Raw genomic sequence first — 53,827 nt, forward strand, 5'->3', positions numbered from 1 at the left:
CCCCGGAGCCGCTCCGGCTCGGAGGCATTGGCGGGGGCGAGCGCAGCCGGCTGGTGCGAGATGGCGCTGGCGCTCTCGCTCGTCCGGAATCCGGCGACCAAGGCGTTGAGCTCGCCGATCTTGCTCGACAGCGCCCCGGCGGAGGCGGCGCTCTGCTCGGCGAGCGCGGCGTTCTGCTGGGTCATCTCGTCCATATGGGCGACGGTCTGGCTCATCTCCTCGATGCCGTTGGCTTGCTCGCCCGACGCAGCGGCCACCTCCGACACTGTCGCCTGGACACTCTGCGAGGCGGCGACGATTCGAGTCAGTGCGTCGCCAGCCTGACGGACCAGCTTCACGCCCGCTGCGACCTCGGTGTTCGAGGAGGAGATCAGGCCGGTGATGTCCTTGGCCGCCTCGCCCGAGCGCTGCGCGAGTGAGCGGACCTCCGAAGCGACGACGGCGAAGCCCTTGCCGGCGTCACCGGCGCGGGCCGCCTCCACCGCGGCATTGAGCGCCAAGAGGTTGGTCTGGAAGGCGATATCGTCGATCACGCGGGTGATGTCGGAGATCTTCTTCGAGGCCTGCTCGATCCGCTCCATTGCCGAGACGGCGTCGGTGACGATGTTGCCGCCGGCCTGCGCGACCTGCATCGCTTCGCCGGCCTGGCGCACCGCCTGCTGGGCGGCCTGGGCAGCCGCTTTCACCGAGGCGGCGAGCTCCTCCGTGGTCGCGGCGCTCTCTTCCAGCGACGAAGCCTGTTCTTCCGTGCGCTTGGAGAGATCGTCCGCGCCCATATTGATCTCGCGCGCTGACAGACCGACCTCGGCCGACATGGTCTGGATCGTGCCGACGGTCGCCGAGAGGCGCACCAGCGTCTCGTTGATCGCATCCTTCAGCTCGGCGAAGCGGCCGCGATAGGCAGTCGGCACCTGACGGGTCAGGTCACCGGCGGCCAGGGCCTGCAGCACAGAGACGAACTCTGTCGTGGCATTGTCGACCACCGCGTTGATCTCGTTGATCCCCGCCACCAGCTGCTGCATCTGCTCGTCGCCATGCTCGATCTCGAGTCGGGCCGAGAAATCGCCCGCTGCGGCCGCCGCGACGACTTCGCCGACATCGGACACCACCGAGGCCATCGCGTCAGCCGAGCGGATCCGCGCCGCCGAGGCCGCACGCTCCTGCTCCTGCAGCAGCGCGACCTGCTCGGTGCTCTGACGTAGCACGGAGACCGCCCGCGCCATCTCGCCGATCTCGTCGCGGCGCTTGGTATGGGGGACCTCGATCTGGGTCTCGCCGGCGGTCAGGCGGCTCATCGTCCCGCCGAGATCGACGAGGGGCCGGATGATCGAGCGCCGGGAGAAGATCAGCGCGCCGAAGATCGCGCCGCCGAGCACCACGACCAGCGCGACCGGCAGCCAGGTCCGCACCTGCTCCGAGAAGGCGCTGGAGGCCGCGTCGACCTCGTTGGCAAGGGTTTCGTTGAAGCTGCTCAGCGATGTGAGCTCTTCCTGCAAGTTCGCACGGTTCTTCTTGCTGGCGTCGCTATTGCCCCAGGCTTCTGCCGCGCGGGCCGAGATCTCGCGGACCATGCGCGTCGTCTCCAGCCTGATGGCGACGAACTCGGTGATCAGCGTGCTGATCTTCTCCATGCGCTCGCGCTCGGCCGAAGGGATGAGCCTGGCGAGATACTTGCGGCGCTCCTCGACCCTGGCGAGGCCCCCCTCGACCGTCGTCGCGGCGATCCCGGCGAAATGCGGGTTGCGGGCGGTGTAGACGAGGTAGGAATCGGCGACGACGAGATTGACCGCGGCATTGAGCCGTTCTGCAGCGAGAGCGATGTGGTTCTGCTGCGACGAGCGCTCGTTCATCGTGTCGATGCGGGTCATCGCCAGCAAGGCACAGCCGAGTGCAACCAAGGCGCCGGCCGCGACAATCGCGATCAGCCCCAGAATCTGGGTCCTGATGGATTTCATGATGTCCCCTCGCAGGCCGCTAGTTCAATTGCGGCACCGCAGGGTACTCGGAGGCGTTGAATCCGGAGTTAACCGTGATCGGCCCCGAGATACTTTTCAATCGGTTGAAGCGTCATTCCGGACAAGCGGCGAGAGCGGCCTGGCTCCGAAATGGCGGGACAGGGTCGGCTTACGCCATTCCTGTCTAGCCTTCGGCCTTCTTCGACTTGGCGCTCTTTGCCTTCGCGGGAGCCTTCTTGGAGGCTGCCGGCTTCTTGGCCGGGGCCTTCGTCTTGCTCTTGGCGCCGCCGCCGGCCGCCGCCTTGGCGTTGACCAGCTCGATCGCCTGCTCGGCTGTGATGCTCTCCTGCGCCATCGTCTTCGGCAGGGTGGCGTAGACCTTGCCCCAGGCGACATAGGGGCCGTAGCGGCCGGCCTTGACCTCCATCTTGCCGCCCTGCGGGTGCTCGCCGAGATCGCGGCCCGGCGTCGCCGCGGCGTTGCCGAAACGGCGGCCGCCCGCGCCGCTCTCCTTGGCGACGATCAGGTCGATAGCCCGGTTGGCGCCGATGTCGAGGATATTGTCGTCCTTGTCGATATTGGCGTAGGTCTTGCCGTGCTGGACGTAGGGGCCGTAGCGGCCGATGCCGGCGAGGATCGGCTCGCCGCTGGTCGGATGCTTCGCCACCTCGCGCGGCAGCGAGAGCAGGGCGAGCGCCTTCTCCAGCGTCAGCGACCCGACGGTCTCGCCCTTGGGCAGGCTCGACCGCTTCGGCTTCTCGCCGTCACCGAGCTGGATATAGGGGCCGAAACGGCCTTCGCGCGCAGTGACCTCGAGATCCGTGGCCGGATCCTTGCCGAGGGCGCGCACGCCATTGACGACCTGGCCGCCCTCGGCCGAAGCCTCGCCTTCGGCGGCGGATGCCGTGAGCGGGCGGGTGAAGCGGCATTCGGGATAGTTCGAGCAGCCGACGAAGGCACCGAACTTGCCGAGCTTGAGCGAGAGCGTTCCGGTGCCGCAGACCTGGCAGCGGCGCGGGTCGCCGCCATCGGCGCGCGGCGGGAAGACGTGCTCGCCCAGAATGCCGTTCAACGCCTCCAGCACGTCGCCGACGCGCAATTCCTTGGTCTCGCCGATCGACTTGGTGAACTCCTCCCAGAATTCGCGCAGCAGCGCCTTCCAGTCGACATCGCCGCTGGAAACCAGATCGAGCTTCTCCTCCAGGCTGGCGGTGAAATCGAACTCGACATAGCGCTTGAAGAAGGACTCAAGGAACGCCGTGACCAGCATGCCCTTGTCCTCGGGCACGAGGCGCTTCTTCTCGACACGGACATATTCGCGGTCGCGCAGCGTCGCCAGCGTAGCGGCATAGGTCGACGGCCGGCCGATACCCAGCTCCTCCATGCGCTTGACCAGGCTCGCTTCCGAGAAGCGCGGCGGCGGCTCGGTGAAGTGCTGGTCGGCGGCGATGGCGCGCTTTTCCAGCGGATCGCCTGCCTTCATCGCCGGCAGCTTCTTCGAATCCTCGTCTTCCTCGTCGTCGCGGCTTTCCTGATAGAGCGTCAGGAAGCCGTCGAAGAGCACGACCTGGCCGGTGGCGCGCAGTTCGAGAGCGCGAGCACCGACCTGCGCGGCGATGTCGACCGTGGTGCGCTCGATCGAGGCCGATTCCATCTGGCTGGCGATCGTGCGCTTCCAGATCAGCTCGTAGAGCTTGGCCTGCTCCGGTTCGAGATGGCGCGAGACCATGGCTGGCAGACGGCCGAGATCGGTCGGGCGGATCGCCTCGTGCGCTTCTTGCGCGTTCTTGGCCTTGACCGTGTATTTGCGCGGAGCACCCGGAACGTAATTGTCGCCGAATTCCTTGCCGATGACCCGCCGCGCCGCCGCGATCGCCGAGCCGTCCATGTCGACGCCGTCGGTACGCATATAGGTGATCAGGCCGACGGTCTCGCCGCCGATGTCGACGCCCTCATAGAGGCGCTGCGCGACCTGCATGGTGCGGGCCGGCGCCATGCCGAGCTTGCGCGAAGCTTCCTGCTGCAGCGTCGAGGTCTGGAAGGGGGGCTGGGGGTGGCGCTTGACCGGCTTGGCCTCGACCTCGGCGACCGAGAAGCGCGCGGTCTCCAGCGCGGCCTTGAAGGCCTGGGCCTCCTCGCCCGTGCCGATGTCGAGCCGGGTGATCTTCTTGCCGTCTGCGCCGGAGAGGCGCGCGTCGAAGGTCGCACCGCTGCCGGTCGCGAGCGTCGCAACCAGCGACCAGTATTCGCGGGCTCGGAAGGCCTCGATCTCGCGCTCGCGGTCGCAGACCAGCCGCAGTGCCACCGACTGCACGCGCCCGGCCGAGCGGGCGCCTGGCAATTTGCGCCAGAGCACGGGAGAGAGGGTGAAGCCGACGAGGTAATCGAGCGCGCGGCGGGCGAGATAGGCGTCGACCAGCGCCTGGTCGATCGGGCGCGGATTGGCCAGTGCCTTCTGCACCGCGTCCTTGGTCACCGCGTTGAAAGTGACGCGCTCGACCGGGATGCCCTTGATGGCGCGCTTCTGGTTCAGCGCCTCCAGCACGTGCCAGGAAATCGCCTCGCCCTCGCGGTCCGGGTCGGTGGCGAGGATGACCTTCTCGGCGTTCTTCGCCGCCCGCGCGATCTCGGCGACCTGCTTGGCGCCGCGCCCCTCGGTTTCCCACAGCATGGCGAAGTCGTTCTCGGGGTCGACCGAGCCGTCCTTCGCCGGGAGATCGCGAATATGCCCGAACGAGGCGATGACCTCGTAGTCGGAGCCCAGATACTTATTGATCGTCTTGGCCTTGGCCGGCGACTCGACGACGAGGAGCTTCATGACGCTTTCGATCTCGTAGGCAAGGGACGAGCGGCACTGGCGTGCCGGCCTCGCCGAACTTGGCGCGGGGCGCGTTGATAGCGGTTCGGGATTGCGCGCGAAAGTGGTTCACACGGCTCATCCTGTCAAACCCGATTCTGCTTTTCGGGGCAGGGCGGTCAGGCTAGGTCAGCAGCGATTGCTGTTTTTGATCTATGTCATGGAGCGCTGAGCATGTCGTCGCAGAACCGGACAGCCCGGCTGACCTCGCTCGATATTCGCGGCCGCAAGGGCGGCGAGCCGCTTGTTGCGCTGACGGCCTATACCGCTCCGATGGCAAGGATCGTCGACGAGGTCGCGGATATCGCGCTGGTCGGCGACTCGCTCGGCATGGTCGTCTACGGCCTCGACAGCACCGTCCCGGTGACGCTGGAGATGATGAGCCTGCACGGTCAGGCGGTGATGCGAGCCACAGCCCGGTCGCTCGTGGTGATCGATATGCCCTTCGGCAGCTATGAAGAGGGCCGGGAGCAGGCCTTCCGGAATGCCGCGCGGCTGCTGAAGGAGACCGGCGCGGGAGCAGTAAAGCTGGAGGGCGGTGTGCGCATGGCCGAGACGGTGCGTTTCCTGGTCGAACGCGGCGTGCCGGTGATGGGCCATGTCGGCCTGACGCCGCAGGCGGTCAACACACTCGGCGGCTACAAGGCGCAGGGGCGCAGCAAGGCGGAATGGCCGGCGATCATCGCCGATGCCACGGCGATCGCCGATGCCGGCGCCTTCTCCCTGGTCGTCGAAGCGGTCGCCGAGCCGCTGGCAGCGGAGATCACGAGGAAGATCGCGATCCCGACCGTCGGCATCGGCGCCTCCGCGACCTGCGACGGGCAGGTCCTCGTCCTCGACGACATGCTCGGCCTCACCGGCCGCGTGCCGAAATTCGTCAAGGCCTATGGCCACCTGGCCGGGCAGGCACGCGAAGCAGTACGCGCCTATGCCGCCGAGGTGCGCAGCCGCCAGTTCCCGGGCGAGGCGCATGTCTACGCCCTGAAGGCGGAGTGACACACAGGGAACGCACGCGCTGCCTTGCGCCGGCCACGACTCGCCCCTAAACAGCGGTCTTCAAATGACATCGACCGCTCCGCTCTATCCGCACCGGCATCTCCTCGGGATCGAGGGGCTGTCCCATTTGGATATCGACGCGCTGCTCGAGCGCGCCGAGACCTATGTCGCGCTCTCGCGCCAGATCGAGAAGAAGACGGCGACACTGCGCGGCCGCACCCAGATCAACCTGTTCTTCGAGCCCTCGACGCGTACGCAAGCCTCGTTCGAGCTCGCGGGCAAGCGCCTTGGCGCCGACGTCATGAACATGTCGGTCGGCTCCTCCTCGGTGAAGAAGGGCGAGACGCTGATCGACACCGCCGCGACGCTGAACGCGATGCGGCCCGACATCCTGGTCGTGCGTCATCACGCCGCCGGCGCGGTCAACCTGCTTGCCCGCAAGGTCGACTGCTCGGTAGTCAATGCCGGCGACGGCGCCCATGAGCACCCGACGCAAGCTTTGCTCGACGCGCTGACGATCCGCCGCAACAAGGGCCGTATCGCTGGCCTGACGGTCGCGATCTGCGGCGACATCCTGCATTCGCGCGTCGCCCGCTCCAACATCATCCTGCTGAGCGCGCTCGGCGCCAAGGTGCGCCTGATCGCGCCCTCGACCCTGCTGCCGACCGGTGTCGAGCGCATGGGCGTCGAGGTCTTCCGGGACATGAAGAAGGGGCTGGAGGGCGTCGACATCGTCATGATGCTGCGCCTGCAGCTCGAGCGCATGAACGGCGCCTTCGTGCCGTCCTCGAAGGAGTATTTCCGCTATTTCGGCCTCGATCGCGACAAGCTCTCCCTGGCGGCTCCCGATGCGCTCGTCATGCATCCTGGCCCGATGAACCGTGGCGTCGAGATCTCCTCCGAAGTGGCCGACGGCGCCCAATCGTTGATCCGCGAGCAGGTCGAGATGGGCGTCGCCGTGCGCATGGCGGTGCTCGATGCGCTCGCGCAGCATCTTCCAAATGGCTGAGCCCGATGGAGCTCTTCCTCGCCTGGCTGCTGCGACAGATGCACCGGGCTCGGATCGTCTTCGTCGGTCTCTACCTCCTGGTCATGGCCGGCTTCATCTATGCCGAGCCACGTTCCGCCTGGACCTGGCTGATCGTCCTGCTCGGCGCGCTTCTGTGCATCGGCATCTGGGGGCTGGTCGGGTTCTGGCATTATGTCTTCACGCAGCGCCGCGAGCGCATCAACGGGGTCGAGCGTAGCGATGGCTGACAGCAGCGAGCAGAATGGCGGCTGTGCGATCCTCGGTGCGCGACTGGTCGATCCGGCCTCCGGCCGCGAGGGCGTCGGCAGTGTCCTGATCCGCGACGGCATGATCGCCGATGTCCATTGGGGTGGCGATCGCCCGGAGCTTCCGGCTGATATCGCAGTCGAAGAGGCCCGCGGGTTCGTGCTGGCGCCCGGCCTAGTCGATTTGCGCGCCTTTCTCGGCGAGCCCGGCGCCGAATTCCGCGAGACGCTCGGAACCGGCTCGCAGGCCGCTGCCGCCGGCGGCGTCACCACCGTGATCTGCCGCCCCGACACCGATCCGCCGATCGACGATCCTTCCGTCATCGACTTCATCAAGCGCCGCGCCCGCGACAAGGCGATCGTCAACGTGCTGCCGGCGGCAGCGCTGACCAAGGGATTGCACGGCAAGGAGATCACCGAGTTCGGCCTGCTGCTTGAAGCCGGCGCGGTCGCCTTCAGCGACGGCGCCAACGGCGTGCGCAATCCGCAGCTCATGCGCCGCGCCATGATCTATGCCCGCGACTTCGACGCGCTGCTGATCAACCATGTCGAGGACCCGGATCTTCGCGGCACCGGCGTGATGAACGAGGGCGAGTTCGCCAGCCGCAAAGGCCTGCCTGGTATCCCGCACGAGGCCGAGACGGTGATGCTGGAGCGCGACCTGCGCCTCGCGCGCGCCTCCGGCGCCCGCTACCATGCCGCCATGGTCTCCTGCTCGGATTCGCTCACTCTGATCCGCCGCGCCAAGGAAGACGGGCTCAACGTCACCTGCGGCGTCTCGATCAACAATCTCTGCCTGAACGAGAACGATGTCGGCGAGTACCGCACCTTCTGCAAGGTCTCGCCGCCGCTCCGTCACGAGGACGAGCGGCTGGCGATGATCGAGGCGGTCGCCGAGGGGCTGATCGACGTCATCGTCTCCGACCACGACCCGCAGGATGTCGAGACCAAGCGCCAGCCCTTCGCCGAGGCTGCCAACGGCGCGCTCGGCATCGAGACGCTGCTGCCGGCAGCGCTCAGGCTCTATCACGGTGAGCAGATCGGCCTTGCCTCGCTGTTCGCCGCCCTGTCGAGCCGGCCGGCTGAACTGCTCGGCCTCGGTTGTGGTCGTTTGGAGGCTGGCGCGCCGGCCGATCTTGCCCTGATCGACATCGACGCCCCCTTCGTCGTCGACAAGCGCAGGCTCAAATCGCGCGCCAAGAACTCGCCCTTCGACGAGGCGCGGCTACAGGGGATCGTGCAGGCGACCCTGGTCGGCGGCCGGGTGGTCTATCGCGGCGAAGCCGCGTAAGCTCAACTAGGACGGGCAGGGGAGGTTGCATGGCTGAGGCGTTCGCTTGGGCATATCCGAGCCCGATGGGGCTCGCCGCGCTCGTCCTCGGCTATCTCTTCGGTTCGATCCCGTTCGGCATCATCCTGACTAGGCTGACCGGCGGTCCGGACCTGCGCACGATCGGCTCTGGCAATATCGGCGCGACCAATGTCCTGCGTACCGGCAACAAGAAGCTGGCGGCACTGACGCTGCTCGGCGACATGCTGAAGGGCACCGTCGCAGTGCTGCTCGCCGGCTGGCTATTCGGCGGCAAGAGCGCGGCTCTGGCCGCCGGCCTCGGCGCCTTCATCGGCCATCTCTTCCCGGTCTGGCTGCGCTTCAAGGGCGGCAAGGGCGTCGCCACCTTCCTCGGCATCCTGATCGGGCTGAAATGGTCGATCGCGCTGATCTTCGCCGCGATCTGGCTCAGTATCGCCTATCTCAGCAAGTACTCCTCGCTGTCAGCCCTGATCGCCAGCCTGCTGACGCCGCTGCTGCTCTGGTTCTGGATTCGCGACGCTCAGGCGGCCGGGTTGATGGCCATCCTCGCTTTGCTGCTCTGGTTCATGCATCGCGAGAACATCGCGAGGCTGCTCTCGGGCCGCGAAGGCAAGATCGGACAGAAGGGCTGAACGCCGATGGCCGGTTTCGCTCTCGATGACCGGCAACGCCTCGACTGGCTCCGTCTGATCCGCAGCGAGAGCATCGGCCCGCGCACCTTCCGCACCTTGGTCAATCGCTTCGGCGGCGCAGCCGGAGCGCTCGACGCCTTGCCGGAGCTCGGCCGGCAAGCCGGACGGACGCTCCGGCTCTGCACTCCCGCTGAGGCCGAGCGCGAGTTTGATACGCTGCGCCGGCGCGGTGCCCATCTGATCGCACTCGGCGAAGCCGCTTATCCCGTACCGCTGCAGGCGATCGATTCAGCCCCACCGCTGATCGCGATCGAGGGCGACCCGGCGGTGCTGAACCGCCCCTGCGTTGCTGTCGTCGGCTCGCGCAACGCTTCCGCTGCCGGATTGAAGTTCACCGCGACGCTGGCGCGCGAGCTGGGCGAGGCCGGCTTCGTTGTCGTCTCGGGCCTCGCCCGCGGCATCGACACGGCGGCGCATCAGGCGAGCCTGGAGAGCGGTACGATCGCCGTGCTGGCCGGCGGGCTCGACGAAGTCTATCCGCCGCAGAACATCCCCTTGCTGGAGCGGGTCTACGGGCACGGCGCGGCGCTGAGCGAGATGCCGCTCGGCTGGGCGCCGCGTGGACGCGATTTTCCGCGGCGCAATCGGCTGGTCTCCGGTCTCGCGCTCGGGACCGTGGTGGTCGAGGCGGCGCGCAAATCTGGCTCGCTGATCACCGCTCGTTTCGCCAACGAGCAGGGCCGCCAGGTGTTCGCCGTGCCGGGCTCGCCGCTCGATCCGCGGGCGGAGGGCGGCAACCATCTGATTCGCGAAGGCGCGATCCTCTGTGCCGAGACGGCGCATGTCGTCGATGTGCTGGCGCCGATGCTCCGGCAGGGCGATCTGTTCGGCTCGGCGCCCATTCTGGCGCGAGAGGAGGCAGAGCCCGAGCGCCGAAAGGAAGCGCTCTGGGACGAGCTCGATCTGCCGGACATCCTGCCGGCACCGAAACTCGAGCTCGAACGTGAGGCTCAACCGCAGGAAGGCTTCATCGAGGACGCGCCCCGCCGCCGCTTGCTCGCACTGATCGGGACGACGCCGATGGCGATAGACGACCTCGTTCGCGCCAGCGGCCGGCCCGTACGCGAGGTCAGTCAGGTCCTGCTCGAACTGGAGCTCGAAGGCATGGTGCAGCGCCACGCCGGCGGTGCGCTTTCACGATTGGCATGAACCTGGCAGCCCAGGAATCAGTTCGTTGCATCACCCCAACGGCCGCGCTCGCGCTCGGCTTCCGTGGCAGCGAGTTCCACTAGGGTCACGAGCAGGTCGAGATCGGCAGCGCGGGCTTGGTTGCCGAGCTCGGCCAGCATTGCCGCCGCCTTGGTGGCGACAGCGCGCTGCAGGTCGCGTTGACGCGCTCGCTTCGCGACGAGCAGTTGCAGTGCCAGGGCTTCGGATTCGCCATGGCCGAGCAGGTTGCGGGCTGCCGTAAAGTCACCGGAGATGTAAGCTGTGGTCGTTGGAGGCGCCGGCATGGGGCACTCCCATTCGGTTGCGTATTTTTATTTATGCAACCTATGATTTAATAATTTGCAAAAGATGACGGCTCAGGTCGAAATGTCGGGCTCGGAGGCTTCGCCGAGCTGCAGTTGGCAGGTTCGGCGGTTGATCGCGGCTTCCAGCCGCGTCATGTCGACGAAATAGGCGAGGCTGCTGAGCTGCGCTGCCCGGGCCATCGCCCCGAGCTCGATACTGATTTCCTCGATATAAGATGCAACCTCCAATTGCATGCGCGCCAGCGCGTCCATGCTGTGTGGGCCGGGCGAGGTCAGGGCGCTGCGGCCAGGGCGCGCAACGGGTGGCAAGCGATTGTCTTCTGGATAGATTTTATCCTCCTTGAGCCGCCGTGACACTGCTTTTTTCATCTCGTCTGCCCTCGCGATGGCATCAGCCCGGGGAAACGAACCGGTGTTTGACGAGGACTATTCTTGCTACTCGATTTCAAGGAATGCAATCACTGCGTGTATAAAATTTCTTGTGATGGAACGTTTTGCAGACCCCGCGCGTTTTTCAGCGGTCGCAATTCTGCCGCGATTGGTTCAGGCCCGGTTCAACCGGGGCGCGCTAGATCGGGCATCAAGGCGGACATCCGCCGACAGGAGAATGTCATGTCAGATTTCGGAAAGAGCCGCTTCCTCGTGACGCTCGCCGTCGCCGGCAGCATTCTGGCAGCAGGCCTGACGCCGGTCGTGGCGGGTGAGACCCGCCCGGTCGGCTTCGACAAGAGCCGCCTGGATGCGGCACAGGCCGATTATTCGCAGTATTATCGCCGTGGCTGGCGCGGCGGGAATCGCGGCGCGGCGATCGCGGCCGGTGTCGGCCTCGGCATCCTCGGTGCTGCGGCGATCGCGGCCAGCCGGCCGCGCTATGCCGAACCGGTCTACGGTTACGGCTATGGCTACGAGCCGAGCTACGTCTACGAGGAACCGGTCTATGTCGCGCCGCGTCGCTACTATGGCCCACGTCAGTACGGCTACTATCCCGACAATATCCGGGATCCGGCCGGCGGCAGCTATCGCTGAGGCCTGATCCGGGCAAACAGCCTTAATCAGTTCTGAACGCCTGGCGCCTAGGCTTCAAGGGTCGCTTCCGTCGCATGGCGGAGCGGCCCTTTTCGCGGCGCGCGGCACCAACGGCTCCGATCATGGAGTCATTGCCTTGTCGACCTTGGAGAATGACGATGAAATCCTCGCTCAAGACGCTGCTGTCCGGCTGCGGCGCGGTCGCCCTGGCGGTGTTCTGCTCCGGTACGGCAATGGCTCAGTACTACAATGACGGCTATGATCGCCGTTATGATCGTCGCTATGAGCGTCCTGGTTATGATCGTGGCTACGATCGCGGCTACGACCGGGGTCGGCGCGACGGCAGCTATCGTCGCGATGGCGACGGTTATGGACGTGATGATCGGCGTTATGGCCGGGATGGCGGAGGCTACCGGCGTGGGCCCGATCCCAGCAATCCGCTTGCCGGGATGAGCATCGAAGACCAGAAGCGGGCGATCAAGAATCAGCGCGATGCCCAGAAGAAGGCGATCAAGCGCGGCTATCTTCTTCAGTAGTCCAATCATCTCCCGGTTCGCCTGCGTCCGCTTCGAGGCGGGCGAGCCGGTCGAGAGCCCCTTGCAGGATATAGGCAGCCGCCATCTTGTCGACGACTGCGGCCCGCCGGGCGCGCGAGGCGTCGGCATCGAGCAAGGTGCGAGTGACGGCGAGTGTCGACATCCGCTCGTCCCAGAATACGATCGGCAGCGTCGTCAGCGGCGCGAGATTGCGCACGAAGGCCCGCGTCGACTGCACCCGCGGCCCCTCCGTCCCGTCCATGTTGAGCGGCAGGCCGATCACCAACCCCGCGATCGCATGAGTCTGCGCCACCTTCAGCAGCGCTTCAGCATCCTGCCTGAACTTTATCCGCTGGATCGTCTCCAGCGGCGACGCGATCCGGCGTTCGACATCGGAGAGTGCGAGCCCGATCGTCTTGGTGCCGAGATCGAGCCCGAGCAGGCGGGCGTGCGCGGGTAAGGCGATGAACTGGTCCAGGGCGACGAGATTGCTCATCCGTCGCCGGTAGCATGGGCCGCCCGTGGAGGCGAGCGGCCCGCCTAGAGCATCAGCGCTCTAGTTCAATTGGTGTTCTGCGGCGTCAGTCCGGCCGCCTTCAGCGCCGCACCCCATTTCGCGACCTCGGCGGCAAAGCGCTTGGCATGGGCATCGCGTGTCCATTCCGCCGTCGGGAAGGCGCTGGTGCCGACCGCCTTGAAGCGGTCGAGCACGGCCGGGTCCTTCAGTGCCGCCTGCAGCGCGCCATTGAGCTTGTCGAGCGCCGCGGCCGGCGTGCCCTTCGGGGCGTAGAGGCCGTGCCAGATCGTCATGTCGATCTCGGTGCCGGCCTCACGCGAGGTCGGAACGTTCGGCAGAACGCCGAGGCGCTCCGGCGAGGTCACGGCGTAGGCGCGGATCTTGTCGGACTGGATCTGCGGCACCGCCGTGGTCGACTGGTCGCAGAGCACGTCGACCTGGCCGCCGACGAGGTCGTTCATCGCTGGCCCCGTGCCGCGATAGGCGACCTGGGCAAGCTTCACGCCCAGTGCCTGCGAGATCAGCACGGCGCATAGATGCGCGTTCGAGCCGACGCCGGCATGGGCGACGGTGAGCTTCTCGGCCTGCTGCTTGGCGTAGGGGAAGAAGGCCTTGCCGTCGACCGGAGGCAAAGCGAGCTTGCCGGCGATCACCATCGGGCCAGTGTTGACGAGGCCGACCGGCGCGAAGGCGGTCTGTGTATCGTAGCCGAGATTGCTGTAGAGCGCCGGCGCGGCAGCAAGCGCAAGGTGATGGATCAGCAGCGTGTGCCCGTCCGGCTCGGCTGCGACCAGGCGCTTGGCGCCGGCCGTGCCGCCGGCACCGGCGATGTTCTCGACGATGACCTGCTGGCCGAGCGTGCGGCCCATATGCTCGCCGAGCAGGCGGGCGATCACGTCGCTGGGGCCGCCGGCGGCGAAGGGCACGATCAGGGTGATGGGTTTGCTCGGAAAACTCTGGGCCAAGGCAGGTGAGCCTAGTCCCAGTAGGGCGAGCCCTGTCAGGGCACCGCGGCGCGTCATGAGGAATCTGCGGAAATAGGCGATCATTCGTTTCCTCCGGTGTGGCGGCCGCTCTGCGTCGGCTTGGTCGAAATCTCGTGGTGTTCAGTCCTCGAGCTTGGGTCGCTCTGCTTCGAGCGAAACTTTTGAAAGCGATGATAGCGCATTGATCTTGCGTCGATTGCAACTGGTCGACGTTCGAACCTGCGTGAGAGGTGAGGGCGGCTAGCGCAGGTCTGACAGGTAGTGAACCTCCCGGGTCAGGCACAGGCTGAGCCTGTGCTCCACGGGCGTGCCGTCGAGCGACAGGGCGGTGCGGTCGATCTGCAGGGCGGGCTCCCCGGCCGGAACGCTGAGCGCCGCGGCATCCTCGGCGGAAAGCGCCACCGCCTTCAGCCGCTCCCGCGCATTGGCGATGGTGATGCCGTAATGCCCTGCATAGAGGCTGTAGAGATTGTTCGGGATCGGCCCGTTCTCCAGCCCCGGGAAAAACTGCTGCGGCAGGCTGAGCGTCTCGACGATCAGCGGCGCGCCGTCGAAGGAGCGGTGCCGCCGGATACGGATGACGGCGGCGTTCTCCGCGAGGTCCAGCGCCGCGCGCTCCGCCTCGCTGGCCGGCCCGGTCGTCACCGAGAGGACGATGCTGTCCGGAAAACGCGGTTCGCCCCGATCGGGCGCCAGCTTGAAGAACTGGAATAGGATGCGGCGCTCGTCATGTTCGGCGACGAAGGTGCCGCGGCCCTGGCGTCGCACGACCAAGTTTTCGGCGGCGAGCTCGTCGAGCGCCTTGCGCACCGTGCCCTGGCTGACGCCGATCTCGGCGGCGAGCTGGCCTTCGCTCGGCAGCGCCGCACCCGGCGCCCAGACGCCATCCATCAGCCTGCGCACGAAGATCGCCTTCACCTGCCGGTAAAGCGGCCGGAAGCCCAGCGTCTCCGGCGTATCGGGCTCGCGCGGCTGCCCTGCGATTTCGAGCTTGTGCACACTCATATGTCTTATATAAGACTTGGGCGCAGCCACGTCGAGCCCGATTTCGCAAATGGGTCGGCGTGCTGGTCACGAAATCGGTCAGGGGAGTTCGCCATGAGCAAGCCGCATCTGCTGGTGCATGAGAAGAAGGATACGGTCGGCGTCGTCGTCGTCGAAGGCCTCAAGGCCGGGACCGACATGCTCTGTGTCGTCACGCACGACAATTCCGACTTCCGCCTCGCCGCCAAGATGGACATCCCGATCGGCCACAAGGTCGCGCTCAAGGACATCAAGAAGGGCGATACGATCTGGAAATATGGCCAGGACATCGGCAAGGCCGTTGCCGACGTGAAGCAGGGCGAGCACCTCCACGTTCACAACGCCAAGACGAAGCGCTGGTGAGTACCGGCCTCCGTCCATTCCGATCCTAGGGCTCCCATCAGGTCGAGCCCCAACATCCAGGAAACGCCAATGTCCTCCATCGTCGCCAATTTCGACCTCGTCAAAGGCAAGCTCGCCAAGGTGAAGGGCCGCAAGATCGAGGCGCCCGAGTTCAAGACGCCCTTCGTCAAGCGCCCGACCGGCCGCAGCCTCGATTCCTTCCTGGGTTGGCGCCGCGAGAACGGCCGCGTCGGCGTGCGCAACCATGTGCTGCTGCTGCCGCTCGATGATCTCTCCAACGCCGCCTGCGAGGCTGTCGCCAACAACATCAAGGGCACGCTGGCGATTCCGCACGCCTATGGCCGCCTGCAGTTCGGCGAGGATCTCGAGGTCCATTTCCGCACCCTGATCGGCACCGGCTCGAACCCGAATGTTGCCGCCGTCATCGTCATCGGCATCGAGGATGGCTGGACCAAGCGCGTCGTCGACGGCATTGCCAAGACCGGCAAACCGGTGGTCGGCTTCGGCATCGAGGGCCATGGCGACATCGCAACCATCGCCAAGGCCTCCTATGTCGCCAAGGAGTTCGTGCAGTGGGCGACCGAGCTGCAGCGCGTGAAATGCGGCATCGAGGAGCTCTGGGTCTCGACCAAGTGCGGTGAGTCGGACACCACAACGGGCCTGTCCTCCTGCCCGACCGTCGGCAACATGTACGACAAGTGGATTCCGCGCGGCGTCTACGGCGTCTTCGGCGAGACTTCCGAGATCACCGGCGCCGAGCATCTCTGCAAGGCGCGTGCGGCGACGCCCGAGGTCGGCGAGCGTTGGTACAAGATGTGGAAGGCCTATCAGGACGACGTCATCGAGGCCCACAAGACCGACGACCTCTCCGATTCGCAACCGACCAAGGGCAACATCGCCGGCGGCCTGACCACGATCGAGGAGAAGGCGCTCGGCAACCTCGAGAAGATCGGCCGCGAGTGCAAGTTCATCGACATCCTCGAGCCGGCGCAGGCGCCTGAGAAGGGCCCGGGCCTCTACTACATGGACACCTCCTCGGCAGCGGCCGAGTGCGTGACCCTAATGGCAGCGGGCGGCTATGTCGTGCACACCTTCCCGACCGGGCAGGGCAACGTCATCGGCAACCCGATCGTCCCGGTCATCAAGATCACCGGCAATCCGAAGACGATGCGCACCATGCCCGAGCACATCGATGTCGACGTCTCCGGCATCCTGCGGCGTGACCTCACCATCCCGCAGGCTGGCGACGCGCTGATCGAGAACATCGTGCGCACCGCGAATGGCCGCCTCACGGCAGCCGAGGCGCTGGGCCATCGCGAGTTCTCGATGACCAAGCTATACCGCAGCGCCTGAGCAGCTGCGTCTTCGGGCGCGACGAGGCGAGAGAAGTGTCGGACAGCATCGTTTCATTGCATGCGCCGGGGCGGGACGTGTTGCCCGCCTATGTCCGTGCCTTGGAAGCCGGCTGGTCGCCCAACACGATGCGCAACGTCGCGCCCGAACAGCTCGCCGCGATCGCGGCTGATCCCGACGGCTTCATCGCCGGGCTCAACAACCGCGGCGGCAAGATCCGCCTGCACGATGGCAGCGAGGTCGCGCGCCTGCCGGACATGATCCGCTGGATCATCGCGGACGACCAGCCGGAGCGTCCCTTCGTCGGCAGCATCAACCTGCGCTGGCAGGAGGACGAGGCCGGCAGCCCGGTCACGGAGCTGCCATCGCATGTGCTCGGCCATGTCGGCTACACCATCCTGCCGGGCCATTCGGGCAACGGCTATGCCAGCGCCGCCCTGGCGGCCGTGCTGGCCGAGGCCCGCACCATCGGTCTGCCTTTCGTGAAGATCACCTGCGACGCCGATAATGCGGCCTCGCGGCGGATCATCGAGAAGAATGGCGGGCGTTTCATCGAGAATTTCGTCGCTCCGTTCTACGGACCCGAGGAGCGGCTGATGTACCGGATCGATTGGCAATCATGACCGAAGCAGCCGTCCCGCGCCTGGCGAAAGGCCTTGGCCCGCTCCTGCCGGGTATCGCGCTCTCGACGGTGGTGGCGATCGCCTCCGTGCTGGCCGAACCCGTCCTGAAGCAGCTCGCCGGCGGGCGCGTCGGCATACCCGCGGTGGTCATCGCGCTAGTGATCGGCATGATCATGCATCCGGTCGCGAACACGCAGCGCTTTGCGCCGGGCATGACCTTCTGCGTCAAGAAGCTGCTGCGCTGGGCGATCGCGCTGCTCGGCCTGCGCGTCGCGCTCGGCGACATCATCGCGCTCGGCCTCGGCACGGCTGTGCTCGTCGTCGTCTCCATGGTCGTGACCGTCATCACCGGCTTCGTGCTGGCGCGCCTGCTCGGCCGCGAGCCCGGCGTCGGGGCGCTTGGCGGCGTTGCCACGGCGGTCTGCGGCGCCTCTGCCGCGCTCGCCACCGCGACGGTGGTCCCCGATTATCGCAACAAGGCCGCCGACACCGCCTTCACGGTGATCGCGATGAACGTGCTCGCCACGATCGCGATGCTGGCCTATCCACTGCTTTGCACCTGGCTCGGCCTGTCGCAGCAGCAGACCGGCGTGATGCTGGGCGCGACCATCCACGACGTCGCGCAGGTCGTCGGTGCCGGCCAGGCGGTCTCGGACGAGGCTGCAAACGCGGCTGTCATCGTCAAGCTGTTCCGGGTCTTCCTGCTGCTGCCTTCGGTACTGATCGTCGGCTGGTGGCTGACTCGCCATGGCGAGACCCATGGCGATGCCAAGGTCCCGGTTCCGGTCTTCGCCTTCGTCTTCCTCGTCATGTGCGTGGTGAACAGCGTGCTGAGCACGCAGGCCGGGCTCGCCGGCATCTACCTGCCGATCCGCGACATCCTGCTCGAGATATCGCGCTGGGGCCTGCTGATCGCGATCGCGGCGCTCGGCCTCGGCACCTCGATCGCGGCGATGGCCCGCCTCGGCTGGCGCCATCTTGCCGTGGTCACCGGCACCAGCCTCGTCATCCTCGTCGTCGCCACGGGCGGGATCATCCTGCTCGGCTGAGCGAAACTCACAGCGGAAAGAGCCATGACCGACATCGTCATTACCGAATTCATGGACGAGGCGGCGGTGGCGGCGCTGAAGGCGCGCTACAGCGTGCATCACGACCCCGATCTCTTCGGCAAGCCCGACGAGCTCGCGCGTCTGGTCGCCGACATCCCGGCGCTGATCGTGCGCAACCAGACGCAGGTTCGCGGCGCGCTGCTGGCAGGGGCGAAGAACCTCAAGGTCATCGGCCGGCTCGGCGTCGGGCTCGACAATATCGACATGGACGCCTGTTCGGCCCGCGGCATTCAGGTCTTCCCTGCGACCGGCGCCAACAGCCTGTCCGTGGTCGAGTATGTGATCGGTACGGCGATGACGCTGCTGCGCGGCGCCTATTTCGCCAACGCGGCGATGATCGCCGGCGAATTCCCGAAGACCAAGCTGATCGGCCGCGAGATCGCCGGCAAGCGCATGGGCCTGGTCGGCTTCGGCGCGATCGCCCGCGATACGGCGCGGCATGCCAAGGCGCTCGGCATGACCGTCGCCGCCTATGACCCTTATGTTCCGGCTGACGCAGCTGTCTGGCAGGGTATCGAGAAGCTGGAGCTCGACGCGCTGCTCGCGACCTCCGACGTGATCTCGATCCATCTGCCGCTGACGCCCGAGACGCGTGGCGTAATCGGCGAGGCCGCTTTTGCCAAGATGAAGCCCGATGCGGTGCTGATCAACGCGGCACGTGGCGGCGTCATGGACGAGGCTGCGCTGGTCGCGGCACTCAAGGGCGGGCGCCTTGGCGGCGCCGCGCTCGATGTCTTCGAGCAGGAGCCGCTCAAGGCCGATGGCGCAAAACTCTTCGCCGGCACGCCCAACCTGATCCTGACGCCGCATATCGCCGGCAATACGGCGGAATCGAACGGCCGCGTCTCCGGCCTCGTCGCCGAGCGGGTGATGGCGGCGCTGGAGGGCAGGGCATGACGAAGCTCTCGCTGGAAGCGGCCGAGCAGAAGGTCGCGGATCTCTTCATCGAGGCCGGTGCCTCGCCCGCCAACGCGGCCTCGGTCGCGCTGGCGCTGGTCATGGCCGAAGCGGACGGGCTGAAAGGCCATGGCCTGTCGCGCGTGCCGACCTATCTCTCCATGCTGCGCTCCGGCAAGATCGACGGGCAGGCCGTGCCGATCGCGCGCCAGCCCAAGCCTGGCGTGCTGGCGATCGACGCAGCCCATGGCTTCGCCTACCCGGCGATCGATCTTGCCGTGATCGAACTGCCCGAGATCGCCCGCAAGCAGGGCATCGCCGCGGCGCCGATCCGCCGTTCCAATCATTGCGGCGCCGCCGGACTGCATGTCGAGCGGCTGGCGGAGCAGGGGCTCGTCGCGCTGCTCTTCGCAAATACGCCGGGCGCAATGGCCCCATGGGGTGGCGCCAAACCGGTCTTCGGCACCAATCCGATCGCCTTCGCCGCGCCGCTTCCCGGCCGCGAGCCGCTGGTGATCGACATGGCGCTGTCCAAGGTGGCGCGGGGCCCGATCGTCGCCGCCAAGCAGAAGGGCGAGCCGATTCCGGAAGGCTGGGCCCTCGACGCTCAGGGCAAGCCGACCACCGACCCGGCGGCCGCGATAGCCGGCACCATGGTGCCGCTCGGCGATGCCAAGGGCGCGACGCTCGCCATGATGGTCGAGATTCTCGCCGCGGCGCTGGTCGGTACCCATTTCGCCTTCCAGGCATCGTCCTTCCTCGACGACCAAGGCGGCCCGCCCGATACCGGCCAACTCATCCTCGCCATCGATCCGGCGAGCATGGGCGGCAATTGGTTCGCCGAGCGGATGAAGCTGCTGACGCATGCGATCGAGGAACAGCCAGGCACACGTTTGCCGGGCATGCGGCGCTATGCTCTGCGGGCCAAGGCGCGGGCGGAAGGGATCGAGGTCGCTCTCTGAGCCGTGGCGCTGCAGCTGGCGGCATGACGCATGGGAATGTTGCTGCGATTTTTAGCGGAGTTTGTCGCGAAAATTGAAGACCCCCGCGCTATTCCCTGCGACAGCGCACCCGATGATGCGGCTGCGCGGATTTCGCCTGGGGGGACTATGAAGACCATGCTCATCGCCGCATGCGCTGCGGCGTTGCTGGCCGGCTGTCAGACGACGCAGCAGGCAGCCGAGACCATGCGCAGCGAATGGGTCGGCCAGAGCGCCGATTCCTTCTTCGTCGCGAACGGCCCGCCTGTCTCGGGTTTTCCGCGTGATAGCGGCGGCCAAATCTACACCTGGCGCGGGGGCGAGGCGAGTTTCGTGCGGCCCGGCAGCTACCAGACCAGGCGCGTCCCAACCCAGACGCTCGACGGGCGCCGCAGCACCACGACGACGGTGACCTATCAACCGTCGCAGCGCGTCAACTATGTCTGCGAGGCGCAGATCGCCGCGGATGCGCAAGGGATCATCGAATCGATCCGCATCAGCCGCGACAGCGGCGGGATGTTCCTGTCGTTCTCGCGCTGCAGCGAGCTCTTCAATCGCGGCTAGACGAAGTCGAATCGATCAACATCAACAAGGCCTTTGTCGGTGATCTTCAAATGCGGGATCACCGGCAGGGTCAGGAAGGCGACCTGCAGGAACGGTTCGGCCAGCACAACGCCGAGCGCTTTCGCTGCGGCGCGCAGGCCTTCCAGCCCATGCCGCACCGTCTCGAAGGGCTGGTCGCTCATCAACCCCGCGACCGGTAGTGCCAGCTCGGCCGTGACCTTTCCGCCATCGGCCACGGCGAAGCCACCGCCGGTCTCGATCAGCCGGTTGGCGGCCGCCGCCATCGAGGCCGCGTCGACACCGACGACGCAGAGGTTATGGCTGTCATGGCCGACGGATGAGGCGATGGCGCCGTGCTTCATGCCGAAGCCATGGACGAAGCCGCTGGCAATGCCGCCATTGCGCCCATGGCGCTCGATCACGGTGACCTTGACCGCGTCCTGCTCAAGATCGGGCAGGGCAAGGCCGTCGCGCGTCGGCAGGCGCATCGAAAGCCGCTCGGTGATGATCCGGCCCGGCACGACGCCGATCACCGGCGTATCGCCCTCGCGGGCCGTCGCCGCGAAATCCTCCGGCGCGAGTTTGCGGCTGCGGACGCTGGCGAGGCCGACGGGAGGCACGGCCCTCCTGTCGGCGAACAGGGCATCCTCAACCAGCCTGCCGCCGGCGAAGACCTGCTTGACGCGGCAGGCGGCAAGATCGTCGAGCAGCACGATGTCGGCGCGCTTGCCCGGGCCGATGAAGCCGCGGTCGAACAGGCCGAAATTCCGCGCTGCCGACAGGCTCGCCGTGCGATAGGTCGCGAGGATGTCGGCACCATGCGCGATCGCGGTGCGGATCATGTAGTCGAGATGGCCTTCCTCGGCGATGTCCAGCGGGTTGCGGTCGTCGGTGCAGAAGGCGAGGAAGGGCGAGGCGTCGCGGCTGATCAGCGGGATCAGCGCATGCAGGTCCTTCGAGACCGAGCCCTCGCGGATCAGGATCGCCATGCCCTTGGCGAGCTTTTCACGCGCTTCCTCGGCGGTCGTGGTCTCATGGTCGGTGCGGATGCTGGCGGAGAGATAGCCGTTGAGGTCGAGCCCGCGCACCAGCGGCGCATGGCCGTCGATATGCCGGTGAGAAAAGGCCTCCAGCTTGGCGAGGCAGCCGGGGTCGCGATGCAGCACACCGGGAAAGTTCATGAACTCGGCGAGCCCGATCACCTTGGGGTGGTCCATGAACGAGGTGAGATCGCCGGCTTCCAGCGCCGCGCCGGCCGTCTCCAGATGCGTCGCCGGCACGCAGCTCGAGAGCTGCACGCGCAGATCCATGCGCATCGCCTGCGCACAGTCGAGGAAATAGTGGATGCCCTCGGCGCCCAGCACATTGGAGATCTCGTGCGGGTCGCAGATCGCGGTGGTGACCCCGTGCGGCAGCACGCAGCGTTCGAATTCGAGCGGCGTCACCAGCGAGGATTCGACATGCAGATGCGTGTCGATGAAGCCGGGCACCGCGATCAGCCCGGTCGCGTCAAAGCTCGCCTTGCCCTCGTAACGGCCATGAGTGCCGACGATCGTGTCGCCGCAGAGCGCGATATCGGTGTCGACCAAATCGCCCGAGACGAGGTCGAACAGCTTTGCGCCGCGGATGACGAGATCGGCCGGCTCGTCGCCGCGGCCCTGTGCGATCCGGCGGGCGAGGGTGGCTGCATCGGTCATGGGTAAGGCTCCGGGTTCAGGCCGGCTTGGCTACGCCATCTCGCCGGCCTAGACAGGCGCTGTCCAGTCGCCTTTCGCGGAGACCATCATGCAGCTCACCTGGTTCGGCCATTCGGCGTTTCGGCTCGATCTGCCCGGCACCTCGGTCCTGATCGATCCGTTCTTCACCGGCAACCCCGCCTTCGAAGGCGATGCCGTCGCTGCCGGCAAGGGCGTCAGCCATATCGTCGTCACCCACGGTCATGGCGATCATGTCGGCGACACGCTTGCCATCGCCGCGGCGAACGACGCCACCGTGATCACCAATTACGACCTCTGCATGCACCTCGCCTCAAAGGGGCTGAAGAAGTTCCAGCCGATGAACACCGGCGGCACCGTCGATCTCGGTGCCTTCTCGGTGACGCTGGTCCGGGCTGATCATTCGGCCGGCATGGGCGAGGCGGGTGTGGCCGTCCCGGTCGGCAACGCCAATGGCGCGATCATCAAGGCTCCCGGCGAGAAGACGCTCTGGCATATGGGCGACACCGACGTCTTCTCGGACATGGCCCTGCTCGCCGAGATCCACGGCGTCGAGGCCTGCATCTGCCCGATCGGCGACCGCTTCACCATGGGCGCGAAGACGGCGGCGCTGGCGATGACTCGCTTCGTCAAGCCGAAGCTCGCCATCCCCTGTCATTACGGCTCCTTCCCGATCATCGCCCAGGACGCGGCGGTCTTCGTGGACGGGCTGAAGGGCAGCGGCATCGAGGCGCTGGTGCCGGAGAAGGGCAAGGCGGTGACGATCTGAAGGGGCACGAAGGCCGGGCAGCAAGGCGCGGGGAACCCTCTCCTGGAAGGAGAGGGCAGGGTGAGGTGTGGGTCGTTTGACCAGTTCCGCGAGCGCTCACCGCGCGGTCGGATTCCGGCCAACGTTTCCGCTCCGAACACCTCACCCCTACCCCTCTCCTTCCAGGAGAGGGGATCCCGCGCTTGGCTCGAGGCGTGTTGCGGCCGGCTGCCCAGCGCCGTATAGCCGCTGGGTACAACGTACCTATCCGCTGGATTTCAGGAGCCCGCCCATGTCGGTCGACGCCGCCACCGTCAAACGCGTCGCGCATCTCTCGCGCATCGCCGTCGATGATGCGGATGTGCCGAAGCTGCAAGGCGAGCTCAACGCCATCCTCGGTTTCGTCGAGCAGCTCAACGAAGTCGACGTTTCGGGCGTCGAGCCGATGACCTCGGTCACGCCGATGGTGATGAAGAAGCGCCAGGACATCGTGACCGACGGCGAGATGGCCGACGAGATCGTCGCCAATGCGCCGGCCTCCGAGGACGACTACTTCATGGTGCCGAAGGTGATCGAGTGAGCGCCTGAAGCGCTCCTGCTCGCCCTCATCGCCCGTTCCTATACGTTTTACGGATTTTCCTCGTGACCGATCTCACCCGCCTGACCCTGACCGAGGCCCGCGAGGGGCTGAAGGCCAAGCAGTTCTCCGCCACCGAACTCGCCCAGGCCCATATCGCCGCCGTCGAGCAGGCACGGGCGCTCAACGCCTATGTGCTGGAGACGCCCGAGCATGCGCTGAAGCAGGCTGCCGCCTCCGACGAGAAGCTCGCCCGGGGCGAGGCCGGCCCGCTCGAAGGCCTGCCTGTTGGCATCAAAGACCTGTTCGCGACCAAGGACGTGCGTACCACCGCCTGCTCGCGCATCCTCGGCAACTTCGTGCCGCCCTATGAATCGACCGTCTCGTCGCAGCTCTGGCGCGACGGCGCCGTCATGCTCGGCAAGCTCAACAACGACGAGTTCGCCATGGGCTCGTCGAACGAGACTTCCGCCTTCGGGCCGGTGGTCAATCCCTGGCGCCGCCAGGGCTCCAATGTCAGGGCGGGGGCTGCTGGCGCGATCGAGGGCAATCACCTCGTTCCGGGCGGCTCCTCGGGCGGCTCGGCCGCGGCCGTCGCCGCGCATCTTTGCCTGGCCGCGACCGCGACCGATACCGGCGGCTCAATCCGCCAGCCCGCCGCCTTCACCGGCACGGTCGGCATCAAGCCGACCTATGGTCGCTGCTCGCGCTGGGGTGTCGTCGCCTTCGCCTCCTCGCTCGACCAGGCCGGGCCGATCGGCAAGACCGTGCGCGACTGCGCCGTGATGCTGCGCTCCATGGCCGGGCACGATCCGAGGGACACCACTTCGGTCGACATGGCCGTGCCGGATTACGAGGCGTCGGTCGGCCGCTCGGTCAAGGGCATGCGCATCGGCATCCCCGGGGAATACCGCCTCGAAGGTCTCAACCCCGAGATCGACGCGCTTTGGCAGCAGGGCATCGACTGGCTGAGGGCTGCGGGCGCGGAGATCGTCGAAATCTCGCTGCCGCACGCCAAATATGCGCTACCGGCCTACTACATCGTCGCGCCGGCCGAGGCTTCGTCCAACCTCGCCCGCTATGACGGCGTCCGCTACGGCCTGCGCGAGCAGGGGCGCGACATCATCGAGATGTACGAGAAGACCCGTGCCGCCGGCTTCGGCGCCGAGGTCAAGCGCCGCATCATGATCGGCACCTATGTGCTGTCCTCGGGCTATTATGACGCCTATTACCTGCGCGCCCAGAAGGTGCGCACGCTGATCAAGCGCGATTTCGAGCAGGTCTACGATCAGGGCATCGACGCGGTGCTGACGCCGGCGACGCCGTCCTCCGCCTTCGGCATCGGCGAGAAAGGCTCGTCCGACCCGGTCGAGATGTATCTCAACGACGTCTTCACAGTGACGGTGAACATGGCAGGCCTGCCGGGCATCGCCGTTCCGGCGGGGCTCGACAGCCAGGGCCTGCCACTCGGCTTGCAGCTGATCGGCCGCCCCTTCGACGAGGAGACGCTGTTCTCGCTCGGCCAGGTCATCGAAGAAGCGGCCGGCCGCTTCCCGGTCGGCGAACGCTGGTGGGCTTGAAGCCCGTCAGCGTGTGATCGGTCGCATTCCGAATCCTGATTTCCCGGACGCGACGCCGGGTGGCAGTCTCCGCGCCTGATCAGGCTGCCGGAGACCGCCATGCCGTCCTATCCGTTCGAAACCGTCGACGTCTTCACCAACACGCGCTTCGGCGGCAACCAGCTCGCCGTCTTCACCGATGCGCGCGGCCTCTCGGATGCCGAGATGCAGGCGCTGGCGGCGGAGATGAACTATAGCGAGACGACCTTCGTGCTGCCGCCGAGCGATCCGGCCAACACGGCGCGCGTCCGCATCTTCCACCGCACCGCCGAGATGCCCTTCGCCGGCCATCCCAATGTCGGTACGGCCTGCGTGCTCGCCGGCCATGGCCGCGACCGCAACGGCATCCTGCTGTTCGAGGAGCTAGCGGGGCTGGTCGAGGTTCGCGTCGCGCGCAATGCCGCAGGGCTGGTGACGGGCGCGACCATCGCCGCGCCGCAGGCGCTTTCGCTCGGTATCCTATTGCCGCCTGACGCGATCGCCGCCTGCGCCGGGCTCTCCACACAAGATGTGCTCACCGGTCGCCATCCGCCGCAGCAGGCCTCGGTCGGCGTCAAGTTCGTTCTGGCCGAGGTCACGCCGGAGGCACTGACGCGGGCGACGCCCGACATCGCCGCCTATCGCCGTCTGGCCGAGGCCAACCCGGTCCTGGAAGGGCGCCTGTCGATCTTCTTCTACGCCTGGGACGGCGACAGCGTGCGTGCCCGCATGTTCGCGCCGCTCGCAGGCACCTGGGAAGACCCCGCGACCGGCAGCGCCAGCGCGACGCTGGCGGCTCTCACCTTGTCGCTCTCCGACAAGGACAGCATCGCCTTCGAGATCGCCCAAGGCGTTGAGATGGGCCGGCCGAGCCTGCTGCAGGTCACGGCGCGGCGTGTCGATGGCGAGATCCGCGCCACCGTCGGCGGCGGCTGCGTGCCGGTGCTAAAGGGCGAAGCGATGGTCTAGGACATGCCCGTCATGCTCGGGCTTGACCCGAGCATCTCAGGCCGGAGGAGACTCTGAGTAGCGCCTTCTAGTCTAGAGATTCTCGGGTCTGCGCTTCGCTCCGCCCGAGAATGACGCGGTTGTCAGCTGAGCCCAACTCCGCGCGAAGCTTCCGCGTCAGTCCCGCCGCGACCAGCCGGTGGCTCTCGCGCAGATAATCGCGGAAGGCGTCGTCCGGCAGGCCCTCATCCGAGAAGCGCTGAATCCACTTCATCCCGCGCGAGGCGAGATAGGGCGCCGGGCGGCAGCCGGGCGCATCGCGCAGCATCTCATAGGCCAGCGGCGAGCATTTGAACGAGACGAACAGCGTGCCTTCGGCATCGTCGCGGCCGAGCGCGAACACCTTGCCGCCGACTTTCCAGACATCGGCGCCGCCCCATTGCACGACATGGCTGGTCGCGGGCAGGGCGGTGCAGAAGGCGTTGTATTCGGCGAGTGTCATGTCGTCCTGCCGTCGCGAGTCGCTTCTTCGGATCATCTGATATCCTAATAGCAGACAGCGGATGTCCGGAGCCGGCGATCCGATCCGCTAGCGTCGCCAGAATGGCTTGGCGATTTCCGCCTCGACCTGCTGCGTCGTCAGGCCGATATCCTTGAGCAGATGTGGATTCTCCTGCGCCATCTGCGCCAGCTTCCAGCGGACGCGAATTCGCTCGCGCCAGATCGCCAGAATGCCGTGCGGGCCAGCCATCCTGGTACAGTCAGTATATGACGCGAGGATGCGAGTATCTTTCATGACAACCTCCCCATTGCTCGGGGGCATACGGCCCTCGACGCGAAGGAGGTTTCGTTCTGCGGGATCAGAGCAGCGCCGTACTCAAGCGCGCCTGAAGAGTTCCAAAAACTTCCAAACGGACTAAGGATTCGCCCCATGCAGGGAGCGCGCTTTGCCTTTGGACCGTTCGTGCTCGATCCGGGCCTGGGAACGCTTCTGCGGGACGATGCGCCCGTGGCCGTCAGCCATCGCGGGCTGAAGCTCCTCGCAGCGCTTGTCGCACGGCCCGGCGATATCCTGAGCAAGTCCGCATTGCTCGACGCAGCCTGGCCGGGTCTGGCTGTCGAGGAAGGCAATCTCACCGTCCAGATCGCGCAATTGCGCAAGCTGCTCGGCGTGCCCGCCTACGGCGGCGAGTGGATCACAACGGTCCCGCGGATCGGCTACCGCTTCGCGGGAGCGGTCGAGCAACGCGATACTGCGAAGCGCAGATCCTTGCCGCTGCCTGCCAAGCCGTCGATCGCGGTTCTGCCCTTCGCCAATGTCAGCAACGATCCCGAGCAGGAAACCTTCGCCGACGGACTGACCGAGGACCTGATCACCGACCTCTCCAGGACCGCGGAGCTGTTCGTCATCGCCCGCAATTCGGCCTTCGCCTACAAGGGCAAGGCGGGGGACGTGCGCGCGATCGCCGAGGAGCTCGGCGTGCGCTATTTGCTGGAAGGGAGCGTCCGGCAAGCTGCCGGGCGCGTGCGCATCAATGCCCAGCTGGTCGACGCGTTGACCGGCGACCATCTCTGGGCGGAGCGCTTCGATCGCAAGCTGGACGACATCTTCGCCGTCCAGGACGAGGTCACCGCCAGGATCGTCGAGGCCTTGCTCGGCCGCCTGCGCATGCCGCCACCGCGGCAGCGGCCGAAGAGCCTCGAGGCCTATGAGCTCTGCGTGCGGGCGCGTCGGCTGATGGATGACACGCCGCAGGCGGCGCAGGAAGCGCATCTGCTGCTGACGCACGCGATCGCGCTCGATCCGGACTATGCCGAGGCCTATCGCTGGCTCGCCTTGAACCACTGGATGGGCTGGGTCCATTCCGGCGGGCCGAGCGAGGCTTTCCGTGGCACTGCCCTGGAGCTGGCGCGCAAGGCCGTCGTGCTGGACCCAAACGATGCCGGCTGCCGTTGGGCCTTGGCGTATCTGCTCGCCTATGAGCGCGACTTCGCCGAGGCGGATGCCGAGTTCGCCAAAGCGCTCGCGCTCGATCCCAACGAGGCCGACGCCTGGGCGGCGCTCTCCGACATCACGGTGCTGGCCGGGCGGGTCGAGGAAGGCCTCGAACACATCCGCAAGGCGTTCCGGCTGAACCCGCTTCCGGCGAGCTGGTATTATCTGCCGCTCGGCCAGGCACTCTACGCCGCCGGTGAGCATAAAGCCGCCGTCGAGGCGTTGCGCCGGGACGAGACCCATCGGACCAGCTCGCGCCGCTTCTTGGCAGCAAGCCTGGCGCAGCTTGGCCGGCTGGACGAGGCGCGTGCCGAAGCCGAACTCTTCCTGGTCGGCAATCCGGATTTCAGCGTCCGCCATTGGGCAGCGATGGAGCCCTTCCGAGATGCAGCGTTGCGCGAGCGCTTCGTCGATGGCTTCCGCAAGGCCGGCCTGCCGGAGTGATGTAGTCGTGCTGGAACCCAACTTGGCCGCGCGCCGTTGGTCTGGCACTCAAGAACGCGAGGCGATGATGAAACTCTCAGGCGGCTGCAATTGCGGGCAGGTCCGCTACGAACTCGACGGCGAGCCGATCCGCGTCGGCATCTGCCATTGCGAGACCTGCCGGAAAGGCTCCGGCTCGGCCTTCTCCTATTTCGGCATCTGGCCGCGAGCCAACGCGACCGTGTCGGGCGATCTCGGCTGCTGGCAGAGCCGTGCAGGTGGCGAGCGCTTCTGTCCGAGCTGTGGCTCGCCGCTGTTCTGCTGGGCGGAAGGGGCCGACGAGATCGAGATCAAGCTCGGCACATTGAACAGCCCTCCGAGCGCACTCGTGCCGGCCTATGAGCTCTGGACGATCCGCCGCGAGCCCTGGCTGGCGGACCAGAAGGCCGCCGAGCAGCACACCCGCGATCGCGAGAAACCAGTCATCTAACAGTCGTTAGAAATTCTCGGCGTCAATGCCATGGGCCTTGGCGGCCGCGACGATCTGCGACCAGGTCTCGTCATCGAGCGGAATGCCGTCGCGCTCGCGCTCGATCCGCGTCTTTCGCTCCTTGTCGCCCGGCGCCAGCACCGGCTGCGACGGGTCCTGCGGGGCGGCGGCGCGGACGAATTTGAGATAGCTCTCGATCCGCTGCTGGCGCAGGTTCGCATCCGGCTCGAGCCGGGCCGGGTCGATCAGCACGCCGAACAGCGAGTTGATGATCCAGCTCTTGTGCGGCTTCTCGTCGATGCGGGCGGCGCCCATCAGCCCGGCCGACAGCAGTTCGGCGATCAATGAGAGGCCGGCGCCCTTGTGATCACCGAAGGGCAGGAGCGCTCCGAGCGGCACGTCCGGCTGCGCGAAGACGTGCCGGGGCTCGACCGTCGGGCGTCCCTCACCGTCGATGACGTAGCCCTCGGGCACATTCACGCCCTTGTTGAGCGCGACGCGCGCCTTGCCATGCGCCATGCGGCTGGTGGCGAAGTCGAGGATCAGCGGCTCGCCGCCCGGCACGGGCAGGCCGATCGAGATCGGATTGGTGCCGAAGCGCGCCTCCTTGGCGGCGAAGGGCGCGACGATCGGCGGGCGGCCGGCGACATTGACCCAGAACACCGAGATCAGCCCGGCTGCCGCCGCGACCTCGGAATAATGGCCGATGCGGCCGATATGGTGGGAATCGAGCAGGTTGAGCACGGCGACGCCGCCGGTCTGCGCGATCATGATGGCGCGGTCGACGGCGTTGCGCGCGGTCGGCTGGCCGAGCGCGACATTGCCGTCGGCGATCAGGAAGGGACCGGCCTCACTGCGTATGCTGAGCTTGGACTGAGGCTTCAGATTGCCGTCGGCGAGCGAGTTGAAATAGAGCGGCAGCATGCCGATGCCATGACTGTCATGGCCGCTGAGATTGGCGAGCACCAGATGCTCGGCCGTTTCGTTCGCTTCGTCCTCGCTCCAGCCGGCGGCGGTGATCATGGCGCGGGCGAGGGCGCGGAGCGCGTCGGGCCGGTGCAGGCGATACGAGGTCATGGCTCTCTGTCGTATGCTGGAATGGTCAGCGCAGAGTGCACGGGCCTGCTCTGCATGCAATGGACGCAAGCAAATGGCGCCGTCCCGGCCGGCGCATCTCGACGTTGCGCTCACCAATCCTTATGTTGCTGTGAGCAATCCTGTTTTCACCGGACCTTGAATCCGGTCGAGGAGGGACGAGGATGTTTTCGATACCCGGCCTGAAAGTGGTCTCGCTGACCGATGCCGCTGCGGCGCGCATTCGCGAGATCATGGCACAATCGGCGCGCGACAATCCCGATTCGCCCGCGCTCGGTCTGCGCGTCGGCGTGAAGAAGGGCGGCTGCGCCGGCATGGAGTACACCTTCGAGATCGCACGCGCGGCCGGGAGGGGCGACGAGGTCGTGACCGAGAAGGACGCGACCGTGATCGTCGACGCCAAGGCGGTGCTGTTCCTGCTCGGCACCGAGCTCGACTTCAAGACGGATCGCTTCTCTTCGACCTTCGTCTTCAACAATCCGAACCAGGTCTCGGCCTGCGGCTGCGGCGAATCGGTCGAGATCAAGCCGCGCTCGGAAAGCGCGCTCGCTCAGTGATCGGACAGCGGAGGCCGCTCAGGCGACCTTCGCCGCGTCCAGGATCGCGTCCTCGGTGATGGTGCGGTTGCGGCCGTCGCGCTTGGCCTGCAGCAGTGCGTTGTCGGCGCGTTCGACGATCGAGCTTGCCGTGTCGCCGCGCCGATAGACGGAAACGCCGAGCGAGATGGTGATGCGCCCGAGGCTCTCATTCGTCGAGCGCTTCACCAGCTCGCGCGTAAGCAGCGCCTGGCGCACGGTCTCGGCGCCGAACTTGCCGGCGACGACGTCCGCCTCGGGCAGGATGATGGCGAACTCCTCGCCGCCGAAGCGGGTGATGATCGCCTTGTCCTTGAACTTGTCCTTCATCGTCTTGGCGACCAGGCGCAGCACCTGATCTCCGGTAAGATGACCGTGCATGTCATTGAAGTGCTTGAAGAAGTCGATATCCGCCATGACCAGCGCGAAAGGCTCGCGCCGTAGCGTCGCCTGATCGATCGCCTTCTGCAGCATCTCCTCGAAATGGCGGCGGTTGGCGAGGCCGGTGAGCGGGTCGGTCAGCGCTTCGGCGCGCGTCGACTCCAGCGCCTCACGCAGATTGCGGATCTCGTGTGCGCTTTCGCGCAGCTGGGTTTCGAGTTGCGTCTTGCGAGCGACTTCCTCGCGGGTCGACAACACCAGCGCCTCGACCCATTCGCGCAGCTTCTGCCGGTCGGCGGACGGGGGCACTTCTTCCGACATCGCGCAGAGCCGGCCGTGATACTGCTCACTCGAGCTCAGCGCCCGATCGACCAGCGCCATCATGCTGTCGATCTCCGTGAGCACTTGTAGGCTGGTGCGCTCCGCCTGGCGCGAGATCCGATCGGTACTGATGAATTTCTCGTAGAGCGTGTCGATATCGGCGGCGCCGACTTCACCGTTGCTGGCGGCGATCACCGCGCTCATCGCCATGCTCAGCGCCGGCATTTCGCCGCTGAGATGCGCGTACCAGACTTCGAAAGCGCGGGGGTAGCCAGGGGAATAGTGCTGTCGCATCGCTGCGACAACTTGTTCGGCGAGATCGTGCGTCTGCGGCGAGCCCGGTTGGCTGGTGGTCATGACGTCCTGTCCCCCGCAGGGCGCGAAATTCTTCCGCGCCCGCTACGCGCCTGACCCTAGGGCAGACGGAGTTAAAGCAAGGTTGCCAGGAAGCGCGCTTCAGCCGACGCGGACAGGGCGGAGCAGGAAGGCCGGGACGTGATCGCCGAGGCCCTTGACCTCAGGCCCGTCATCGAGGTCGTCGCGGCGATGCGAACGGCTCCGGTTGCCGCGCGGGGCGCCGTTGCCGGACGCCTCTTCGCGGCGTGGCGAGCGCGGTGCATCGTTGCTTCTGATGGCCTCGACCTCGGCCCTTTCGGGTCGGCTCTCGGTCCGCTCAGGCCGGCTCTCGCCCCGCGACGGCTTGCCGTCGCGACCGCGCCGTGAGCGTCCGTCGCGCCGTTCATCGCCCCGCCGGCCACGACGCTCCTCACGCGGCTCGGCAGCCGGAAGGCTCTCCAGTCCCGGACCGTCCCACTCGATGCTCTGGCCGGTCAGCTTCTCGATCGCGGCGACGAGCTTGTCGTCATGGCGGGTGACGATGGTGAAGGAAGCGCCTTCCCGGCCGGCGCGGCCGGTACGGCCGATGCGGTGGACATAGTCCTCGGCATGGGTCGGCACGTCGAAATTGAAGACATGGCTGACAGCGGGGATGTCGAGGCCACGCGCCGCGACATCGCTGGCGACGAGGATTGGGTTCTCGCCGGTGCGGAAGGAATCGAGCGCCGCCATACGGGCGTACTGATCCATGTCGCCATGCAGCGCAACGGCCGGGAAACCATGCTTCTGCAGTGACTTGTGCAGCGTTGCTACATCGCGTTTGCGGTTGCAGAACACGATCGCGTTCTGCAAGTCCTTGGCGTCCTTGATCAGCCGGCGCAGCGTCTCGCGCTTCTCGTAGTCCTGGCTGTGCGAGGCGATCAGGCGCTGCGTGATCGTAGCCGCGGCAGTCGCCGGGCGGGCGACCTCGACGCGAACCGGATTGTGCAGGAATTGCTCGCTGATCCGGGTGATCTCCGGCGGCATCGTCGCCGTGAAGAACAGGGTCTGCCGTGTGAACGGCACCAGCTTGCAGATCCGCTCGATGTCGGGGATGAAGCCCATGTCGAGCATGCGGTCGGCTTCGTCGATGACGAGCAGCTCGACGCCGGTGAGCAGGAGCTTGCCACGCTCGACATGGTCGAGCAGGCGGCCGGGCGTCGCGATCAGCACGTCGACGCCGCGGGTGATCTTGGCGTCCTGGTCGCCGAAGGAGACGCCGCCGATCAGCAGCGCGACCGAGAGCTTCTGGTTGACGCCGTAGCGGACGAAGTTCTCCTCGACCTGGGCGGCGAGCTCGCGTGTCGGCTCGAGGATCAGCGTACGCGGCATCCTGGCGCGGGCGCGGCCGGTTTCCAGGATCGTCAACATCGGCAGGGTGAAGGCAGCGGTCTTGCCGGTGCCGGTCTGGGCGATGCCGAGCACGTCCTTGCGGGCGAGCACGTGGGGGATGGCCTGGGCCTGGATGGGGGTGGGCGTCGTGTAGCCAGCGGCGGAGACCGCCGTAAGAACCTTATCGCTCAGGCCGAGTTCGGCAAAAGACATCGATGGTTGCGCTTCTCAAGGGTCGGGGACACGTGGCGGGATGACCGATCGACCGCAACGCTGGCGCGACTTTGCTGGGTTGCGCGCCTTCGGACGCCCGTGCAATGCAGAAAAAACAGGGCAAAGTCAACATTCTAGAGCCCGTTCCAATCTGCTCGCATCGCGAGCGGACAGTTAAAACGCTCTTTGAACTCAAAATCGGAGTCGGTTTCCCTGGCCGGGGGATTCAACCCGAGCGGTTCCGGCTCCAGTGAGGTTGCTGAAGAATGCTTGCGACGCAGACCAGGATTCCCGAGCCGCTCGTCCTGATTCCAGGGCTCAACTGCACGCCCGCCCTCTATGCTCCGCAATGGCCGGCCCTGGCGCCAGGGCGGCAGATTCTGGTTGCCGAAACAGCCACCGACGACACGATCCCCGCCATGGTCGAGCGTTTGCTCGCGGCCGCACCGGAGCGCTTCGCCCTGTGCGGGCTGTCGATGGGCGGTTATGTCGCCTTCGAAGTGATGCGGCGCGCGCCGGAACGTGTGACGCGGCTCGCTTTGCTCGACACCACCGCCAAGCCACCGACTCCTGAGACCAATGCGCCGCGCGACCAGATGATCGCACTGGCGGAGAAGGGCGTTTTCGACAATGTCGTGACCGTGCTCTGGCAGAAGCTGGTCGCGCCCGACCGGTTGGCCGACGAAGCGCTGCGGCTGCAGGTCAGGGCAATGGCGGAAGCGGTCGGGCCCGCCGGCTTCATCCGCCAGCAACGCGCGATCATTGGCCGCTCCGATGCGCGGCCGGTCCTCGCGACGATCGCCGTTCCGACACTGGTCGTGGTCGGTGCGGAAGATGCGATCACGCCGCCCGATGAGGCGCGCGAGATCGCTGCCGGCATCGGGACGCAGGCGCGCTATCTGGAGGTGCCGGGCTGCGGCCACCTGTCGACACTGGAGGCGCCGGATATCGTCACGCCGGCGCTGCTGGACTGGCTCGCTTGAGCCTCAGCGCGGAACCACGCAGGGGTCGAGCTTGATCTCGTTGGCTCGTTTGACAATCGAGCCGGTGACCAGCGGATCGACGACCTGCCCCTTGGCTGCGGCTTGAGCGACCTGACGCATCGTTTCCCGGTCGAGCTGCGCCGTCTGGCTCGAGACGAAATTGGCGGCGATGACGGAGAGGAAGGCGATTGCGGCGCCGGCCTTGGCGACATCGGCGATCATGGTGCCGCGCTTGTTGCGCAGGAAGGCGATGACGAGGCGCATCGCGGAACTCCGGAAAGCAAAGGGCGTCAGACGCCGACAAGCGAAAGCATGCGACGGCGGCTGTAAAAACTTGGTTAGCGAAGCGTCTCTGCTTCAGATCGCCATCGCTTGTTGCGGAGGAAGGCCTTACGTTGGGATACCCGCTAGTCGTCACCGTCAAAGGGGCGTCGCATGCTGAAGCTGGGTGCGCGTGGCGAGCCAGTCCGGCTGTTGCAGAACCAACTCAACCTGCTGCCGACGCGGCTCGTCAAGCTCGTCGCCGACGGCATTTTCGGCACGCGCACACATGGCCGCGTGCTGGAGTTCCAAGGCAACAACCAACTCGAGAAGGACGGCGTCGTCGGCCCGTTGACGATGCAGTTGCTCGAGAACCTGCTCAAGGATCTCAACAAGATCCTGCCGGTGCCGCCGCCGATGCCGGAGCCCAGAAAGCCCTCGGCGGTCCGGCTGATCACCGATCAGCTCTATCCGGGCTTTCCCTCCGCCAACAACCTGATCACCCAGGTCATCCCGTCGATCGCCGTGATCCAGACCGCGACCTACAGGCAGGGGGCAGGTGGCCCGCCGCTGGACTTCCAGATCATGCCGATGACGACGGGGCGGCTTGCGATCTTCGCTGCCCGCAACAAGGATGGGGTCGAGCGTGCGGTGATCCTGCTGCTGCCGGCGCAGGTCAAACCGGATCGCCTGCTTGTCTGCATCAGCCATGGCTTCGGTGGGCAGGGGCCGAAGACGCGGGCCCGGCTCGCGGCGCTGAACTGGACCAATCCGTTGTCGAAGCCGTTGATCGACTACGTGCTGCTCAATCACGTCGTCAATCGCTGGGGCGCCCAGACACTCGCGGCACAGAAGCGTAATCTCGGCTACATGCAGATCGTCCGCTCCGGCGCCGCCGGCGGCGAACTCGGGCCGTTCGCCAGGGATGCGGCCTTCCTGCGCCAGGTGCTGACCGAGATGAGCGACCTCACCAATGGCGCCTTCTCGTTCAACACTCTGGAGACGATGACCTTCTCCAGCGGGATCAGCGACCACAATCTGTTCGTCTCGCATGCGGAGAAGCAGTTCGACATCGCGGCGAGCTACGCCATCGACCCCGTGCCGCAGACCAGGCCGGCGGTTTCCAAGGGCAAGAAGCGGCTGTTCCGCAGCGGCGTGACCTCGCAGGGGCCGCCATTGCCCGGCTCCGATTTCCTGCCGGTGGGACGCTGGAGCAATGAATGGGCGAATTTTCGCCTGAAGACCGACGGCGAATACGACTACATGCACAACTGGACGATGCCGTTCTACTGCCTCTATCTCGGCATCCAGACCTCGTAGCGCTGCGCTGATGCTTCAGCTGCGTCCTTCGAGCCGCCCGCGGTGCTCGCGGAACAGCTTGCGCAGCGCCTCCAGCGTGGCCAGCACCGCCGCGCGCTGCCGGGTGCTCTCATGCGAGACCAGGAAGATCTCGTCGGCCGTCGCCTCGGGCGGCTCCTCCAGGCGGACCAGAGCCGCATCGGCATCGGCCAGGAAGCAGGGCGCCATGGAGACCGCGCCGGACGAACGGATGCTCTCATAGCGCGCGGCGGAATCGCCGACGCGGGCCGCGATCGGCCGGCCTGCCGCCCAGGCGAGGATGTGCTGCTCGATCCGCGACGAGACGTCCCGGCTGACCGAGATCACCGGTGCGGTCGCGGGATCGGCGTCGCGGCGAACGTAGAAGGCCTGCGCCAGCTTGCCGACCTTCTGGCCGAAATATCCGGGCTCCTGCGGCGGCCTGCGCATGCGGATCGCGATCTCGGCCTGGCCGCGGGCCAGATCGAGCCGTTCTCGGGTGCTGATGATGACGATCTCGACGCCGCCGGAGGCGGCAGAGAGCCGGGTGGCGTGCTGGGTCAGGAACAGGCTGATCGAGGTCGTCGCGGTGACGCGCACCGGCGCGTCGTCGCGAATGCGGGCAGCCTTCGCCCGGGTCTCGAAGCGCGCCACGGCTTCGGCCGCCGCGGCCGCATCTGCGGCGAGCGCAAGCCCGGTCTCCGTCGGGATCAGACGGTTGGCGCCGCGCTTGAACAAGGGCAGGCCGAGCCGCGCCTCGAAAGCCTTCAGCCGCCGCGCGACGGTGGTCTCGCTCAGTCCGAGTGCCGCGGCCGCCAGAGAAAGGCCGCCGCTCGCGGCAACGGCGTGGAAGATTTCGAGATCGGCCCAGAGCGAAACCTGGGCCGAGGCCTGGGCATCGCGTCGAGGTGAAGAGGCAGGAGGCTCGCCCATGCGCTCAACGGCCAGAGATAGGTCTGGGAAGTGTCGCGCTGCGCGAAGTCATGGTCGGTATCGTGCGGGTCGGTCGGCATGCGCGCAATGTGTGCGCATGCCGATCGCGAGGCAGCCCGGCGTGTTTGCGGGGGAGCCCGGCGCGCAAGCCGCCATGGCGGATTTCACAGGTCGATCAGCTCGCCGGCGAAGGCGGCCCGTTCCTGGATGAAGAGAAAGCGCGCCTCGGGCTTGTTGCCCATCAGCCGCTCGACCGTGTCGGATGTCTCTTCCTTGGCCTCGTGATCGACCATGACCTTGAGCAGGATCCGCTTCTTCGGATCCATGGTCGTCTCCTTGAGCTGGGCCGGCATCATCTCGCCCAGGCCCTTGAAGCGGCTGATTTCCGGCTTCTTGCCCTTGAACACGGTGTCGATGAGCTCGTCCTTGTGGGCGTCGTTGCGGGCGTAGACGCTCTTGCCGCCGTGCTGGAGGCGATAGAGCGGCGGCACGGCGAGATAGAGATGGCCCTTCTCGATCAGGCGCGGCATCTGGCGCCAGAAGAAGGTCACCAGCAGCGAGGCGATATGCGCGCCGTCGACATCGGCGTCGGTCATCACGATGACCTTCTCGTAGCGCAGGTCGTCCTCGCGGAACTGCGTGCCTATGCCACAGCCCAGAGCCAGGATCAGGTCGGCGAGCTGCTGGTTGGCGTTGAGCTTGTCGCGCGTCGCATTGGCGACGTTGAGGATCTTGCCGCGCAAGGGAAGGATCGCCTGCGTCGCGCGGTCGCGGGCCTGCTTGGCCGAGCCGCCGGCCGAGTCGCCCTCGACGATGAAGAGCTCGGAACCGGCCGCTCCGGCGGAGCTGCAATCGGCGAGCTTGCCGGGGAGGCGGAGCTTGCGCGTCGCGGTCTTGCGCGAAACCTCCTTTTCGAGCCGGCGGCGCTGGCGCTCCTCGGCCCGGTCGACCGACCAGTCGAGCAGCTTCAGCGCCTGCTGCGGCGAGGCGGCGAGCCAATGGTCGAAGGCGTCGCGCATCGCGTTCTCGACGATGCGAGCGGCCTCCAGCGTCGCCAGCTTGTCCTTGGTCTGGCCCTGGAACTCCGGCTCGCGAATGAAGACCGAGAGCATGGCGGCGCAGGTCGCCATCACGTCGTCGGCAGTGACTTGCGCCATGCGCTTGGACTGGCCGATACGCTCGGCATGGTCGCGCAGGCCGCGCAGCAAAGCGATGCGCAGGCCCTGTTCGTGCGTGCCGCCTTCCGGCGTCGGAATCGTGTTGCAGTAAGACGAGGAGAAGCCGTCCTCGCCGGTTGCGAGCCATGCGACCGCCCATTCGAGCGAGCCGTGGCCGCCGTCCTTGGTGATCTTGCCGGAGAAGATCGGCTCGGCGACGAGGTCCTTGCCCTCGATCTCGCGGGCGAGATAGTCGCGCAGACCTCCCGGGAACTTGAACACCGCCTCGGCCGCGACGTCGCCCTCGGGCTGTAAGCGCGAGGGCGCGCAGCGCCAGCGGATCTCGACGCCGCCGAAGAGGTAGGCTTTCGAGCGCGCCATGCGGAACAGCCGCGCCGGGACGAAATGCGCGCCCTCGCCGAAGATCTGCGCGTCGGGATGGAAGCGCACGCGGGTGCCGCGCCGGTTCGGGGCGCGCCCGACCGTCTCCAGCGGCCCTTGCGGAAGGCCGCGCGAGAAGGTCTGCCGATAGAGCATCTGGCCGCGCGCGACCTCGACCTCGACCAGGTCGGAGAGCGCGTTGACGACGGAGACGCCGACACCGTGCAGGCCGCCCGAGGTCTCGTAGACCTTGGAGTCGAACTTTCCGCCGGCATGCAGGATCGTCATGATCACTTCGAGCGCCGACTTGTCCGGGAACTTCGGATGCGGGTCGATCGGCATGCCGCGGCCATTGTCGGTGACGGCGAGCGAGCCGTCAGCGAAGAGCTCGACATCGATGAAGCTGGCATGGCCCGCCACCGCCTCGTCCATGGCGTTGTCGATCACCTCGGCGAAGAGGTGATGCAGCGCCCGCTCGTCAGTGCCGCCGATATACATGCCGGGCCGCCGCCGCACCGGCTCCAGCCCTTCGAGCACCTCGATGGCCGAAGCGTCATACCCGGCTTCGGACGGCGTGCCGCTGCGCGGGGCGGGGGCAGGGCGCGCAGCCGGCTTCGGCGCAGGGGCGGGCGCACGCGATTCCTCGCGCATCTCCTTGCCGCCGTCATCGCCGAAAAGATCGTCCGCCATCGTCACCGCGCTCGCTGATTCGCTTGATCCGCAGGATATCGTATCGGCATGCGGGCCGCTTGCCGGAGCCCCTATAGCCCGCCCGTCATCCGCAATAAACCGATCGGATTGCCGCCGGAAGTCCGGATGAGCGGGGCCGTCGCCGAACCGTCATCCGAAGATGGCACAGCCGGCCATGGAACCGCGGCCGCGGCTCGCCGGTTCAGGAGCCGTTAACGGCCGCGATCTCATCATCGTCATGCGAATCGGGACTGGTCCCGGGCACGCATTCGGCTAAGCTGGCATTTGGGGGGAAGTCACGTGGCGTCGCGTTCGGCAGTACCCAAGATCCGCATCGCCGGCCTCGAGCGGGCCGCGCGTTTCGCTGGCGAGTCCTTCGCCTATGAGGAGCTGTCCGGCTTCGAGACGCGGCATGACGCCGAGACCGCGCAATTGCGCCGGCTCTGGTGGGCCGCTGCCATCGTCGCGCTGATCGGCTTGGCGATCGTCGCGTTGCGCTGACGCCTCAAGCAGGCGCTTTCAAGCCATCGTAGAAGGCAAGATGGGCGAGGGCAGCCTCGTCCCATAGCTTGGCGAGGTCGACACCGATCGCATCGGCTTTGCGGGCCTGGGCCGCGAGTACGGCCTCGGCGAAGTGCTCGGGCGCGGCGTCGACCGGGCATAGCACCGTCGCAGGGTTGTCGATCTTCGCCTTCAGCGGCGGGGCTAGCGCGAACTCGTCCTGCCTCTCGGCTTCCGTCGAGACCAGCGGGATCGCGAGCTGGCTGACCGCCTGGAAGCTGCCGCGCCGCGTGCTGATCCCGTCGGTGAAGGGCAGCAGGAAGACGTCGGCGGCCGAGAGCGTCGCCATCAGCTCGCTTTCGTCATCGATCCGGCCGCGGAAATCGAGCCAGTCGGCGACGCCGAGTTCACGCGCCAGCGCGAGGAACGCTTCGCGATCCCCGGGCTTGTCCCAGAGGAAGTCGCCGCAGATCAGCAGGCGAGCCTTGACGCCGCGCCCGTGCAGCGCCTGCGTCGTGCGCAGCAGGACGTCGGGGCGCTTGCTGGCGTAGAGCACGCCGAAATAGCCGACGACGACGTCGGCCTTGGCTGCACCGTTGCCGCGCAGCTTCGCCCGCTCCGCCGCGACCCGTTCCGGATCGATCCGCGCCGGCATGATGTTGGGGCCGATCGGAATGATCGGGGCAGCCTGCTTCTTTGCCGCGCCAACCAGCGGCGTCGTCTGGAAGGCCTCGCGCTGCTGCGGCGAGACGAAGACGAAGCCGTCGCAGGCCAGAATGTCCGGCACCATCGAGAGATAGCGCAGCCGGTTGAGCGAGGCCCATTCATGCAGGGTGATCGCGATGCGGCCCTTGCGTGTCATCAGCCGCGCCGCCATCAGCGCCGAGCCCGGGACGACGCTGTTGCCCCAGCCCTCGATCGGCATCTGGAAATGCACGATGCGGTCGCGGCGCAGCTCCTGCGCGAGCGCGCCGATGAAGGCGGCTGGCTGCCCCGGCTCGATCGTCCGGATCGCGACAAGGCCCGGCCGCAGCGCATTGACAGCGTCAGCGAGCCGATAAGCATAATCCATCACCGCGCAGGTGACGGGCCTGGCCGAACCGAAGATGACGACGGATGGGGCGGAGGAAGGGGAGTGCATGCGCCTGCGGCCGTGCGGAGATTGAGGCGTCGTCTATCTCACAGCTTTCCTAAGCTTGCGTTGAGTCAGGCTGCCGGCTCCAGCGGACCGAAACTCGCGATCAGATTGCAGCGCCGGTCGGGAATGCTGCGGATCTCTTCCGCCCAGCAGGAATAGCCCAGCACCAGCCGCTTCAGTTCCTGAAGCGGGCGGCTGCCATCGTCACCGGTCTCGCGCAGGCATGACAGCGTATCATAGCCGGCGGCCCGCAGCTCGGCCCAGGCTTTCTCGCCGTCCGGCCTGTGGTTGCTCTCGAAGGTGAGCAGCGGGCGATGTTGCGCGAAGGTCCCGCACAGCCCGGCGAAGACATCGGCCTCGAAGCCTTCGACATCGCATTTCACGAAGCCGATCCGTTGCGCGCCGTTTGAGATCTCCGGCTCGTGTTGCGCCAGATATCGATCGCCATGGCGGACTGGCAGCACGATGTCGCCCTTGCCCGAGGCGAAGCTGCCGCTGCCGTCATTGCCCGCCTGGAGCAGCGAGAAGCGAAGCTCGGCGTCCTCCCGCCCCAGCCCGACCTCGTGCAGCCGGACATTGCTGGTCCCAGAGAGCAGGAGATTGGTCTTGAACAGCGAGGCGATCGGCGGATTGGGCTCGAAGGCGATCACTTCGGCGAATGATGCCGCCAGCGAGGCAGAATGGTTTCCAATATTGCCGCCGATGTCGAGAAAGGTCGTGTCCTGGAGATTGCGGGTACGAAACAGGTTCCTGAGCAACTCGATTTCGCGACGCTCGTAGATGCCGTTGCCGATGATCGAGATGCCGAGATAGTCGGTCGGTATGACGGCCAGTCGCGGCGCGGCGGGCAAGTGCTTTCTGCTGCCGGGAACGATGGCCTTGGCCAGAAGATCGTAGGCGCGGCGGATGGTGTAGGTCCCGCGCGTCTCGCTGATCCGCAGCATGGTCGCCTCGTTTCGTCGTGGCAGGATCGCCCGATCCAATAATGTCGATCCGCTACGGAACGCTTAATCCCTGGCTGCTCCTTCATGTCCCGGCAAGAAAAAGCATGGGCTGATCCGTTGGTCACGGCCCAATAAAAAACCGGGGCGTCGCCGCCCCGGTTCGCAAGGTGGACTGCGGATCGCCGCAGTCGGGAGGAAATCCCGTCCGAGCTTGAGGCTCAGTAGGAATAGTACATCGTGAATTCGACCGGGTGCGGCGTCATCTCGAAGCGCGCCACGTCCTGCATCTTGAGCTCGATATAGCTCTCGATGAAGTCGTCGGTGAAAACGCCGCCAGCCTTGAGGAAGGCGTTGTCCTTCTTGAGCGCATCAAGCGCCTCGCGCAGCGAGCCGCAGACGGTCGGGATCTTCTTCAGCTCGCGCGGCGGCAGGTCGTAGAGGTCCTTGTCCATCGCCGGGCCGGGGTCGATCTTGTTGAGGATGCCGTCGAGGCCGGCCATCGTCAGCGCTGCGAAGGCGAGATAGGGGTTCGCCATCGGATCGGGGAAGCGGACCTCGACGCGCTTGGCCTTCGGCGAGGTCGTCCACGGAATACGGCAGGAGGCCGAGCGGTTGCGCGCCGAGTAGGCGAGCAGCACTGGGGCCTCATAGCCCGGGACCAGGCGCTTGTAGGAGTTGGTCGACGGGTTGGTGAAGGCGTTCAGTGCCTTGGCGTGCTTGATCACGCCCCCGATGAACCACAGGCACTCCTGCGACAGGTCGGCGTACTTGTTGCCGGCGAAGAGCGGCTTGCCGCCCTTCCAGATCGACAGGTGGACGTGCATGCCCGAGCCGTTGTCGCCATAGACGGGCTTGGGCATGAAAGTCGCGGTCTTGCCGTAGCTCTGGGCCACGTTGTGGATGGCGTACTTATAGACCTGCATCTGGTCCGCCATATGCGTCAGCGTGTCGAACTTCATGCCGAGTTCGTGCTGGGCCGAGGCGACCTCATGGTGGTGCTTCTCGACCTTGACGCCCATCGCCGCCATGGCCGCGAGCATCTCGCCGCGCATGTCCTGCGCCGAATCCTGCGGCGGAACCGGGAAGTAGCCGCCCTTGATCGCGATGCGGTGGCCGAGATTGCCGCCTTCGTACTCGGTCTGGCCGTTGATCGGCAGCTCGACGCTGTCGAGCTTGAAGCCGGTGTTGTACGGGTCGGCCGAGAACTTGACGTCGTCGAAGACGAAGAATTCGGCTTCGGGGCCGACATAGACGGTGTCGCCGATGCCGGTCGACTTGAGGTAGGCTTCGGCCTTCTTGGCCATGCCGCGCGGGTCGCGGCTGTAGGGCTCGCCGGTCGCCGGCTCGAGCACGTCGCAGTTGATGACCATGGTCGAGGCCGAGAAGAACGGGTCGATGCAGGCCGTCGTCGGATCGGGCATCAGCAGCATGTCGGACTCGTTGATCGCCTTCCAGCCGGCGATCGAGGAGCCGTCGAACATCGTGCCCTCGGCGAAAATCTCTTCGTCGATCATCGAGACGTCGAAGGTGACGTGCTGCCACTTGCCGCGCGGATCGGTGAAGCGGAAGTCGACGTATTTGACGTCATTGTCCTTGATCGCCTTCAGGACCTCTTTGGCGTTCTTCATCTCACGACTTCCTTTGTCGACTGCTAGGGTCTCACAACAGACACGGCCTGCGGGGCTTCAGATCCGCCAGCACGCGCATTCCTTGGGTGTCGGGAAAATTCCTCAGATCGCATCCGCGCCGGACTCGCCGGTGCGGATGCGGATCGCCCCCTCCACGCTCGATACAAAAATCTTGCCATCGCCGATGCGGCCGGTCTGGGCCGCCTTCTTGATCGCCTCGATCGCGCGCTCGACCATGTCGTCGGCCAGCACGATCTCGATCTTCACCTTCGGCAGGAAGTCGACCACGTATTCGGCGCCGCGATAGAGCTCGGTATGGCCCTTCTGACGACCGAAACCCTTCGCCTCGAGCACCGTGATGCCCTGGAGGCCGACCTCCTGCAGCGCCTCCTTAACCTCGTCGAGCTTGAAGGGCTTGATGATCGCTTCGATCTTCTTCATGCGCCGACCGACCTCCTTGGCGTGAGCTTGCAACACTGTACGCGGCTTTCCTCCGTTCTGACCATGGCGGCCAGCCCGGATCAACCTCGGCGCGCCCAGCAAAACCTCGCCTGATCTGCTCATAGCATCGGCGCAGGCGGGCCGCCATGACGCCCCCTGGGGCAAACCGCCTGTTGAAGAGGCGAAAAACAGTCCAAAAATTATGCAAGTGCCTATATCAAGTGCAATCGTGGATGTGACGCTGTTTCCTTGCCAGCGCGTGGGCTGGCGGACAATGATCTTACCATGGTTGACGCGTCTCCCGCCGCCCTTGCCTTGCTCAGCGTTGCCGAGATGGCGGCAGCAGATGCGGCGACGGTCGCCGCCGGCACGCCGGGCATCGTCCTGATGGACAAGGCGGGCAGGGCGGTCGCCGATGCGGTGACGCGACGCATCCGGCCCGGCCAGCGCGTCCTCGTCCTCTGCGGCCCCGGCAACAATGGCGGCGACGGCTTCGTCGCGGCCCGTCTCCTGGCGGAGCGCGGCTGCCGCGTGACGCTGGCGCTCGTCGGTGAGCCGGCAGCCCTGAAGGGAGATGCCGCCCTGGCGGCGGAAAGCTGGACCGGCACGATCGAGGCAATCGAGGGCGTCGAGCCGGCCCGGCATGACATCGTGATCGACGCCTTGTTCGGCGCCGGCCTCACCCGGCCGCTCTCCGGCGAGCTCGCGACCCTGACCGAGCGCGTCAACGCGGCGGGCCGGACCGTGATCGCGGTCGACGTGCCGAGCGGCGTCCATGGCGATACCGGGCTCACTGACGGGCCCGCCATCCGTGCCGACGAAACCGTGACCTTCTTCCGGCTGAAGCCGGGACACCTTCTTTATCCCGGTCGTGCCCTTTGCAGCGTCGTCACGCTCGCCGATATCGGCATTCGCCCCGAGATCGTCTTCGCGCCGGGCAGGATCGAGCCGTTGGTTTTCCGCAATGCTCCGACTCTTTGGCGCGCCCGGCTGCCGGATCATGCCGCCGGCGTCCACAAATATTCCCGCGGCGCGGTCGCCGTCGCAGCAGGCGGGCTATCCGGCGTCGGGGCACCGCGACTGGGCGCTCGCGCGGCGCTGCGCATCGGGGCGGGCCTGGCGACAATCATCTGCCGGCCGGAGGCGCTGGCGGCCCATGCGGGGCGCGGCCCCGATGCGCTGATGCAAGCGGCGGCGGCCGACGCTCCGGCCTTCGAGGCGGCGCTGTCGGCGCGCAAGCTCGACGCGCTGCTGATCGGACCGGCGCTCGGTCTCGATGCGGAGGCGTGCTCCTGGGTGGAGGTTGCCTTGCGCGGTGAGGCGCCTTGCGTCTTTGACGCAGATGCACTGACTCATATCGGCGCACAGCCAAGCTTCGCGGATCTCCCGCGCCAACGCACCACCCCTTCCGTGCTGACGCCGCATGAGGGAGAGTTCAGACGCGTCTTCGGCGAGGCTCAAGGTTTCGAGCACGAGCGCGGCAAGCTCGCGCGGGTGCGGCAGGCGGCCCGGCTGACCGGGGCGGTCGTTGTCCTCAAAGGCCCGGACACGGTCGTCGCGGCCCCCGACGGGCGCGCCGCGATCAACGACACCGGCTCGCCCGCGCTGGCGACGGCCGGCTCGGGAGACGTCCTCGGCGGCATCGTCGCGGGCCTGCTGGCGCAGAAGATGCCGGCCTTCGAAGCGGCCTGTGCGGCGGTCTGGCTGCATGGGCGGGCCGGCGAGAAGCTCGGCATGGGGCTGATCGCCGACGATCTGCCCGAAGCGCTGCTGCAGCTGTGGGCGATCTTCGACGACTGATTGAGCAGCGAGAAAAAGGCCCGCCCCGCGAGGGGCGAGCCCATTGGCAGCCGATCAACGTTCGATCAGCGGGCTGCGTAGGTCACGGCCGGAGCGGAGGTCAGCTGCTCCTTGGTCATCGTGATCTTACCGTGATCCGGATACATCTCCGGGCCCTTCTTGGCCGCCGGCGGCGCGTTCATCGCGGTGCTGCCACCAGCGCTGCTGCCGCCCGCACCGGTTCCGCCCGACGGGGCAGGGGCCGGCGTGACCATCGGCTCCTCGCTCCACTGCACCTGCTCGAACGGGATCGCGACATCCTTCGTGCCGATGCCGAGGAAGCCGCCGACGCCGACGGTGACGATCTCAATCTTGCCGGTCTTGTCGAACACGACCTCGGTGACGTCGCCGACCTTCTTGTTGTCGGGGCCATAGATGTCGACGCCCATCAGCTTCGAAGCCCGCCACTTGCCCTGGCCAGCGAGGTTGTTCTCCGGAGCCTTCGCCGTTTCAGCGGCCGGTGCCGGAGCTGCCGGAGCGCTGGTCGACGGCGAGGTCGGCTGCGGGCTCGGCGGCTGGTTCGAGGGCGAAGAGGTCTGCGCAACAGCAGCGGCGGCAAGCATGACGCCGCCGATAGCCGTCAATGCAACGTGACGCTTGTACATCGGTATCCTCCTGTCGTTCCCCCCTGCCGAATGATCGAACAACGCAGGATCGGCGTTTTGGTTCGCGTTAGGGTAGCCAAATGCCCGGCGTTTGACGCAGAAGCGCAAAAACGCCGGTAACTTAGCGCTTCGGTAAGACCCCACCGCGTTTGCTGGCTGTGTATAGCTGCAGCCCGGAGCCCGACGGATGAGCAGGAACCTCGCAATTCTCGCCCTTGCCGCTTTCGGCTTGGGCGTGGCGACGCCCGCCACGGCCTTCTGGGAGCGCTCGCAATGGCGCGTCTGCTCGGAAGGAACGACGGCAGCCGAATACCAGCGCTGGCGCTGCTGGGAGCTCGACGGCTATGCCGGAGAAATCGCGCCCGGATATGACGCTTGGCCCGGTGGACAGATGCCGCCGCAGAAGCGCCCGCTGCTAAGGCGCGGCGGTTCCGTCAGCCGCCTAGGCTGACGCCCGCACGGAACAAGAACCGTCTCGGCCGGTTCGTCCCAGAAGTGCATTCCAGTGAAGGAGTTGCATCATGGCAAGCATAGTCACGCGCTCATACGAGAGCTACGCCGATGCCGAGACGGCCGTGACCCGCCTTGAGGCGGCCGGTCTTCCATCCGAGGACATCACCATCCTCAGCAACAGCCCGGACAAGGTTGAAGCCGACGCGGCAAGAGGCGCCGAAGTTGGCGGCGTCTTGGGCGGCAGCGCGGGTCTCATGGCCGGATTGGCCGCTCTGCCGCTTCCAGGCGTAGGCCCGGTGCTGGCGGCCGGCTGGATTTTCGGCACGCTTGCGGTCGGCGCGACGGCCGGTGCCGCCGCTGGCAGCTTGATCAGCGCCATGACCGGAGCGGGAATCGGTGATGACGAAGCGCACTTCCTCGCGGAAACCGTTCGTCGTGGCGGCACCGTCCTTTCGGTCCGGACGAGCGACGGCCATGTCGCGGCCATCGAGAAGATCATGGACGGCGCCAGCCCGATCGATGCTGCCCTGCGTCGCTCCGAATACGAGCGCGAGGGGTGGACAAGCTTCGACGAGCGGGCAGCGCCTTATCGCAAGCCCGCCTGGTCCGAAGTGTCCTGACCGGTCTCGCCTGCAGACGGCCTGCCAGGGGATGGCGAATGGGATTTGTCTTGATTGGTGAGCGGGGAGGGGATCGAACCCTCGACCACATGATTAAAAGTCACGTGCTCTACCACTGAGCTACCCGCCCTCACTGGGGCGCTGACATAGGCAGGTGGCGCGCATCGGTCAACATTGTTCCGACGGACGCATCGTGGCAGAAGCCGCGTCGATGGCGAACCAGCGCATGACAGACGTGGCTTCGAGCGGTGTCCAGCAGAGCTGGCGCGGCTGGATCAGGGCGTTCGCGACCGCCGCAGCGATGCTGACGGTGCTCCTGTTCGGGTTCATCATCGCGCTCGATCCCTATGGCACGCGCGTGCAGGCCGGGCAGCCGGCTCGGCCGCTGATGGATCTCAACCAGCGCTTCATGTACCCGCAGATCGTCAAGTCGGGCGCCTTCGATTCGGCGGTGTTCGGCACTTCGACGATGCGGCTGCTCGATCCGCAGATCCTATCGAAGGGCCTCTCTGCCCGCTTCGCCAATCTCGGCATGAATGCCGCGACGCCCTGGGAGCAGAGCCAGCTCGCCGGCCTGTTCGCGCACCGGATCGCGGCGCCGAAGCTGGTGATCTGGGGCATCGACCAGACCTGGTGCGAGGCGGATGCGACGAGCGAGGCACGCCGGTTGACCCCGCGGCCGTTCCCGCCCTGGCTCTACGACGACACTGCCTGGAACGATTGGGCCAAGCAGCTCAACTTCACCACGCTCGAGATCGCTCTGCGGCTCGCCGCCCATCGGCTCGGCCTGCAGCCCCAGCGGCTGCGCGGCGATGGCTACGAGGTCTTCACCCCGCCCGAAGCGACCTATGACCTGGCGCGGGCCCGCTTCCATCTCCATCGCGGCTCGGGCGGCCATGCGCCCGACCTCAGCCCGCAATCGCCGCCTGTGGCGGTACCGGCCGCAGAACAGGCGAGCTGGCGTTTCCCGGCGCTCGCCTGGCTCGATCAGGGGCTGGCCGCCTTTCCCGCCACGACGCGGCGCCTGATCGTGCTGCCGCCGGTCCACGCCGGCGCCATGCCCCGCGAAGGCAGTGCGGCCTGGCAGCGCTTCGCGGCCTGCAAGGCGGAGATTGCGGCGATCGCGGCGCGACAAAGAGCCGTGGTTGCCGACTATGCGCATCCCTCGGTACTCACCCGCGAGGATTCCAACTACTGGGATCCGGCGCATTACCGGCTGCCGATCGCACGCCGGATCGAAACCGATCTGATCGCCCTGGGGCGGGGCGAGGCGGCCCCGGCCGATCCGGCGCTGACCGTCATCGGCGGGCTTCGTTAACGGCGCATCAACCAAGCGACTCTACCGTGGCAGCATGGTCATCCGCCGCGGTCTCCGCTCCGTCCTCATCACGCTCGCGCTCTACCTCGTGTCGAGTGCCGTGGTCGGCTATTTCCTGTTCCATGCGCAGCATGGCGCACGCGGGCTCGAAACCCTGGGCGGCCTGCGCGAGAAGCACGGCGAGATGGAGGCGGAACTCGCCAGTCTGACCATCGAGCGGCAGGATTGGGAGAAGCGCCTGAACCTGATGCGCGACGAAGCCGTCGATCGCGATCTGCTTGAAGAGAGGGCGCGTGCGATGCTCGGCCGCGTTCATCGCAACGACGTCGTCGTCATGGGGCGCTGAGGCGGTCCCGGCGCGTTGGCGGCACGAGCCTGCCGGACGGGATATGCCTCCGTAGCACGGCGAGAAACGGCCCTCCCGCAAGGCGTGGGGTGGCCCGATCGATCTGGCCTCTAGCCGGCTTTCCCAGCCTCAATGGTCGCAAAAAGATCGATTAACTGATAATCGGTTAAATGGCATTATATCAAATATAACAGTATATTAGACTATGTTGCAGTGCGAGATACCCGTCTCGCCAAGGCTTTTGGCTTCCTCTACAACCAAAGCAGTAGAGCTTTGGGGAGGACCGTACATGGCCATTGCCGCACGGAAGACGAAAGCAGGAGCGCCGGCGAAGGCGGCCGGAAAGGCGCCGGCGAAGAGCGCTCCGAAAGGTGCGGCCAAGGCGATCCCGAACGTCCCGACCTTCAACAAGGAAGAGGAGCTTCACGCCTATCGCGAGATGCTGCTGATCCGCCGCTTCGAGGAGAAGGCGGGCCAGATGTACGGCATGGGGCTGATCGGCGGCTTCTGCCATCTCTATATCGGCCAGGAAGCCGTGGTCATCGGCATGCAGATGGCCTCGAAGGAAGGCGATCAGGTCATCACCGGCTATCGTGACCACGGTCACATGCTCGCCTGCGGAATGGAATCGCGCGGCGTGATGGCCGAGCTCACCGGCCGGCGTGGCGGTTATTCGCACGGCAAGGGCGGCTCGATGCACATGTTCAGCCGCGAGAAGAATTTCTACGGCGGCCACGGCATCGTCGGCGCTCAGGTCTCGCTCGGTGCCGGCCTCGGCTTCGCCAACTGGTATCGCCAGGACGGGCGAGTATCGATGGCCTATTTCGGCGACGGTGCCGCCAATCAGGGCCAGGTCTATGAGAGCTTCAACATGGCCGAGCTCTGGAAACTGCCGGTCGTGTTCGTGATCGAGAACAACCGCTACGCCATGGGCACCTCGGTCAACCGCGCCTCGGCCCAGACCGATTTCTCCAAGCGCGGCGTCTCCTTCGGCATCCCGGGCGAGCAGGTCGACGGCATGGACGTCCGCGCCGTGCGCGAGGCCGCCAACCGCGCCATCGAGCACGCTCGCTCCGGCAAGGGTCCCTACATCCTCGAAATGCAGACCTATCGCTATCGCGGCCATTCGATGTCCGACCCGGCGAAGTACCGCTCGAAGGACGAGGTCCAGCGCATGCGCGAGGAGCATGATCCGATCGAGCAGGTCCGCGCCCGTCTCACCCGCGAGCACAAGGTCGGCGAGGACGAGCTCAAGGCGATCGACGCCAAGGTCCGCGAGATCGTCAACGATGCGGCCGAGTTCGCGACGCATGATCCCGAGCCCGACGCTTCCGAGCTCTATACCGACATCCTGCTGGAGCCGGCGCAGGCGTAACGCGCCGCGCCTGACCTCCTTCCCAGACATCGAGGCCCTAGCGGCCGCTCCAGAACTCCGGGTGCGTTCATGCCGATCGACATTCTGATGCCCGCCCTGTCGCCCACCATGGAACAGGGCAAGCTCGCCAAATGGCTGAAAGCCGAGGGCGACAAGATCAAGGCCGGCGACATCATCGCCGAGATCGAGACCGACAAGGCGACCATGGAGGTCGAGGCGGTCGATGAAGGCGTGCTCGCCAAGATTCTGATCGCCGACGGCACCGACAACGTCGCGGTCAATACGCCGATCGCGGTGATCGCCGCCGATGGCGAGGACGTGTCCGCCGCGGCCAGCGGCGCTGCCAAGGCAGCTCCTGCGCAGCAGGCGGCGGAGGCTCCCGCACCGGCCGAAGCGCCCGCCAGCCCCGCTCCTGCCGCGGCGCCGAGTGTCCCGGCCCAGGCGAAGTCCTACGACGCCTCCTCCGAATTCCCGGCCGGCGCCGAGATTGTCTCGATGACGGTGCGCGAGGCGCTGCGCGACGCCATGGCCGAGGAGATGCGGCGTGATGCCGACGTCTTCGTCATGGGCGAGGAGGTTGCCGAGTACCAGGGCGCCTACAAGGTCACGCAGGGGCTGCTGCAGGAGTTCGGCGCCCGACGCGTCATCGACACGCCGATCACCGAGCACGGCTTCGCCGGCATCGGCGTCGGCGCCGCGCTGACCGGCCTCAAGCCGATCGTCGAGTTCATGACCTTCAACTTCGCCATGCAGGCGATCGACCACATCATCAATTCGGCCGCCAAGACGCTCTATATGTCCGGCGGCCAGATGGGCTGCCCGATCGTCTTCCGCGGCCCCAACGGCGCCGCCGCCCGCGTCGGCGCCCAGCACAGCCACGACTACGCCGCCTGGTACTCGAACGTGCCGGGCCTCAAGGTCGTGATGCCCTACACCGCCTCGGACGCGAAGGGCCTGCTCAAGAGCGCGATCCGCGATCCCAACCCGGTGATCTTCCTCGAGAACGAGATCCTTTACGGCCGTTCATTCGACGTGCCGAAGGGCGATGATTTCACGATCCCGATCGGCAAGGCCAAGGTCGTGCGCCCCGGCAGCGACGTCACCATCGTCTCCTTCGGCATCGGCATGACCTATGCGCTCGGCGCCGCCGAGGCGCTGGCCAAGGAGGGCATCGACGCCGAGGTCATCGACCTGCGCACCATCCGGCCGATGGATATCGAGACCGTCATCGCCTCGGTGCAGAAGACCAATCGCTGCGTCGCGGTCGAGGAAGGCTTCCCGCAGTCCGGCGTCACCGCCGAGATCGGCATGAAGATCATGGAAGCGGCCTTCGACTATCTCGATGCGCCCGTGGCGCGCGTCACCGGCAAGGATGTGCCGATGCCCTACGCCGCCAACCTCGAGAAGCTGGCGCTGCCGAACATCGGCGAGGTCGTCGCGGCGGCCAAGGCCGTCTGCTACCGCTGAGAGAGGGCTGACCGATGCCGACCAACATCCTGATGCCCGCGCTCTCTCCGACGATGGAGAAGGGCAATCTCGCCAAGTGGCTGAAGAAGGAAGGCGACACGATCAAGTCCGGCGACATCATCGCCGAGATCGAGACCGACAAGGCGACCATGGAGGTCGAGGCGGTCGACGAGGGCATTCTCGCCAAGATCGTCGTGCCTGAGGGTACCGCCGACGTCGCCGTCAACGAGGTGATCGGCGTGATCGCCGGCGAGGGTGAGGACGCCAAGAGCGTCTCTGCCCCGAGCGCTGCGCCAGCCAAGAGCGAACCCGCGCCGAAGGCGGCCGAGCCGGCCCCTGCGGCCGCAGCGGTTCCCGCCGCTACTCCGGCTCCGGCCGCGCAGGCCGCCGCGCCCACAGCCGGCAATCGCCCGTTCGCTTCGCCTCTGGCACGCCGCCTCGCCAAGGAGGCCGGCATCGATCTCGGCAAGGTCCAGGGCTCCGGTCCGCATGGCCGCATCGTCGAGAAGGACATCGAGGCCGCCAAGCAGGGCGGGGCTGCCAAGGCCGCTCCGGCTCCTGTTGCTGCCGCTCCTGCCGCGCCCAAGCCCGCCGCCGCGCCGCTCGCGACCGGACCGTCCGACGAGCAGACCAAGAAGCTGTTCGCGCCGGGCTCTTATGAGGAGATCCCGCATGACGGCATGCGCAAGACGATCGCGCGCCGCCTGACCGAAGCCAAGCAGACCATCCCGCATTTCTACGTCACGCTGGATTGCGAGCTGGACGCGCTGCTGAAGCTGCGCGCCGAGCTCAATGCCGCGGCGCCGGAGAAGGACGGCAAGCCGGCCTACAAGCTCTCGGTCAACGACATGGTGATCAAGGCGCTCGCTCTGGCGCTCAAGGCGGTGCCGGACGCCAACGTCTCCTGGACCGATGCCGCCATGCTCAAGCACAAGCATGCCGATGTCGGCGTCGCCGTCTCGATCCCGGGCGGGCTGATCACGCCGATCATCCGCGACGCCTGCCACAAGACGCTGAGTCAAATCTCCAACGAGATGAAGGACATGGCGGCGCGGGCGAAGGCGCGCAAGCTGAAGCCTGAAGAGTATCAGGGCGGCACGACCGCAGTCAGCAATCTCGGCATGTTCGGCGTCAAGGACTTCGCCGCGGTGGTGAACCCGCCGCATGCGACGATCCTGGCGGTCGGCGCCGGCGAGCAGCGAGTCATCGTCAAGGGTGGCCAGCCGGCCGTCGCGACGGTGATGTCCGTGACGCTCTCGACCGATCACCGCGCCGTCGACGGCGCGCTCGGCGCCGAGCTGCTCCAGGCCTTCAAGGGCTATATCGAGAAGCCGATGGCGATGCTGGTGTGAGGCGGCGATGACCCGCCAGGCCCGCATCCTCGCCTTCGGCGATTCCCTGACCTGGGGCCGCATCGCCAACCGGCCGGAACGGCATGGCGACGACGTACGCTGGCCGCGCGTGCTGGAAAAGGCGCTCGGCGGCTACGCCACGGTGATCGAGGAGGGGCTCAACGGGCGGCGGATCGCGCTCGACGATCCGCTGCGGCCCTATCGCTCCGGCATCTCGCTGCTGCCACTGTTCATCGAGTGCCATGCGCCGCTCGATCTCGTCATCCTGATGCTTGGCACCAACGACTGCCAGCGCCAGCACTCGCTGGCGCCCTATGACGTCGCCCGCTCGATGAGGATGCTGGCACAGGTGGCGCAGCGCCCGCCGGTCGAGCCCGGCATGCCGGTGCCGGAGGTGCTGATCGTTTCGCCGCCAGTAGTGCGCATGCCTGACGATCCTGAGCACGAGGCCAATTTCTTCATGGAAGGCGCACCCGAGAAGACGGCGCTACTGGCGACCTATTATCGCCGCATCGCCGACGAGATCGGCGTCAGCTTTTTCGACGCGGCGGCGGTCGCGAGCGTGACCGGCGAGGACGGCATCCATCTCGACGCCGAGAACACCCGTGCTATCGGACTGGCTCTGGCACCGGTGGTCGATGGCCTGCTCGGCCTGCCACTGCCGGCACGTGGGCCGGCGCTGCGGATCGCCGGCCCGTAGACGAGATTCGACCGGGGCCTTGCCCCGCAACAGCAACACCGCCCGCGGTGGG

The 53,827-nt window shown here is 66.6% G+C and carries 55 protein-coding genes and 1 tRNA gene (1 of these 56 running past the window's edge); 34 read left to right on the forward strand and 22 right to left on the reverse strand.

Annotated features, from left to right (window positions below; translation table 11 throughout):
* Positions 1-1,955, reverse strand: the 5' portion of a protein-coding gene (locus ACQKLX_RS00255) for a methyl-accepting chemotaxis protein (protein ID WP_427358424.1). The gene continues 133 nt to the left of window position 1, outside the view; 1,955 of the gene's 2,088 nt are visible here — the first part of the coding sequence; the start codon lies at positions 1,953-1,955; the stop codon falls past the left edge of the window.
* A gap of 184 nt (positions 1,956-2,139) precedes the next feature.
* Positions 2,140-4,773 carry a type I DNA topoisomerase gene (topA, locus tag ACQKLX_RS00260; protein WP_427358426.1) on the reverse strand — a complete coding sequence of 878 codons (2,634 nt, stop codon included), beginning with the start codon at positions 4,771-4,773 and terminating at the stop codon, positions 2,140-2,142.
* A 213-nt stretch (positions 4,774-4,986) separates the two neighbouring features.
* On the opposite strand from topA, the gene panB reads away from it, so the two are divergent.
* The 6 genes from panB (at position 4,987) to dprA (ending at position 10,236) form a co-directional block, all read left to right on the forward strand.
* Positions 4,987-5,808 (forward strand): 3-methyl-2-oxobutanoate hydroxymethyltransferase, encoded by an 822-nt coding sequence (gene panB, locus ACQKLX_RS00265; protein ID WP_427358428.1) that lies wholly within the window; start codon positions 4,987-4,989, stop codon positions 5,806-5,808.
* A 64-nt stretch (positions 5,809-5,872) separates the two neighbouring features.
* On the forward strand, positions 5,873-6,817 hold the full coding sequence (locus ACQKLX_RS00270) for an aspartate carbamoyltransferase catalytic subunit (RefSeq protein WP_427358430.1): 945 nt from the start codon (positions 5,873-5,875) through the stop codon (positions 6,815-6,817).
* Between the two features lie 5 nt (positions 6,818-6,822).
* Positions 6,823-7,065 (forward strand): hypothetical protein, encoded by a 243-nt coding sequence (locus ACQKLX_RS00275; RefSeq protein ID WP_427358432.1) that lies wholly within the window; start codon positions 6,823-6,825, stop codon positions 7,063-7,065.
* Positions 7,058-8,374: a dihydroorotase gene (pyrC, locus tag ACQKLX_RS00280; protein WP_427358434.1), complete on the forward strand. Its 1,317-nt coding sequence runs from the start codon at positions 7,058-7,060 to the stop codon at positions 8,372-8,374. Before ACQKLX_RS00275 ends, pyrC begins: the two co-directional genes overlap by 8 nt.
* A 29-nt stretch (positions 8,375-8,403) precedes the next feature.
* The gene (gene plsY, locus ACQKLX_RS00285) at positions 8,404-9,027 is read left to right on the forward strand and encodes a glycerol-3-phosphate 1-O-acyltransferase PlsY (RefSeq protein ID WP_427358436.1); all 624 of its coding nucleotides are present in this window, start codon (positions 8,404-8,406) and stop codon (positions 9,025-9,027) included.
* 6 nt (positions 9,028-9,033) lie between these two features.
* Positions 9,034-10,236 (forward strand): DNA-processing protein DprA, encoded by a 1,203-nt coding sequence (gene dprA / locus ACQKLX_RS00290; protein WP_427358438.1) that lies wholly within the window; start codon positions 9,034-9,036, stop codon positions 10,234-10,236.
* A 17-nt stretch (positions 10,237-10,253) separates the two neighbouring features.
* Here dprA and ACQKLX_RS00295 read toward each other — a convergent pair whose 3' ends face one another.
* Together ACQKLX_RS00295 and ACQKLX_RS00300 are read right to left on the reverse strand one after the other, a co-directional pair.
* Entirely contained in the window at positions 10,254-10,541 is a 288-nt protein-coding gene (locus ACQKLX_RS00295; RefSeq protein WP_427358440.1) for a hypothetical protein, read from the reverse strand.
* A 72-nt stretch (positions 10,542-10,613) separates the two neighbouring features.
* Entirely contained in the window at positions 10,614-10,814 is a 201-nt protein-coding gene (locus ACQKLX_RS00300; protein WP_427358442.1) for a hypothetical protein, read from the reverse strand.
* A gap of 360 nt (positions 10,815-11,174) precedes the next feature.
* Between ACQKLX_RS00300 and ACQKLX_RS00305 the strand changes: the two genes are divergently transcribed.
* Both ACQKLX_RS00305 and ACQKLX_RS00310 read left to right on the forward strand, forming a co-directional pair.
* On the forward strand, positions 11,175-11,588 hold the full coding sequence (locus ACQKLX_RS00305; protein WP_427358443.1) for a hypothetical protein: 414 nt from the start codon (positions 11,175-11,177) through the stop codon (positions 11,586-11,588).
* 158 nt (positions 11,589-11,746) lie between these two features.
* A complete protein-coding gene (locus ACQKLX_RS00310; protein WP_427358444.1) occupies positions 11,747-12,124 on the forward strand; it encodes a hypothetical protein in 378 nt (125 codons plus the stop codon).
* Here ACQKLX_RS00310 and ruvX read toward each other — a convergent pair.
* The 3 genes from ruvX to ACQKLX_RS00325 all read right to left on the reverse strand — a co-directional run bounded on the left by ruvX (position 12,099) and on the right by ACQKLX_RS00325 (position 14,626).
* A complete protein-coding gene (gene ruvX, locus ACQKLX_RS00315) occupies positions 12,099-12,620 on the reverse strand; it encodes a Holliday junction resolvase RuvX (protein ID WP_427358445.1) in 522 nt (173 codons plus the stop codon). The two genes, ACQKLX_RS00310 and ruvX, sit on opposite strands and share 26 nt — an antisense overlap.
* 65 nt (positions 12,621-12,685) lie before the next feature.
* Positions 12,686-13,690, reverse strand: a complete 1,005-nt coding sequence (locus ACQKLX_RS00320; RefSeq protein WP_427358446.1) for a tripartite tricarboxylate transporter substrate-binding protein — start codon at positions 13,688-13,690, stop codon at positions 12,686-12,688.
* Positions 13,691-13,867: 177 nt separating this feature from the next.
* A complete protein-coding gene (locus ACQKLX_RS00325; RefSeq protein ID WP_427358448.1) occupies positions 13,868-14,626 on the reverse strand; it encodes a GntR family transcriptional regulator in 759 nt (252 codons plus the stop codon).
* 99 nt (positions 14,627-14,725) lie between these two features.
* Between ACQKLX_RS00325 and ACQKLX_RS00330 the strand changes: the two genes are divergently transcribed.
* From ACQKLX_RS00330 to ACQKLX_RS00360, 7 genes are all read left to right on the forward strand, one after another.
* Positions 14,726-15,013 carry a UxaA family hydrolase gene (locus ACQKLX_RS00330; RefSeq protein WP_427358449.1) on the forward strand — a complete coding sequence of 96 codons (288 nt, stop codon included), beginning with the start codon at positions 14,726-14,728 and terminating at the stop codon, positions 15,011-15,013.
* Between the two features lie 69 nt (positions 15,014-15,082).
* Complete coding sequence (locus tag ACQKLX_RS00335; protein WP_427358451.1) at positions 15,083-16,366, forward strand: UxaA family hydrolase; 1,284 nt, start codon at positions 15,083-15,085, stop codon at positions 16,364-16,366.
* A 35-nt stretch (positions 16,367-16,401) separates the two neighbouring features.
* Positions 16,402-16,989 (forward strand): GNAT family N-acetyltransferase, encoded by a 588-nt coding sequence (locus ACQKLX_RS00340; RefSeq protein ID WP_427358453.1) that lies wholly within the window; start codon positions 16,402-16,404, stop codon positions 16,987-16,989.
* Positions 16,986-18,038, forward strand: a complete 1,053-nt coding sequence (locus tag ACQKLX_RS00345; RefSeq protein WP_427358455.1) for a YeiH family protein — start codon at positions 16,986-16,988, stop codon at positions 18,036-18,038. The genes ACQKLX_RS00340 and ACQKLX_RS00345 overlap by 4 nt, the downstream gene beginning before the upstream one ends.
* A gap of 24 nt (positions 18,039-18,062) precedes the next feature.
* A complete protein-coding gene (locus tag ACQKLX_RS00350; protein ID WP_427358457.1) occupies positions 18,063-18,995 on the forward strand; it encodes a hydroxyacid dehydrogenase in 933 nt (310 codons plus the stop codon).
* Positions 18,992-19,957 carry an Ldh family oxidoreductase gene (locus tag ACQKLX_RS00355; RefSeq protein WP_427358459.1) on the forward strand — a complete coding sequence of 322 codons (966 nt, stop codon included), beginning with the start codon at positions 18,992-18,994 and terminating at the stop codon, positions 19,955-19,957. The genes ACQKLX_RS00350 and ACQKLX_RS00355 overlap by 4 nt, the downstream gene beginning before the upstream one ends.
* 30 nt (positions 19,958-19,987) lie before the next feature.
* The gene (locus ACQKLX_RS00360; protein ID WP_427358460.1) at positions 19,988-20,539 is read left to right on the forward strand and encodes a hypothetical protein; all 552 of its coding nucleotides are present in this window, start codon (positions 19,988-19,990) and stop codon (positions 20,537-20,539) included.
* Here ACQKLX_RS00360 and ade read toward each other — a convergent pair.
* Complete coding sequence (ade, locus tag ACQKLX_RS00365; protein WP_427358461.1) at positions 20,536-22,236, reverse strand: adenine deaminase; 1,701 nt, start codon at positions 22,234-22,236, stop codon at positions 20,536-20,538. The genes ACQKLX_RS00360 and ade overlap by 4 nt on opposite strands.
* 88 nt (positions 22,237-22,324) lie before the next feature.
* On the opposite strand from ade, the gene ACQKLX_RS00370 reads away from it, so the two are divergent.
* The 4 genes from ACQKLX_RS00370 (at position 22,325) to ACQKLX_RS00385 (ending at position 26,146) form a co-directional block, all read left to right on the forward strand.
* A complete protein-coding gene (locus tag ACQKLX_RS00370; RefSeq protein ID WP_427358462.1) occupies positions 22,325-23,023 on the forward strand; it encodes a metal-dependent hydrolase in 699 nt (232 codons plus the stop codon).
* 271 nt (positions 23,024-23,294) lie between these two features.
* Entirely contained in the window at positions 23,295-23,582 is a 288-nt protein-coding gene (gene gatC, locus ACQKLX_RS00375; RefSeq protein WP_427358464.1) for an Asp-tRNA(Asn)/Glu-tRNA(Gln) amidotransferase subunit GatC, read from the forward strand.
* Positions 23,583-23,644: 62 nt separating this feature from the next.
* Positions 23,645-25,159: an Asp-tRNA(Asn)/Glu-tRNA(Gln) amidotransferase subunit GatA gene (gatA, locus tag ACQKLX_RS00380; protein WP_427358465.1), complete on the forward strand. Its 1,515-nt coding sequence runs from the start codon at positions 23,645-23,647 to the stop codon at positions 25,157-25,159.
* Between the two features lie 99 nt (positions 25,160-25,258).
* Positions 25,259-26,146 carry a PhzF family phenazine biosynthesis protein gene (locus ACQKLX_RS00385; protein ID WP_427358466.1) on the forward strand — a complete coding sequence of 296 codons (888 nt, stop codon included), beginning with the start codon at positions 25,259-25,261 and terminating at the stop codon, positions 26,144-26,146.
* A 67-nt stretch (positions 26,147-26,213) separates the two neighbouring features.
* On the opposite strand, the gene ACQKLX_RS00390 is transcribed toward ACQKLX_RS00385, so the two are convergent.
* Positions 26,214-26,627, reverse strand: coding sequence for an MmcQ/YjbR family DNA-binding protein (locus tag ACQKLX_RS00390; protein ID WP_427358468.1), 414 nt, complete (start codon positions 26,625-26,627; stop codon positions 26,214-26,216).
* Between the two features lie 87 nt (positions 26,628-26,714).
* A complete protein-coding gene (locus ACQKLX_RS00395; protein ID WP_427358469.1) occupies positions 26,715-26,921 on the reverse strand; it encodes a DUF1127 domain-containing protein in 207 nt (68 codons plus the stop codon).
* 135 nt (positions 26,922-27,056) lie between these two features.
* Here ACQKLX_RS00395 and ACQKLX_RS00400 point away from each other — a divergent pair, with 135 nt between their 5' ends.
* The gene (locus tag ACQKLX_RS00400; RefSeq protein WP_427358471.1) at positions 27,057-28,565 is read left to right on the forward strand and encodes a winged helix-turn-helix domain-containing tetratricopeptide repeat protein; all 1,509 of its coding nucleotides are present in this window, start codon (positions 27,057-27,059) and stop codon (positions 28,563-28,565) included.
* Between the two features lie 64 nt (positions 28,566-28,629).
* Positions 28,630-29,034 (forward strand): GFA family protein, encoded by a 405-nt coding sequence (locus ACQKLX_RS00405; RefSeq protein WP_427358472.1) that lies wholly within the window; start codon positions 28,630-28,632, stop codon positions 29,032-29,034.
* 6 nt (positions 29,035-29,040) lie between these two features.
* Here ACQKLX_RS00405 and ACQKLX_RS00410 read toward each other — a convergent pair whose 3' ends face one another.
* A complete protein-coding gene (locus tag ACQKLX_RS00410; RefSeq protein ID WP_427358474.1) occupies positions 29,041-30,111 on the reverse strand; it encodes a malate/lactate/ureidoglycolate dehydrogenase in 1,071 nt (356 codons plus the stop codon).
* Between the two features lie 182 nt (positions 30,112-30,293).
* Between ACQKLX_RS00410 and ACQKLX_RS00415 the strand changes: the two genes are divergently transcribed.
* Entirely contained in the window at positions 30,294-30,686 is a 393-nt protein-coding gene (locus ACQKLX_RS00415; RefSeq protein ID WP_427358476.1) for a HesB/IscA family protein, read from the forward strand.
* Between the two features lie 18 nt (positions 30,687-30,704).
* On the opposite strand, the gene ACQKLX_RS00420 is transcribed toward ACQKLX_RS00415, so the two are convergent.
* Positions 30,705-31,763 carry a GGDEF domain-containing protein gene (locus ACQKLX_RS00420; RefSeq protein ID WP_427358478.1) on the reverse strand — a complete coding sequence of 353 codons (1,059 nt, stop codon included), beginning with the start codon at positions 31,761-31,763 and terminating at the stop codon, positions 30,705-30,707.
* Positions 31,764-31,862: 99 nt separating this feature from the next.
* Entirely contained in the window at positions 31,863-33,326 is a 1,464-nt protein-coding gene (locus tag ACQKLX_RS00425; protein WP_427358479.1) for a DEAD/DEAH box helicase, read from the reverse strand.
* 266 nt (positions 33,327-33,592) lie between these two features.
* Here ACQKLX_RS00425 and ACQKLX_RS00430 point away from each other — a divergent pair, with 266 nt between their 5' ends.
* Positions 33,593-34,309 carry an alpha/beta fold hydrolase gene (locus ACQKLX_RS00430; protein WP_427358481.1) on the forward strand — a complete coding sequence of 239 codons (717 nt, stop codon included), beginning with the start codon at positions 33,593-33,595 and terminating at the stop codon, positions 34,307-34,309.
* A 3-nt stretch (positions 34,310-34,312) separates the two neighbouring features.
* Here ACQKLX_RS00430 and ACQKLX_RS00435 read toward each other — a convergent pair whose 3' ends face one another.
* Positions 34,313-34,573 carry a hypothetical protein gene (locus ACQKLX_RS00435; protein ID WP_427358482.1) on the reverse strand — a complete coding sequence of 87 codons (261 nt, stop codon included), beginning with the start codon at positions 34,571-34,573 and terminating at the stop codon, positions 34,313-34,315.
* Positions 34,574-34,744: 171 nt separating this feature from the next.
* Here ACQKLX_RS00435 and ACQKLX_RS00440 point away from each other — a divergent pair, with 171 nt between their 5' ends.
* Complete coding sequence (locus tag ACQKLX_RS00440) at positions 34,745-35,890, forward strand: peptidoglycan-binding domain-containing protein (protein WP_427358483.1); 1,146 nt, start codon at positions 34,745-34,747, stop codon at positions 35,888-35,890.
* Between the two features lie 15 nt (positions 35,891-35,905).
* Here ACQKLX_RS00440 and ACQKLX_RS00445 read toward each other — a convergent pair whose 3' ends face one another.
* Together ACQKLX_RS00445 and parE are read right to left on the reverse strand one after the other, a co-directional pair.
* Positions 35,906-36,820 (reverse strand): LysR family transcriptional regulator, encoded by a 915-nt coding sequence (locus tag ACQKLX_RS00445; RefSeq protein ID WP_427358485.1) that lies wholly within the window; start codon positions 36,818-36,820, stop codon positions 35,906-35,908.
* A 164-nt stretch (positions 36,821-36,984) separates the two neighbouring features.
* A complete protein-coding gene (gene parE, locus ACQKLX_RS00450; protein WP_427358486.1) occupies positions 36,985-39,048 on the reverse strand; it encodes a DNA topoisomerase IV subunit B in 2,064 nt (687 codons plus the stop codon).
* Positions 39,049-39,348: 300 nt separating this feature from the next.
* On the opposite strand from parE, the gene ACQKLX_RS00455 reads away from it, so the two are divergent.
* Complete coding sequence (locus tag ACQKLX_RS00455) at positions 39,349-39,549, forward strand: hypothetical protein (protein WP_427358488.1); 201 nt, start codon at positions 39,349-39,351, stop codon at positions 39,547-39,549.
* A 4-nt stretch (positions 39,550-39,553) separates the two neighbouring features.
* On the opposite strand, the gene ACQKLX_RS00460 is transcribed toward ACQKLX_RS00455, so the two are convergent.
* The 4 genes from ACQKLX_RS00460 to ACQKLX_RS00475 all read right to left on the reverse strand — a co-directional run bounded on the left by ACQKLX_RS00460 (position 39,554) and on the right by ACQKLX_RS00475 (position 43,700).
* Positions 39,554-40,690: a glycosyltransferase gene (locus tag ACQKLX_RS00460; RefSeq protein WP_427358489.1), complete on the reverse strand. Its 1,137-nt coding sequence runs from the start codon at positions 40,688-40,690 to the stop codon at positions 39,554-39,556.
* Positions 40,691-40,755: 65 nt separating this feature from the next.
* A complete protein-coding gene (locus ACQKLX_RS00465) occupies positions 40,756-41,631 on the reverse strand; it encodes an FkbM family methyltransferase (protein ID WP_427358491.1) in 876 nt (291 codons plus the stop codon).
* A gap of 218 nt (positions 41,632-41,849) precedes the next feature.
* Positions 41,850-43,259: a type I glutamate--ammonia ligase gene (gene glnA / locus ACQKLX_RS00470; protein WP_427358493.1), complete on the reverse strand. Its 1,410-nt coding sequence runs from the start codon at positions 43,257-43,259 to the stop codon at positions 41,850-41,852.
* Positions 43,260-43,361: 102 nt separating this feature from the next.
* Entirely contained in the window at positions 43,362-43,700 is a 339-nt protein-coding gene (locus tag ACQKLX_RS00475) for a P-II family nitrogen regulator (RefSeq protein ID WP_057192756.1), read from the reverse strand.
* 285 nt (positions 43,701-43,985) lie between these two features.
* On the opposite strand from ACQKLX_RS00475, the gene ACQKLX_RS00480 reads away from it, so the two are divergent.
* Positions 43,986-45,500, forward strand: a complete 1,515-nt coding sequence (locus ACQKLX_RS00480) for an NAD(P)H-hydrate dehydratase (protein WP_427358495.1) — start codon at positions 43,986-43,988, stop codon at positions 45,498-45,500.
* 65 nt (positions 45,501-45,565) lie between these two features.
* Here the strand turns inward: ACQKLX_RS00480 and ACQKLX_RS00485 are convergent, their stop codons facing one another.
* A complete protein-coding gene (locus ACQKLX_RS00485; RefSeq protein WP_427358497.1) occupies positions 45,566-46,144 on the reverse strand; it encodes a PRC-barrel domain-containing protein in 579 nt (192 codons plus the stop codon).
* Positions 46,145-46,331: 187 nt separating this feature from the next.
* Here ACQKLX_RS00485 and ACQKLX_RS00490 point away from each other — a divergent pair, with 187 nt between their 5' ends.
* Complete coding sequence (locus tag ACQKLX_RS00490) at positions 46,332-46,595, forward strand: hypothetical protein (protein ID WP_427358499.1); 264 nt, start codon at positions 46,332-46,334, stop codon at positions 46,593-46,595.
* 70 nt (positions 46,596-46,665) lie between these two features.
* On the forward strand, positions 46,666-47,217 hold the full coding sequence (locus tag ACQKLX_RS00495; RefSeq protein WP_427358501.1) for a general stress protein: 552 nt from the start codon (positions 46,666-46,668) through the stop codon (positions 47,215-47,217).
* A gap of 55 nt (positions 47,218-47,272) precedes the next feature.
* Here the strand turns inward: ACQKLX_RS00495 and ACQKLX_RS00500 are convergent.
* Positions 47,273-47,347 (reverse strand) — tRNA-Lys (locus ACQKLX_RS00500).
* Positions 47,348-47,443: 96 nt separating this feature from the next.
* Here ACQKLX_RS00500 and ACQKLX_RS00505 point away from each other — a divergent pair.
* The 6 genes from ACQKLX_RS00505 (at position 47,444) to ACQKLX_RS00530 (ending at position 53,775) form a co-directional block, all read left to right on the forward strand.
* On the forward strand, positions 47,444-48,535 hold the full coding sequence (locus tag ACQKLX_RS00505) for a hypothetical protein (protein ID WP_427358502.1): 1,092 nt from the start codon (positions 47,444-47,446) through the stop codon (positions 48,533-48,535).
* A gap of 34 nt (positions 48,536-48,569) precedes the next feature.
* Positions 48,570-48,881 carry an FtsB family cell division protein gene (locus tag ACQKLX_RS00510; RefSeq protein ID WP_427358504.1) on the forward strand — a complete coding sequence of 104 codons (312 nt, stop codon included), beginning with the start codon at positions 48,570-48,572 and terminating at the stop codon, positions 48,879-48,881.
* Positions 48,882-49,170: 289 nt separating this feature from the next.
* The gene (pdhA, locus tag ACQKLX_RS00515; protein ID WP_427358506.1) at positions 49,171-50,256 is read left to right on the forward strand and encodes a pyruvate dehydrogenase (acetyl-transferring) E1 component subunit alpha; all 1,086 of its coding nucleotides are present in this window, start codon (positions 49,171-49,173) and stop codon (positions 50,254-50,256) included.
* Positions 50,257-50,325: 69 nt separating this feature from the next.
* Positions 50,326-51,723, forward strand: a complete 1,398-nt coding sequence (locus ACQKLX_RS00520; RefSeq protein WP_427358508.1) for a pyruvate dehydrogenase complex E1 component subunit beta — start codon at positions 50,326-50,328, stop codon at positions 51,721-51,723.
* A gap of 14 nt (positions 51,724-51,737) precedes the next feature.
* Positions 51,738-53,075 (forward strand): pyruvate dehydrogenase complex dihydrolipoamide acetyltransferase, encoded by a 1,338-nt coding sequence (locus tag ACQKLX_RS00525; RefSeq protein WP_427358510.1) that lies wholly within the window; start codon positions 51,738-51,740, stop codon positions 53,073-53,075.
* Positions 53,076-53,082: 7 nt separating this feature from the next.
* Positions 53,083-53,775, forward strand: a complete 693-nt coding sequence (locus tag ACQKLX_RS00530; protein ID WP_427358512.1) for an SGNH/GDSL hydrolase family protein — start codon at positions 53,083-53,085, stop codon at positions 53,773-53,775.
* Positions 53,776-53,827: the final 52 nt, after the last annotated feature.

Origin of the sequence: Allobosea sp. NPDC003192, assembly GCF_050275675.1 — a bacterium.
Taxonomy (GTDB): Bacteria; Pseudomonadota; Alphaproteobacteria; order Rhizobiales; family Beijerinckiaceae; genus Allobosea.

What these genes read in the sequence shown, in the direction of transcription:
- ACQKLX_RS00510 (WP_427358504.1), top strand. Translation starts at nt 48,570, where the DNA reads ATGGTCATCCGCCGCGGTCTCCGCTCCGTCCTCATCACGCTCGCGCTC.
- ACQKLX_RS00435 (WP_427358482.1), bottom strand. Translation starts at nt 34,573, where the DNA reads ATGCGCCTCGTCATCGCCTTCCTGCGCAACAAGCGCGGCACCATGATC.
- panB (WP_427358428.1), top strand. Translation starts at nt 4,987, where the DNA reads ATGTCGTCGCAGAACCGGACAGCCCGGCTGACCTCGCTCGATATTCGC.
- ACQKLX_RS00410 (WP_427358474.1), bottom strand. Translation starts at nt 30,111, where the DNA reads ATGACCTCGTATCGCCTGCACCGGCCCGACGCGCTCCGCGCCCTCGCC.
- ACQKLX_RS00300 (WP_427358442.1), bottom strand. Translation starts at nt 10,814, where the DNA reads ATGGACGCGCTGGCGCGCATGCAATTGGAGGTTGCATCTTATATCGAG.
- ACQKLX_RS00445 (WP_427358485.1), bottom strand. Translation starts at nt 36,820, where the DNA reads ATGGGCGAGCCTCCTGCCTCTTCACCTCGACGCGATGCCCAGGCCTCG.
- ACQKLX_RS00390 (WP_427358468.1), bottom strand. Translation starts at nt 26,627, where the DNA reads ATGACACTCGCCGAATACAACGCCTTCTGCACCGCCCTGCCCGCGACC.
- ruvX (WP_427358445.1), bottom strand. Translation starts at nt 12,620, where the DNA reads ATGAGCAATCTCGTCGCCCTGGACCAGTTCATCGCCTTACCCGCGCAC.
- ACQKLX_RS00465 (WP_427358491.1), bottom strand. Translation starts at nt 41,631, where the DNA reads ATGCTGCGGATCAGCGAGACGCGCGGGACCTACACCATCCGCCGCGCC.
- ACQKLX_RS00490 (WP_427358499.1), top strand. Translation starts at nt 46,332, where the DNA reads ATGAGCAGGAACCTCGCAATTCTCGCCCTTGCCGCTTTCGGCTTGGGC.
- ACQKLX_RS00415 (WP_427358476.1), top strand. Translation starts at nt 30,294, where the DNA reads ATGTTTTCGATACCCGGCCTGAAAGTGGTCTCGCTGACCGATGCCGCT.
- plsY (WP_427358436.1), top strand. Translation starts at nt 8,404, where the DNA reads ATGGCTGAGGCGTTCGCTTGGGCATATCCGAGCCCGATGGGGCTCGCC.
- ACQKLX_RS00520 (WP_427358508.1), top strand. Translation starts at nt 50,326, where the DNA reads ATGCCGATCGACATTCTGATGCCCGCCCTGTCGCCCACCATGGAACAG.
- ACQKLX_RS00395 (WP_427358469.1), bottom strand. Translation starts at nt 26,921, where the DNA reads ATGAAAGATACTCGCATCCTCGCGTCATATACTGACTGTACCAGGATG.
- ACQKLX_RS00270 (WP_427358430.1), top strand. Translation starts at nt 5,873, where the DNA reads ATGACATCGACCGCTCCGCTCTATCCGCACCGGCATCTCCTCGGGATC.
- ACQKLX_RS00305 (WP_427358443.1), top strand. Translation starts at nt 11,175, where the DNA reads ATGTCAGATTTCGGAAAGAGCCGCTTCCTCGTGACGCTCGCCGTCGCC.
- gatC (WP_427358464.1), top strand. Translation starts at nt 23,295, where the DNA reads ATGTCGGTCGACGCCGCCACCGTCAAACGCGTCGCGCATCTCTCGCGC.
- ACQKLX_RS00350 (WP_427358457.1), top strand. Translation starts at nt 18,063, where the DNA reads ATGACCGACATCGTCATTACCGAATTCATGGACGAGGCGGCGGTGGCG.
- ACQKLX_RS00355 (WP_427358459.1), top strand. Translation starts at nt 18,992, where the DNA reads ATGACGAAGCTCTCGCTGGAAGCGGCCGAGCAGAAGGTCGCGGATCTC.
- ACQKLX_RS00345 (WP_427358455.1), top strand. Translation starts at nt 16,986, where the DNA reads ATGACCGAAGCAGCCGTCCCGCGCCTGGCGAAAGGCCTTGGCCCGCTC.
- glnA (WP_427358493.1), bottom strand. Translation starts at nt 43,259, where the DNA reads ATGAAGAACGCCAAAGAGGTCCTGAAGGCGATCAAGGACAATGACGTC.
- ACQKLX_RS00400 (WP_427358471.1), top strand. Translation starts at nt 27,057, where the DNA reads ATGCAGGGAGCGCGCTTTGCCTTTGGACCGTTCGTGCTCGATCCGGGC.
- ACQKLX_RS00335 (WP_427358451.1), top strand. Translation starts at nt 15,083, where the DNA reads ATGTCCTCCATCGTCGCCAATTTCGACCTCGTCAAAGGCAAGCTCGCC.
- parE (WP_427358486.1), bottom strand. Translation starts at nt 39,048, where the DNA reads ATGGCGGACGATCTTTTCGGCGATGACGGCGGCAAGGAGATGCGCGAG.
- ACQKLX_RS00495 (WP_427358501.1), top strand. Translation starts at nt 46,666, where the DNA reads ATGGCAAGCATAGTCACGCGCTCATACGAGAGCTACGCCGATGCCGAG.
- ACQKLX_RS00370 (WP_427358462.1), top strand. Translation starts at nt 22,325, where the DNA reads ATGCAGCTCACCTGGTTCGGCCATTCGGCGTTTCGGCTCGATCTGCCC.
- dprA (WP_427358438.1), top strand. Translation starts at nt 9,034, where the DNA reads ATGGCCGGTTTCGCTCTCGATGACCGGCAACGCCTCGACTGGCTCCGT.
- ACQKLX_RS00360 (WP_427358460.1), top strand. Translation starts at nt 19,988, where the DNA reads ATGGGAATGTTGCTGCGATTTTTAGCGGAGTTTGTCGCGAAAATTGAA.
- pyrC (WP_427358434.1), top strand. Translation starts at nt 7,058, where the DNA reads ATGGCTGACAGCAGCGAGCAGAATGGCGGCTGTGCGATCCTCGGTGCG.
- ACQKLX_RS00525 (WP_427358510.1), top strand. Translation starts at nt 51,738, where the DNA reads ATGCCGACCAACATCCTGATGCCCGCGCTCTCTCCGACGATGGAGAAG.
- ACQKLX_RS00420 (WP_427358478.1), bottom strand. Translation starts at nt 31,763, where the DNA reads ATGACCACCAGCCAACCGGGCTCGCCGCAGACGCACGATCTCGCCGAA.
- ACQKLX_RS00310 (WP_427358444.1), top strand. Translation starts at nt 11,747, where the DNA reads ATGAAATCCTCGCTCAAGACGCTGCTGTCCGGCTGCGGCGCGGTCGCC.
- topA (WP_427358426.1), bottom strand. Translation starts at nt 4,773, where the DNA reads ATGAAGCTCCTCGTCGTCGAGTCGCCGGCCAAGGCCAAGACGATCAAT.
- ACQKLX_RS00480 (WP_427358495.1), top strand. Translation starts at nt 43,986, where the DNA reads ATGGTTGACGCGTCTCCCGCCGCCCTTGCCTTGCTCAGCGTTGCCGAG.
- ACQKLX_RS00460 (WP_427358489.1), bottom strand. Translation starts at nt 40,690, where the DNA reads ATGCACTCCCCTTCCTCCGCCCCATCCGTCGTCATCTTCGGTTCGGCC.
- ACQKLX_RS00405 (WP_427358472.1), top strand. Translation starts at nt 28,630, where the DNA reads ATGATGAAACTCTCAGGCGGCTGCAATTGCGGGCAGGTCCGCTACGAA.
- ACQKLX_RS00430 (WP_427358481.1), top strand. Translation starts at nt 33,593, where the DNA reads ATGCTTGCGACGCAGACCAGGATTCCCGAGCCGCTCGTCCTGATTCCA.
- ACQKLX_RS00385 (WP_427358466.1), top strand. Translation starts at nt 25,259, where the DNA reads ATGCCGTCCTATCCGTTCGAAACCGTCGACGTCTTCACCAACACGCGC.
- ACQKLX_RS00275 (WP_427358432.1), top strand. Translation starts at nt 6,823, where the DNA reads ATGGAGCTCTTCCTCGCCTGGCTGCTGCGACAGATGCACCGGGCTCGG.
- ACQKLX_RS00440 (WP_427358483.1), top strand. Translation starts at nt 34,745, where the DNA reads ATGCTGAAGCTGGGTGCGCGTGGCGAGCCAGTCCGGCTGTTGCAGAAC.
- ACQKLX_RS00475 (WP_057192756.1), bottom strand. Translation starts at nt 43,700, where the DNA reads ATGAAGAAGATCGAAGCGATCATCAAGCCCTTCAAGCTCGACGAGGTT.
- ACQKLX_RS00295 (WP_427358440.1), bottom strand. Translation starts at nt 10,541, where the DNA reads ATGCCGGCGCCTCCAACGACCACAGCTTACATCTCCGGTGACTTTACG.
- ACQKLX_RS00505 (WP_427358502.1), top strand. Translation starts at nt 47,444, where the DNA reads ATGACAGACGTGGCTTCGAGCGGTGTCCAGCAGAGCTGGCGCGGCTGG.
- ACQKLX_RS00530 (WP_427358512.1), top strand. Translation starts at nt 53,083, where the DNA reads ATGACCCGCCAGGCCCGCATCCTCGCCTTCGGCGATTCCCTGACCTGG.
- ade (WP_427358461.1), bottom strand. Translation starts at nt 22,236, where the DNA reads ATGACCGATGCAGCCACCCTCGCCCGCCGGATCGCACAGGGCCGCGGC.
- ACQKLX_RS00485 (WP_427358497.1), bottom strand. Translation starts at nt 46,144, where the DNA reads ATGTACAAGCGTCACGTTGCATTGACGGCTATCGGCGGCGTCATGCTT.
- ACQKLX_RS00320 (WP_427358446.1), bottom strand. Translation starts at nt 13,690, where the DNA reads ATGATCGCCTATTTCCGCAGATTCCTCATGACGCGCCGCGGTGCCCTG.
- ACQKLX_RS00425 (WP_427358479.1), bottom strand. Translation starts at nt 33,326, where the DNA reads ATGTCTTTTGCCGAACTCGGCCTGAGCGATAAGGTTCTTACGGCGGTC.
- ACQKLX_RS00330 (WP_427358449.1), top strand. Translation starts at nt 14,726, where the DNA reads ATGAGCAAGCCGCATCTGCTGGTGCATGAGAAGAAGGATACGGTCGGC.
- pdhA (WP_427358506.1), top strand. Translation starts at nt 49,171, where the DNA reads ATGGCCATTGCCGCACGGAAGACGAAAGCAGGAGCGCCGGCGAAGGCG.